This is a genomic window from Acetobacter malorum (assembly GCF_001580615.1).
In the GTDB taxonomy this organism is placed as follows: Bacteria; Pseudomonadota; Alphaproteobacteria; order Acetobacterales; family Acetobacteraceae; genus Acetobacter; species Acetobacter malorum.
Genome location: NZ_LHZC01000055.1, coordinates 230,152 through 285,511 on the forward strand (window position 1 = coordinate 230,152; position 55,360 = coordinate 285,511).

Here is a 55,360-nt window from a genome sequence, read left to right on the forward strand (position 1 = left end):
GGACTTTTGAGGTTATTCTGAAAACACTTACAGAAGAGCTCGGATACCATGTCTGGTCCCGTGTTATTGATGCGCAGCATTTTCTCCCGCAACACCGGGAGCGTATTGCCATCGTCGGGTTCAGGGAGGATGTCCCGTTTTCATGGGATGATCTGAACCTCCCGGAAAAAAGCTCTGTGCGTCTGAAAAATATTCTGCACCCCGAAGATGGTTCAGAAGATCCCGAAGAGCCCTATACGGAAGGCTGGCAGGCCCAGGTTAACCCGAAATATGTGCTGACAGATCATTTGTGGACCTACCTGCAGAATTATGCCGCTAAACATAAAGCTGCCGGGAACGGGTTTGGGTTTGGGCTGGTGGGGAGAGAGGATGTCGCCCGCACCTTGTCAGCACGATATTATAAAGACGGATCTGAAATCCTTATATCACGTGGAAAAAACAAAAACCCACGCAGGCTGACCCCCCGCGAATGTGCGCGTCTGATGGGATACCCGGATGATTTCCGTATCCCGGTGTCTGACACGCAGGCCTATAAACAGTTTGGAAATTCCGTTGCTGTCCCTGTTTTTGCAGAAGTCGCACGGATTATGCAGCCACATATTGCAGCTCTTATGGATCAGAATTCTACCCCGTTTGTCAGAAAGAAGAAGGCCTATCAGGCGGACCTTTTCTAAAGCGCTATGGATGTTCACGATAAGGCAACACGCAGCCGAAATATGGCGGCTATACAGGGTAAGAATACCCGTCCGGAGTTAGTGATCCGTAAAGCCCTGCATGCAGAAGGGTTTCGGTTCAGGCTTCACCGGCGGGATCTCCCCGGTAAGCCGGATCTGGTTCTGCCTCGCTTTCATGCTGTTATTTTTGTGCATGGCTGTTTCTGGCACCATCATACCTGCCATTTGTTTAAATGGCCTGCCACACGTCCTGAATTCTGGCAGCAAAAAATAGGCCGGAATGTAGAAAACGACGCCAGAGCGCTAGAGCAACTGCAAAAAGCTGTCTGGCGTAAAGCAGTTGTATGGGAATGTGCTCTTAAAGGAAAAACCAGGCTTGTCCCTGCGGTTATTGTGCAGACTCTGTCATCATGGTTACACTCTGATGAACAGACACTTACCGTTCAGGGAAAAACAGACGGATGATACAGTCTCTGGCACAGCTGCAACAGTTAATGCACTACCATGGTGCCGTTCGTTTATATGCAAAATATCTTCCAAAAAATAACAATTCTAAAAATCAGGTTTATCTTGGAAGTGGATTTTCAGCTCTTAATATCATTCCTCATGGTGATATTTATAATGACTCAGATTTCAGGGCGGGCAGTAAGAGGGATCGTGCTAAAGCGCCCGTAAGCTTTTTCTGGATTGATGAAACCGGGCGATATCACGCGCCGGATGCCTGTATGATCCTGTATCCAAAATATCCTGAAGTCCGCATGTCTGGCTTTTTAAAAGGATGCAGCAAAAGCCCCTCTGATCTTATGGGGTACCCTGCTGTGGAAGGCCGTATTCTGTTTTTTGGAATTTGCGACAGCGGAGACGTTCTGGGTCTTGTTGTGCCGCCCCAAAGCTCCTTGGCGCAGGAATTTCTGGCGCACTCCTGGGACGAGACGGGTGTTTTCTCTGAAATTCCTTTCAACGATATTACTTCAGAAAAGAGCACGAAAGATATTCTTCTTGAGCGTTTAAAGGCGATTTATTTACGAAACTGGATCAGTTCACAGAAGCTGAGCGCCGATGGTGTAAAAATACCGTATTCCGCCAGAAATGGCGGCGGGTACACGCTTGAGGCTGAACTGGGGATCACCCCCAACGGTTATTCTGAGCCCGATTTTATGGGGTGGGAAGTCAAGCAATATGGTGTTGCCGATTTTGAAAGATTTTCTGCCAAAAGTCCTGTCACTCTTATGACGCCAGAACCAAATGGTGGAATGTATAAAGAAAAAGGGGTTGAGGCTTTTCTCAGAACCTACGGTTATGCAGATCAGTCAGGTAAGGCAAACCGGATTAATTTCGGGGGAATTTATACCTGTCATCGTCCTTCTCATAACATGACCGGCTTACGAATGGTTCTGGAAGGGTATGATCAGGAGAGTTCAAAAATTACCGACCTGCTGGGCGGTATAGTTCTTCTTGACCGAAACGATAGGATAGCTGCCAGCTGGAGTTTTAGCGGTATAATGGCGCACTGGAATCGCAAACATGCGCAGGCAGCCTATATCCCCAGTCTTTTTCGCAACCCTCCGCCAGAATATGCGTATGGTGCCCGTATTCTCTTATGTGAAGAAACAGATTTTCTTTTGTTTCTAAAGGCGCTTTCATCAGGCATCGTCTATTATGACCCCGCTGTCAAAATGGAGCATGCCGACACAGTAAGGCCGTCTATAAAGCGCCGTAGTCAGTTTCGCGTCAAACATCAGCAGGTGACAGAACTCTATCACCACCATGAGATCAAAGATCTGTTTGATTTATGATTACGTTATAAAAATACATTAATTATCTGCTGTTTCAGATACAGCTGACAGAAACCATGCAGCGGATAAAAGAGGGCAGGTGCAACCATGAGCAAAGGAAACGAAAAGCACACTCCGTGGCAGCATGGCATCTGGCTGAACAAGCCGCACCAAAGCACCCTCACGCCAAAAACGCTGGAGATGATAACAGATGAAGGATCGGATTTCTGGCGCGAGACGTTTTATGGCTTTACGCGTGACAGCGGCCATTTTTACGGCATGCCGGCACCGGAAAGCTTCACGGCTCAGCTTCGCATTCGTGCAGAGTATGAACAATTGTACGATCAGGCTGGCATCATGGTCCGTGTTGATGAAAGCCGCTGGGTCAAAGCCGGGATCGAACTGTCAGATGGCCGCGCCATGCTCAGCAGCGTCCTGACAAACACCTGTTCGGACTGGGCTACCGCTCCTTATGAAGGCGACCCAAAAGATTTCTGGATGCGGGCAACCGTCTCCAGGGGAGTCCTGCGTCTTCAGGTGTCGGCAGATGGCAAACTCTGGCCGCTTGTGCGTCTGGCACCGTTTCCACAGGCGGCGTCTTATCTGGTCGGCCCCATGTGCTGCACCCCGGAGCGTGCAGGCCTCAAGGTGCAGTTTTCAGAGTGGTCTCTTGGCGCTCCCCTTGGCAAAGCCCTGCATGATCTGACATGATTTCCCCATGACCGAAAAACAGAAAATGCTGGCAGGCGAGCTCTATCGCGCGAGTGACCCGGAGCTGGTGCAGGACATGGCCCGGTGCGCCGCATGGCTGGCCGAATACAACGCCACCAGCACCGCCCCAGAGGCAGAGCGCACGCAGGCCCTGCGGCAACAGCTTGGCGCGGTGGGGGACAATGTCTCGGTGCGGGCACCGTTCCATTGTGATTATGGTTTTAATATTTTCCTGGGTGATAACGTCTTTCTGAATTTTGGCTGTGTCATTCTGGATGTCGCACCTGTCCATATCGGCCACGGCACACAAATTGGTCCCGGCGTGCAAATTCTTGCAGCGGACCACCCGCGAGACCCAGCCTTACGCCGTCAGCTTCTTGAGTCCGGCCGTCCCGTCACCATCGGTGAGACTGTCTGGATCGGTGGCGGGGCCATTATCCTGCCGGGTATCACAATTGGAGATAACGCCATCATCGGCGCAGGCAGCGTCGTCACGCGCAACGTGCCCGCAGGTGTCACGGTCGCAGGCAACCCGGCCCGCACTTTAAAAAGCACGCGTTAATGCAACGCCCTCTTGCCGGACCGTCCTAAAACCCCTGCCGCAACCACGCTTCCGCCGCCCGCTCGGCCCCATCAGGATCAGCCTCCATCCCATCCGGCTGCACCGGCCCTTCATAGCGTTTGCCCGTCCGGTCCAGTTCAAACTCTGCGGCCACTGCCAGCATCCCCCCATCGGGCAGGGTAAAGCTCTTGTTCCCACTGGTCTGACCATGCGTGGCGGTCCCAAAAAACCGTGTGTTAGGCCGCCCCTTTAGCGCAATCGCCACCGCTTCCCCCGCGCTGGCGGTTTGCGGGCCAAGCAGCACCGCCACCGGCACGCGGGACAAATCCGGTCCATCGTTCTGTTGAACCACGCCTTGTACCACAGCGCGCCACGGGGCAGAGCGTTTGCCCGAGCTATCTTCAAAAAAGCCCAGATCACCACTACCGAGCAACGGTCTCAAGGCCTGCACCATCGGCCACATATTCCCGCCTCTGTCGTGGCGCAGGTCCACAATCCACCCCCGCATAGCAGCCGCCTGCGTAAAAATCTGCTGCCCTGCGAGGGAAAACTCTTTCATTCCCGCGGCAGAATGAGACGTCAAAGAGGGGAGCGCAATGCGCCCAATATCAGAGCCTATTTTCGTAAAGACCGGCATCTGCTCAGGCTGCGCGGCCATCCGGCGCGCCATATCCGGCGGCATTACAAAACTGTGCCCATCATGCAGGTCAGCAAGCAGATGCCGTATCTCGGCATAAAGATCATCAGTCGAGCCGTCTCTGGCTAACTCCAGCAAAGGCGGCGTGCGGCTCTCCCAGTCAATCAAAGAACTATGCAGCGCCTGTGTGCGGATGGCGTTTATCGCAAACATCATGGTCTGCACAGCAACGGACTGATCAGTATTCAGATCCCGAGCAGGCATGGCAGGCCCCATATGCACCCCGCAAGCACTCACTGTCCCCGGCCCAAGCAGCAGCACACCATAAACAGCCCGTGTGGCCTGCGGCGGAACCCACAGCGTCATTTCCTGAACGCGGGTCACACCGTGCCCACGCACCATGTCCTTTTGCGTGTTTCTAAACGCAATCTGCTTTGTGCCATCATAAAGCGTTACCCACAGACCGGCACCTGCCTGCACATCCTGCACGCTCAGCTCCGCACGCAGGCGCAACACCTTGTTCTGTAAACCGTCTGTTGAAAGCGCCGTCCGCATCACCGCAAACTGCTTCGGGCTGGCTGTGGCGGAGTGCAGCAGGACCGCCTTCTCCCCATCCGCACAGGCGGACCCGGCAGACAGCGTAAACTGATGCTGCGGGTCAAACAGGTCCCACTGCACCGGGTCAGAAAGCCCCTTTGCAGAGGTCATCAGGAACACACCTGCACACAGCAGGAAAACCTGCTTCTTCATCTCACCCCCGCGTTTGCTCCTGCCGCCAGTAGAGCCATGAAAGACCGTAGCAAAACACAAGCATCCCCAGCATGAAACAATTTATAAGTTTCAGGCTCACCGGCAGCCCCAGCCGGGCCAGCCATAGGATCACCAGACCAATGGCAGCCGTTGCGGCAATCAGCGCAAAGGAGAGGCGGGGGCCGTCTCTGTGCTGCATGGGGGCACTCTTTGCCAGCCGCGTGTTGACGCCCGTTCCCCCCACCCGTAAAAAGCCCCCGTTCCAAACACGCGATGCCCTACCCGGCGCAGCCTTATTGAGCGCCGGAGGCGCTGCCTGCTATGTCCCCATCCATCACATTTGCCGATCTCCCCCTGGCGCAGCCCCTGCAGGACGCCCTAGCCGAGACAGGCTACACCACCCCCACGCCCATTCAGGCCCAGTCCATTCCCTTCCTGCTGGAAGGGCGGGATCTGCTCGGCATGGCGCAGACCGGCACCGGTAAAACCGCCTCTTTCGTGCTGCCGCTGCTGCACCGCATGGCACAAAACCCGCGTCCGGCCCCCAAACGTGGCGCGCGCGTGCTGGTTCTGGCCCCCACGCGGGAACTGGTCTCTCAGATTGCCGATGGGTTTGAAAATTTCGGGCGGCATCTGCCGTTCACCGTCACCACCATCTTCGGTGGCGTCAGCCCGATGCATCAGATCAATGCGTTGAAAAACGGCGTGGATGTCATCGTCGCAGCCCCCGGCCGCCTGCTGGATCTGGTCACGCAGGGCGAATGTGACCTCTCGCAGCTTGAAGCACTGGTGCTGGATGAAGCCGACCAGATGCTCGATATGGGCTTTGCAAAACCCATCGAACGCATTGTCGCCACCCTGCCCAAAGAGCGCCACACCATCCTGCTCTCCGCCACAATGCCGAAATCCATTGCAGCGCTGGCGGAAAGCCTGCTGCAAAACCCGGCCAATGTCGAAATCGCGCCGCCTTCCACCACGGTGGACCGCATTGAGCAGTCCGTCATGTTCATGGACGCAGCCCACAAGAAAGAGGCCCTGCTGGAGCTGCTGCGCACACCCGGTATGGGGCAGGCCGTGGTCTTCACTCTGCAAAAGAACATCGCCAACGAGGTCTGCGCCTTCATCACCGAGGCCGGTATTTCGGCAGAAGCCCTGCACGGCAACAAGTCACAGGGCCAGCGGGAACGCGCTCTGGACGCCTTCCGCGCCGGCACCGCACAGGTTCTGGTCGCAACCGACATCGCGGCCCGCGGCATTGATGTTGATACCGTAACGCATGTTTTCAATCATGACCTGCCCAGCCTGCCGGAAAGCTACGTCCACCGCATTGGCCGCACAGGCCGGGCAGGGCGCAGCGGCTACGCCATTACCCTGTGCGATGCCGAGCAGCGCGCCTGGCTGCATGATGTCGAACGTGAAATTGGCCGCACCCTGACGGTCCACACAGACCACGCCTGGCATTCGGAAGAGGCCCGCACCTCCACCAAACGCGCCCCCGTCCTCGGTGGTGGCCCGGTCAAACAGATCAAGCCGCAGAAAGTCCGCGAACGCAAAATCTGGACCGAAGAAGAAAAAGCCGCCGCCCGCGCCGCCGCCATGGCGGCCCGAAGCGGGGCCTGAGTTCTTTAAAAAACCTGCCGCAACCGCATAGTTTTCTTATCACCCGTCTCTAACACCAGCGCGTTCCCGTCCGTCCGCCAGTGCGTCACCGCACGGGTCAGGGCGGAGAACTGCCGGGCTATCGTATCCTGTCGGCCGGGGCAGGCCATCATGGTGCTGATGCCACCCTGCGCTGAGGCCTTGACGCGTCCATCCTTGCCAAATTCCAGTCCGCCCACATAGCGGTTGCATCCGTCAGAGCCGGAAATCTTGCCGCTGTCATTAATATCCAGCGTGGGCGCCATGTCCGGAGCCCCGGCCTTCAGGCCCGGCTCATCCGTGGTGCGGTCGGTGTCAGAAGGCGGCTTGCTGCCATCGGCCAGCCGGTGCCCGTCCAGTGCCGTCACCACCCAGCGCGTGCCGTTCAGGCTGGTGGGGGCAAGTGAGGCACCGCCACAGCCGGTCAGGGTGCGTCCCTGTGTCACAATCCGCACCGTGTCAGCATAACTCTGGCCGCTCATGCTGTCAGAGCAGGCTTTGGCGGTAATCTCCACCTGCATCGCTTTCGCCTCATAGGTGCGGTTCCCGCCTTCCGCATGCGCATGCAAAACCGGTCCGGCCATACGCGGCCCGTCCGGCGTTTCCAGCGTCAGCATGTTCTGCGCCAGCGTCATGTTCCAGGAGGGTTCATTGCCAGAAGCCTGATAAATTCCGTCCGGCTTGCCAGAGGTCGCCACCGGCTGCGATGCCGTCTGCCCCGCACACCCCGCCAGCACACCAGCCAGCCCAAGTGCCAGCAGACTACCCGTTGCGCCGCGCCGCAGCCCACGCCGCGCTGTCTGTTCAGCGCGCTCAGTCCGCGTCTGTCGTGCTGTGGCCTGTGCGCCTGTTTCCGTGCTGTGCATCTGGTTCCTCATAGTCCTCTGGTCGGCCTGTGCCGTTGCCCCACCCTACTGCCATTTCACACAACAGGGCCAGCCTGCCTCTAACGCCGGTCTTCCCGCTCCGTTGCGCCACCGTCCCATTCTGTATGCCCCCAACCGTGACGCCCCCACACCAGCCGTGATAGGCTGCCCGCATCCGTCCAGCCGGCAAAACCACAGGGGAGGGGCTCCATGCCCGAAAACAGCATCGTGCAGAAAATCGCCATCGGTGTGTTCAGCCTGCTGCTGGCTGCGGGCACATTGGGTGGCGGGATCTATTTTGCCGGGCAGGCCACGGATATCCTGCTGCATAGCTCAAAATGGCCAAACTTGAGCCATTACAGCACCCTGCTGATTGTGCCGCTCGGCCTCGTGCTTTATCTCAGGCATCGCAAGCGCGGCCGCAAAGCAGAGGACGTGCACGATGACCCCTATGGCGGCCTGCGCTAACTCACGCGGCCACGCCTCCCGGAAAGACCAGCCAGAAAGACCATCATGATTATTCAGGGCTACAATTTTTTCTGTGATATGCCCGATGACATGCGCTACCTGCGCAACAGCACCCCGGACGAAAGCTTTATTGAAGAGAACATGATCTTCATTCTGCCCGACCGGCTGAAGAAGTTCCGTAAGAACCTGTGGCACGTGCGCCGCAATGCCGGGGCCACGCATATTTATATCCCGCTGTTCCGCGTCAAAACCATTCTGGAGCAGGATCCCATCCCACCGGGGTATGACGGCCCGTTTGATGTCTTCCCGTTCTACACCCACACCTCCAAACGCCGCAGCCGCGCGCTGGATTATTACCTGCTGTTCGTCTTCCGGCACAAAGAGACATATGTGCAGTGCAAATCGCTGCTTAACCCGGAAAAAGCCGGTTAAGCCCATAGGAAAAACGCGGGGCTAAAAACCCCGCGCTTCCCAACCCGTCAAATCCTTCCGTCAGAAATTTGCATCCAGTCGGCCATAGTAATAGCCCCCGGTAATGGGCACCTGCAGGGAGAACTGATCATAAATCTGCGCCCCGCGAGAGTTGTTAATCTGCGGCACGCGGCGCGGACGCACGTTCAGCAGGTTGTTGACGCCCACGGCCATATGCCAGTGGGGGTTAAAGCGATAGCCAATTTCAATATCCGTCAGCCAGCGCGGTGAATTCTTGAACTGCGCAAAGCAGGAGTTGGAGTAGGCCAGTTTGCCGCCGCTGGCGCAGGGCAGCGTCTTGTCCGTCCAGTCATAATAGGTCAGCATGCTGGTTGTCTCACCATACCGGGTCTGGCGCACGTTAAAGTCCCAGTTCCGGTAGGCATAAAACGCGTTCAGGATAATCTTGCTGCGCGGGTAGGCCGTGGTGATGTAGCCAATATTCTGCGCATTCAGCAGCGCATTACCGTTCCGGTCCGTGCCGTTATGGTGCAGGCGGGTGCGGTTCAGGTCCAGCGCCATGCTCAAAGTCAGGTTCCCGGCTTTTTCAAAGTGGAACGTATAGTCAGCCTTAATGTCCAGACCCTGCGTGCGGGTGCTGGCCCCGTTGGTCATGTAATAGGCTGAGACATCCTGCGCGTTGATGCTGTTCAGCGGCAGAGAATACCCCATGGTCTCAATCGCGTTGATGGCCGCATCACCTTTCACGGTGCCCCCGCCCACAATACGGTCCCGCAGGTTGATCTGATAGACGTCCGCTTCCACATGGAAGCCCCGCACAGGCTCCAGCACAATGCCGCCGCTCTCACTCACGGAGCGTTCAGGCTTCAGCGGGCTGGCACCCAGAACCTGCGCCGCTGTGGAGCTGACAGGCAGCAGGCCGGACGCCCCCGTCGGGCTCACATTCATGGCGCTGTAATGCTGTTCCGCCAGTGTCGGCGCACGGAACCCGGTGCTGATGGTCCCACGCACGGAAATAAAGCGATTGATGTCGTAGCGTGATGACACCTTGCCGTTCACCGTATTGCCCACGTCCGTATAATGTTCGAACCGGCCTGCAAAATCCAGATCCCAGTGCTTCAGCGGGTGGAAGTCTCCGTCTACATACGCGGCCCAGATATCGCGGCTCCAGTTACCCGCACTATTGGGGCCAAGGCCCGCATAACCCTGCGTTCCTCCCAGTTCGTAAGAGGGCGGGGTGCCTGCCTTGATCTCATAGGTTTCCAGACGGTGCTCACCGCCAAAGGCCAGCGTTACCGGCACCAGATGGGCAATGTTGAAGTTACGGCGGAAGTCCAGATTGTTGGTCCATTGCGCCATGCGGTAGGTTTCAGCCCGCGTGGTGTTGGGGGACCAGCCACAACCATCCGTGGAAAAATAGGCAGAGCTGGGGTCGGTCGAACAGGTGCTGGCCAGCATTCCGGTATTGGCGGTGTTCTTGTTACCAATCTTGTTGCCATCTGCGCCGTAAGTCGTGCTCAGGTCCCAGTCAAAACCAAAGAAGTTATCGCCTTTCAGACCCAGAGTGGCCGCGTAATCATTTTCTTCCGATGTTTCCAGCGGCGAGAACCCGGACGGATACATGCTGGGCGCAATGTTGGGCGTACGATAGTTTTCATACGCTTCCCCATGCCGGTGCATGTAGGTAATCAGCCCGTAAAAGTTGATGCCGTCTGTAATCTTTTTTCCAAAATCAATGGCAAGGCTCTCGCGCGTTTCTTCCGGCGTGCTCATGATTTTGTTGGAATCGCTCGGCACGTTCATCGCACCCGGCACCAGGCCATTATAATAACCGGTAGTGGTGGCATTGGTGGGCCAGCTTCCCAGCAAGCGATGGTCATGCGCCCCCACGACCATATGGTCGGTGTGGTACATCTGCGCACTGATATGCATATAGCCATCCTGGCCCAGCTTCAGCCCGCCATCGGCGTTCAGCTGATACTGTCAACCATCACCATTATAGGCATTGGCCCCGGTCTGCGCGGACATATGCAGCCCGTGGTCCTGCTTTTTGGTGATGATATTCACCACCCCGGCAATAGCGTCCGAGCCATACATGGCTGCAGCGCCATCCTCCAGAACTTCAATATGGTCAATAGCACTTGCAGGAATGGTGTTCAGGTCCGCACCGGTGGAACCAAACTGCGGCCCGGCATCGGCCGTAATGTTGGCGGTGTTATGGCGGCGTTTGCCATCTACCAGCACCAGCACTTCATTCGGCCCAAGTCCGCGCATCTGAATGGAGGAGGTCAGGGCGGCGGAATCCGCGCCCATGGCCTGCACATTGATGGACGCATAGGTGCGGGTCAACGCATCGGCCACGTTCATCATACCCGAGCGACGCAGCGTGGCAGCGGAGACGACCGTAACCGGAGACGTGCTTTGTCTGGCCTTACGGTTTGTGGAATGTGTGCCGGTCGTTACGTTAATCGTTTCGGCCTCACCCGCATAAACCGGACCGCTTTTTTTTGGAGCCCTGCGTGCCGCCGGAGCCGTTGAAACCGCCGCCGCAGGCATTGCCCCCGCTGCTGCCGGTTTTGCATGGGGCGTGCCGGAATGCGCTGTAACATGGTGGCGCGCTGTTGTGGTTTTTTCCGTGCCCGGGGTGGCGGCCTCTGCGGCAAGGCAGGGGGCAACGGTGCAAACTGTAGTAACAAGAAGGGAAAAACGACGTCTGACTCTCATGGGATTATCCGTGCTTCCACATCAGGCTGATCCGTCAATTCGGAACCGTTCTTCTTCAGACTGCCTTAAATTTATTTCAAATCCATTACAAAAAGAGAGTCGCAATAAAGGGACGCTTTCTTGTTGCAGAAAAGCAACAGAATCACACCCCGGCCTGAATAACGGTTATTATATCTTTTATTATCACGCTGTTTCGGTGGATGCCGTCTTACCTTTCCACCAGCCACCAGCCACCAGCCACCAGCCTCACAGAGCCCGGACCTGCTCCAGCATTCGCTCCGCGACAGTCTGCACATCATCCTGATCCACTTCCTGCGCCAGAGCCTCCAGCGTGGCGCAGCACTCCAGCACGGCCAGCGGAGCCGCTTTAAAATAGAGCGTATCGATCAGGGGCATAATCTCCCGCACTGTCTGACGGAGGCACGCCGCAACCTGCACCAGCGTCGCGCCGTCCAGCTCCGCCTGCTGACGCAGAAACGCCGCACTCCCCGGCAATGGCATCCAGACAGGTCCGGCAGACGTATGATGTGCAGGAGGCGTAACAGGGCAGGATGGGGGCATCAGCAACACTCACTCATAGCATCAGCAGGAGCCACCTCTGTAAGCCTGACCAGAAACAGGTGCAGTCAAAGAGTGTGTTCTGTCAGCTGTTAAGTGTTTTTTGCAGGTTGGAAAAAAACACTTTGGCTTCCCGGTACAGGTAATCAATCACCATTTTGCTTTCCGGATTATTCCGGGTGTTCTTATTGTAAAACATGTCAATATAATAGAGATCTATTTTTTCTTTTACAGGAACCTGCATAATCTGGTCGGCAAGGTCGGTATGCTCAAAGCTGTAGCGGCATGTCATGAAGAGGCAGTTATTTTTCACACCAAATTTTATAGAATCTACAGATTGCCCAACACTAAGGGCGATGTTGCTAAATTTTGCATCATGTGGAAGTCCAGACTCATCAAAATACTGAATAATGTAAGATGAGCTATTGATAATTTTTTTGTCGTATAAATCAGCAATGTCGTAAATACGACCTTTCTCGATTTCCGGGTTGGTTATGCTGGAGCCAATCAGCAATGGGTCCGAAAAAATATTTTTGCGAATTGTATCCTCGGAAATGAAAGAACTTCGTCCGTTCCCAATAAAAAGACAGTCATCTTCCAGATGATCAGGAGCAAGATACGGTGCAATGTCATAATCAAATGAAATTCTGGGAAACTTCCTGATGCAGTCATTCAGGACATTATCCATAAAAAGAAGTCCAGGCATATTATGGAAAAATATTTTAAAAGTTTTTTTAGCAACTTTCTTTTTTAGAATATATTCCTGAGAAAGAATCTCATAAAATGCTTTAGATATGGAATCTCTGTAGAGTATTCCTTCCCGGGTCAGGATCAGTCTCTTCCCATCCCGCTTGATCAGCTGTGTGCCCAGTTTGTGCTCAAGGCATTTGATAGCGCGTGAAATTTTTGAAGGATGCGTATCCAGAAATTTAGCAGCTTTGGAAAGAGTACCAAAATGACAGAAGAGCAAAAAAAACTCACGGTCTGTCAGGTCGGAAGTGGGGGCCAGAACGGAGAGCATTTTACGGGTGCCTTTTGGTATCTTTTCTGGTGATCAGAGTGTTTCCTGAAAAAGACCGGTACAGGCAGGCAAATCTGTCAGGTCTCGCGGAGCGCGTTCTTGTATTGTTGGAATATGAATTTCTGATGGTCGTTCAGTCCTCAAAGCATGAGGCATTATGATTCCATGTAGACAGTTCCGGAGTTCACAGACCGGCTGACGGCGCCTCTTACAGATTCTATCTATTCTTAAAAATCAAGCTCACCTTAGCACTGGTGCAAGATCACTTAGCATTTTCGTGCCTTATGTCGTCAGGGGTTGGGTGCTACTCAGAATCACGGTTTTTTATTTCCAAACAGACATATTTGTTGAGAGAGGTCCTGCTTATGGCGACTTCAGCACTCACGGCAGCCAGCGTCACATGGAAAGATGTCATCGCAAATAGTGATGCATCTAAAGCTATGGTTACACTGGATTCCTCCAGGAATGCGATTACTGTGTCAGGCGCAGTGCAAGGGGCGGGAGGGGCTTCCGATAATTTTATTAACGGTCTGGCCATAGCAGGCCGTCATCCCGTTACCCTTTCCGGTTCAGGCACGGTAACAGTTACCGGCGCCATCACGGCAAAAAGCAACACGATTATTGATGGCATCACCGTCACTGGAAACACCAGCATCAGCGGCGGCACGATTACCATTCAGGGTGGCGGCACGCTTATTGCCAGAAGTGTAACCTCAAACATTGTGTTTGGATCAACAACATCTACTGTTCCCAATACTCTTCAGCTGGATAGCACCAGCGTCACACCCACCAGTGTGACCAATCTGTCTCCTGATGATGAGATAGATTTTGTCGGTAATACCTCGGATACAAGCGTAATCTGGACAAAAAACAGTAACGATTCTTATAGCCTGAAAGGCAGTGCAGGCGATATGCTGATTTCGTCTGTCTCTTTTGCAAAAAAAGCTGATGGAACGTCTTATACTCCGGATGATTTCCGTTCCACCACGACGATTGTTGCGTACAATGGCAGCACGCCCACGAATATTACCTTCGGCTGTTTCCTTGCTGGCAGCATGATCGAAACCCCGGAGGGTGATGTGCCGGTTGAAAGTCTCAAAAGAGGCGACCAGATCATGACTTATGTCGAGGAAAGCCCCGTCAACCGCCCGGTTATCTGGGCGGGTCGCCAGCATGTCACCGTGCGTAACGGCCTCCCTGATGATGAAGCCGGTTATCCTGTTCGCATCATCAAGGATGCTATTGCCGATGGGGTGCCGTACAAGGATATGCTGATTACTGGTGATCATTGTCTGTTCTTTGATGGGGCATTTATTCCCGTTCGCATGCTGGTGAATGGCCGGTCCATCTTCTTTGACCGCAGACTCTCTTCGTACACGTACTATCATGTTGAAACGCCTCAGCACGCCGTTATCCGGGCCGATGGCGCACTGACAGAAAGCTATCTGGATACCGGAAATCGGAATAAATTCATTCAGGATAGCAAAGTTATCAAAATCCACGGACATGTTAAAAGCGAGAAGAAAGATGCAAAAGCCCCCGGCCCGGTTGCCAGCGCCACTGCTGAATCGCTTTTTGTCACGCTTCAGGCCCGGGCTCTGGCGCGCGGCGTTCCGTTCACGGTGAGCGATGTTGCTTTGAGGGATGATCCCGACCTCCGCCTTGTTACTTCAAAAGGGCAGGTCATTCGGACAATGCGTGTTAAAGGCGATAAATATCTGTTCATGATTCCACCGGGCGTGAAATCTGTGCGTATCCTCTCGCGCACAAGGCGTCCGTGTGATGGTCCCGGTCCGTTTGTGAATGACCACCGCCATCTCGGTGTGCTCGTGGGGAGCATCTCTCTTCAGAGCGTAAAGAAAAATATCGAGATTACCAGCCATCTGACCACTGTGGACGCGGACGGCTGGAGTGTTCAGGAAAATCTCCCCTGCCGCTGGACAACCGGGAGTGCCATTCTGCCGCTGCCACTGCACGTCGGGGATCAGTGCAGTATTCTGACCCTGCAGATTCTGGCCTGTGGCCCTTCTGGCAGCATGCCGGAACAGGCGGGTGTTCTGTCCGTCCGTTCAGTCTGAGAAATAAAAGAGCTTAGCTAAAAAAACCGGAAGGAGAGCCAACGCTCCTTCCGGTTTTTTATAATGTTCGTGTGACGTGGCTCAGTTGCTGACACGATACCGTGAAACGGCTGTGTCCTCACACAGATAGGGTCCGGCAGACAGAATCTTCACTGTCACTATCCGCACCGCATGCGGCAGCGTGCTCGGCACCTCCAGCAGTGCATAACCATCCGTCCAGCGCGCGCCGTTAGGTTCGGCCGCGTGCCAGCCGGGCAGGGTGCTGTTCTGCGTAGGCTGCGTGATGCTGCGTGGAGGAAGATTGCCTTCCTGCATCACAACGCCACCGATCAGAACCCCCAGCATCCGGCGGTCATCCACAAACGGCCCTTCCACATCACAGGGTCGGCTGGCGCGGGAGACAAGACGCACCTGCGTGACACCCGCCGGAAGCATGAAGGACGCCATGCCGTCCTGCTTGCGGATTTTACGGATTGTCTTCCCACACACTGTTTCCAGATGCAGGTCCGCATCATGCGTCAGTTCCGGGCTGGGCATAAGCCCTTCACCACACACGCCAGATGACTGTGCAGCCCGTTCTGCCAGCGCACGGAACAGAGGTTTCACTTCATCGCGCGTCACGGCCAGCGGGACGGCGGCATGCTGGGCCCAGGTACGCGGACCAGCGCCCAAAGTCGCCACTTTGCCGGCCTGTGCAAAGCTGCCCCGGTTGCCGGTATCCAGATAGCTTTCCGTCAGCATCCCATTGGCCATAATCACAGCATGCTGCGCGGTTTCCACATGGTAATAGGTGTACTGCGTCAGGCTGCGATCATAAAAAATGCTGCTGCCATTGACCAGCATCCGAACAGGCACAAAGCGACCGTTCAGAAACAGACAATGTTCCGGCGTAATCAGCAGGTCTTCATACGGCACGCCATCGGCAATGGCCCCGGCCCGGATCCGCACGGGATAGCCCGCTTCATCATCCGGCACGCCGGCACGCACCGTCGCGGTCTGATACCCGGCCCAGATAACGGGCTGATACACATCCTGGCCCGTCGTCACAGTCAGAACCAGATCGCCCACCCCCACATCTTCAACAGCCACATCGCCTTTTGCGGTGCGGATCAAAGACCCGGCAAGGAAGCACGTCACCGTGGCCGTTTGCGCGGTGCTGTTATAGGTCAGCCCGGCATTCTGGTAGTAGGTCGCGCCTGTATGCTGAGAATCACCATGGTTACCGTCGATGGTGCCCGCAGACGTCGCAGCAGGACTCAGATCCTGCGGGGAATAATAAACCGTATTCCCATTGGCATCAGTGGCGGTCGTGCCATCGGCATTTTTCTTTGGGGCAAAGGAAACGCTGCTGGCAATGGCGTTCTGCGTCCAGTTGCCGTCATACGCCGCCAGTGTGTAGGTGTTGCTGCTGCCCTGCTGAATCCACCGGACATGCGGATAACCAGATTTTTCCACCACAATGCTGTCAGCAGGGGTAAAGTTCTGCACGCTGCCCACAGTCAGGGAGGGATTGTTCAGCACCAGCGTATTGTGGGTGTTGTCCGGTGTTTCACCAAACACCACAGTTCCGGGCACGCTGCCATTCAGGCTGACGGTTGCTCCATCAGCAATGCCCAGCGTGCCATTGATCGTGGCGGAAGAGGGCGCATTCAGCGTCGTGCTCGGACCGCTGAGTGTCAGCGTTCCCGTGTTCGCAACGGTCAGTCCGTTGGCGTTCAGTGTGCCGTTCTCCAGCGTCACCGCAGCGCCGCTGTCCACCGTCATGTTGCTAACACCGCCATAGGTCTGGCCACCCAGATCAACCGTAGCGTTGGACGGAAAGGCCACCGGAGCCCATGTGCTGCTCGTGCCAGGCGGCAGAGCAACCTGCTGGCCATTAACCCAGGTTAGGGGGTACGTCGCGGGGTTTCCGTTGGAATCATAGTAAGTCCAGTTTTTAGTATCCGCCCAGCTCGTTCCGTCTCCGGCGCCAGTCCAGATATAAGTCGCGGTATAAGAAGCACCCAATGCGTGCACCCTTCTTTTGTTAAGTTTTTCTTAGAATTTATTCTTTCACTATGCATATCAATCGATCATAGTTATTCAAATTATGATTTTTTAATGAATCTAAAGGGAACACGCTGTAATTGTTTGTATCGAAAAAGATACAAAACGCGTGCAGAGGCTATACTTCGGCTATATCCCGCAGAAATAGCGTCAGATTGTGTCTCATAATTTGGATGTATTGTGTTATATCACGCTTGAAACGATATTTTTTCTTGGTTTCAAAGCGAATATGGCAATTCTGTGCACTCATTACAGTATTGCAGAGTGCAGCATTCTTGCTCTGAGCGTGTCAGTTTGGGCGCATTAAGCGGCGACCGTTACAGCCGCCGCGCAAACCACACCACCCGGCCGATAATCTGCACCAGCTCGGCGGGGACCTCATAAGGGGAAAAACGCGGGTTTTCGGACTTGATGCGCACCATCGGTTCCGAGGCCTCATGCGCCCGCTCGGCCCATTTACACACCACGCCATCTCCATCAAACAGCACAAAAATGCCCGGTTCGATAATGGATGTCTTGCGCGTGTCCACCAGCACCATGTCTCCGTTCTGAAGCATCGGTTCCATGGACTGGCCTTCCACCTCAATCACCCTCAGGTCAGAGGGGGAGGCCCGCAGCGCGCCGCGCACAAAATCTTCTTCAAAAAACTTGGGGCGTCCCAGCAGCCGGTCTTCCACATAACCGCAGCCGCCCATGCCTGCCCGTAGCGAGATATAGGGCACAGCCACATACCCCGGCGGGTTCCGTTCCACCGTAATTTCCGGCTGATCCGGGGCCGCAATGTAGGCAGAGCGCGCCTCCCGCGCCACGGTCTGCCCACCAGCGGGGAACAGCAGATCCCGCGCCGTGCAGCCCAGAATGGAGGCAACGCGCTCCAGCTTTTCGCCCCCGGGATTGCGCGATTTTCCTTTCAGAATATCGCGCACATAGGTGTCACCAACCCCCGCATTACGGGACAGTGCTTTTTGCGTCAGCCCCAGCAGGGACATCCGGCGTTCCAGTTCTCTGGCAACATGTGAGCGATCCATAGGGGGAACTATCCCACGTCGTCCCTTAAAGATCAAATGGGATATATCACTTCAATATCCCCTTGACCTCTTGTGACTGGTCACCCTACCGTCCCCCTTAAGCCTCACCGGTGTGATGAGGCCGTTTTGATCGCCTCCATTCAAAGGAAGAGTGCCTATGTCGGCCTCACAGACTCCCGCCCACTCCATTTCAACCCAACTTTCTGGCAGGTTTTCTGCCGCCACTCTGGTGCGCACCCCCGGCACGTCTCACGTCAGCCGGATCAAGGCTCCCCAGAGCCTGCCCCGCAAACCTGCTCATGCAGGCCCTTCTGCCGCAGCCCACGCCATCCCCCCGCGTCCCCCCATTGCCGTTCCGTCTGGCCGCCCTGCATCCCCGCAGCGTATTTCAGCTCAAAAATGTGACAAATCCCTCGATTCGTCTTCTACGTCCCCTGCACGCAGCGCCGACACCGCCCTCCACGCCGCCGCCCGCCCCAAAACGGATGCCGCCCTGCTGGAGCAGATGGTCACCCTGCGTCGCGCCGGCAAATCCCTGCGTCAGATCGGTCGGCAGACAGGCCGCTGTATGGAAGGCGTGCGGCAGGCTCTCCTGCGGTATGAGCAGGCCCGGTCCGAAACCCCGGCCCAGTACGCGCAGGATGAGGAGTGGCACGAACCCCTGCGTGATCCGGAACCTCTCCCCACCGGCCACCCCGTCGCCACGCAGGCCATCTGGCGCGGTTTGGAGCGCTGGAGGGACATGGTATGAGCAAGCGCCGCTGGTCCAAATTCTGGTGGCAGGATTACGAGCGCGACCCCGCTTTGCGCCTGTGCTCACTCGCCGCACAAGGTCTGTGGATGCGCCTGCTGTGCCTGATGCACGAGGCCGAACCGTACGGCCACCTGTGCGTCAACCACCGCCCGCTGCATACGCGCCAGCTTGCGCAAATGCTGGGCGTGTCAGACCGCCAGATCCAGCGCCTGATGGCCGAACTGCGCGAGGCCGGGGTGTATAGCACCACACCAGAGGGCGCGGTTTTCTGCCGCCGCCTGTTGCGGGATAAAGCCGCGTCGGACCTCGGTTCACACTGGGGCCGCACGGGCGGCAATCCCCAGCTCAAATCCGCACCCCAACTGCCGCCGGAAGGGGCAGGGGAGGGCTTAACCACCCCCGCATCCCAGCCCCTTAAACACCAAGAAGCAGAGGCAGAGTCAGAAGCAGAGTCCTCCCTCACTGCGTTCGGGCCGGACAGTGATGCGCGCACGCATTTATTCAACACAGGGCTGTTGTTTTTAAAACGGGTCACCGGCAGACCAGACCGCTCCGCCCGTGCGCTGCTGGGCAAATGGCTGAAAATGCTCGCCGATGATGCCGCCACCCTTCTGGCCGTGCTGGCCGAATGCGAGGCCTTCAACCCCGCCGAACCCGTCTCCTGGCTGGAAGCCACCATCCGCCACCGCCTCGCCGCAGAGGCCGAAGCCGCGCAAACCGACGCTGCCCAGCCCGAAGCCACCAGTCAGTCCACCCCCGCGCCCAACGCCACCACTCCGGCAGGCCCGGCCCCTACACCGCACGCCAAACGCATGACTGCATGGGCCGCCGTGCCCGATCTGGAAGGAGTCTGACCATGCTCGCCCCAGCCCGCACACTCACTTCTCACCCGGCCCCCACCAGCGGCACGGCTCAAGCGGCTCCCACCACTGGCACGTCTCACCTGGCTCCCACCATCGGCACGCCCACATCCGCCCCGCACCCCATCACAAACCACACCACAGCCCCGTCACACACCACCAGCTTTCCCACCTCACATCCCGTGTCACACTCCACGTCACACACCCCAACCCCACACGCCGCCGCATAACCCTGGCACGCTTCCCTGTATCCTGACGCATCCCTCAAAGGCCCTCACATGGCAAAACTGAAAACCAGAAATCACGCTTCCACACCAAATACTTTCTCAGAAAATGGCCCCACGCCAGAACGCCGCGCCCGCTCGGAATTTGTCGGCACAGCGCCCACTCGTGTTTTGCGCACCGTGCAATCTCTGCTGCAAGCGGGTGACATCACCCAGCCCGCCGCCGATGCCGCCGAGCGCTGGTATCGGGATTACGTATTTGGCTATTGTGACTACGTGGAATTTTCCGAGCAGCACCGCCCCAGCACGCTCACCCGGCATGATGCCGTCTCCTGGCAACTGGTCCGCGCCCGTGCCATGGCGCGAATCACGGAAGCCAGAGAGGCTCTGGGCCTGTGCGCACATCAACGCCTGCGGATGATGCTGGTGGATGAACTCTCATTCCGCGCCATGGGCGAGGCCCTGTTCCCCACCATCTCGGCCAGCTCCTCACAGCGCAAAATTGCAGCCCAGTGCGCGTTATTGCTCGAACAGCTTGCCGCGCGGGAGGACGCTGCCCGTAAGGCCGCCAAAGCCGCCCGCAGCACAAAGAATACCATCCGGGAGCCTGCCGCCCGCACAGAACAGGCTTGACGCACAGGGGTGTTTCAGAACAGGGCAGGGGGAAGGCCCACCGTATCCGTATGGAGCAGAGTAGCATGACCCGGAAACTCTACATCTATGACCACTGCCCGTTCTGCGTAAAAGCAGAGATGATTTTCGGTCTGAAAAACCTCCCCTTTGAACGCATCATCCTGCTGAATGATGATGAAGCCACGCCCATCGGCATGGTCGGCCGCAAATCCCTCCCCATTTTAGAGGAAGACGGCCACTTCATGCCGGAAAGCATGGATATCGTCACCCATATCGACCAGCAGGGCACCCCCATCCTCACCGGCACGCCCAACCCCGCCATTACGGAATGGATCAGTGCGACCAGCAGCACGCTCTACCGCCTGTTCCTGCCGCGTGCCGCCTGCGCCCCGCTGCCGGAATTTGCGACCACCGCAGCCCGCGCCTACTTCCTGACAAAAAAGGAAGCCTCCACCGGCCCGTTCTTTGAAATTCTGAAAGACAGTGATGGTGAAATCGGCAATCTGAATACCATGCTGAAAATGCTGGCCCCGCTCATCCGCAGCCCGGAAGCGGTCAACGGCACGCTCTCCACAGATGATATTCACCTGTTCGCCCACCTGCACAGCCTCTCGCTTATTCGCGGCATCGTCTATCCGCCCGCCGTTGAGGCCTACCGTCAGACCCTCTCCCGCCTCTCCGGCGTTGGCCTGTATGACGGCATTTCTGCCTGAATAAGCAGGAATTTTTCACAAAAAAAGGGGCTGACCAGAACACCCGGTCAGCCCCTTTTTTACGCACTCTTTAGCAAAACACCGCACCAGCCTACCGTAAACCTGCGGGAACGGGTTCCCTCATTTGCCGGGAAGCGTTTTTTCCACCTGCGCGTCAGAAACCCGCCAGATCACATTCCCCACATCATCCGCCACCAGCAAGGCCCCCGTCTGGTCCAGCGCCAGCCCCACAGGCCGCCCATGGGCACGGTTCTTATTCGGCGTCAAAAAGCCTGTCAGCACGTCCACCGGCACACCGGACGGGCGACCATTCAGGAACGGCACAAATATCACCTTATACCCGCTCTTCGGCCTGCGGTTCCAAGACCCATGCTGGGCAATAAACGCCCCGTTTCGCCACCCTGCAGGAAGGCTGCTGTCTGCGCCAAAAACCAGACCAAGACTGGCTGTATGCGGACCAAGCGCATAATCAGGCGCAATAGCAGCCGCCACCCGCTCGGGGTTTTGCGGGGTTACCCGCGTATCCACATGCCCGCCATAATAGCTGAAGGGCCAGCCATAAAACGCCCCTTCCTTTACGGAGGTCAGGTAATCAGGCACCAGATCACTGCCAATTTCATCCCGCTCATTCACCGCAACCCACAGCGCGCCGGTTTGTGGTTCCCACGCCAACCCGTTGGGGTTGCGCAAGCCGGTGGCAAACGGCGTCAACGTGCCGGTTTTTAAATCAAGTTTGTCAATCCGCGCCCGGCCTTCCTCAGCCTGCAAACCATTTTCCGCCACGTTGCTGTTGGAGCCTATGGTCACGTAAAGGGACTGCCCATCAGGGCTTGCCAGAATATTCTTGGTCCAGTGGTGGTTATAGCCAGAGGGCAGGTCCACCACCTTTTCCCCCGCTGCGGTAATGGATTTCTCTCCACTCTGATACGGAAAACGCCAGATGGAATCAGCATTCGCCACATAAAGCGTGTTCTCAATCAGCGCCATGCCAAAGGGCGAGTGCAGGTGGTCCAGAAACACGCTCTGCTCCTCCGCAACCCCATCTTTATCGGCATCCCGCAGCAGGATAATACGGTTCGGGCTGGGCACATTCGCCCCCGCAAGCCCCTGAATGGCCCCGGCAATGCGGGTTTTAAAGGACTTGTTTTCCGTGTCGGGGGAATTGGTTTCCGCCACAAGCACATCCCCGTTCGGCAAGGCATACAGCCAGCGCGGGTGGTCCAGCCCTTTTGCAAAGGCCTTTATGCTCAGCCCACCGGAGGCATGGGGCATTTCCCCGTCTTTCCAGCCAACCGGGCGGGCAATATTAACCGTCGGCACAACTGTGGCATGCGGCGGTGGCAGTTTGGGGTGCGGCCCCGTTCCGGCAGCAACAGGGAGCAGGGCATATTCCGGCCGCAGCACAAACCTGTATGTCCCAGCCCCCACAAGGAGCAAGGCAACTCCTACCCCCAGAAGATAACGGCGTGTACGTGTCATGAGTGTGCCCATCCCTGTTCGTCAGGCACACGGCCACAGAGATGTGCCGGAGCCTCTCCCTTCAAACACGCAAGCGGGGCGGAAGTTCATTCAGGCCAGAAATCCTGCATTCCGCACGCCTTGTCGGCGCGCGTGGTCACTCCTATCCCTTGGGCATCATCACAAAAGTCCTGCCAGAGAGGGTTTTTCAAAACCCCCGGCAGTAAAGTCTCAGGAGTCCTCATGGCGGGTCCATCCCCGGCTACAGGCGTGCGCGCGGGTGCCGTCTTCTGTTCCGCCGCAACATGGTGGGTTCTGGCGGCGCGCCAAGGGGCCGCTCTGGTGTTCTGCCCCATCCTCCCGCAGTCAGAAAACTGCCACCGGGCCGATATCCCGGTGCCCTGGGCGGAAGCCCTGCAGGTAGGTTGCCCGGATGGCACCCGCATCCGCTGCCGCCCGGTCCTGCGTGCGTCCACCCACGGGCTCACCCGGCGCGGCCAGTTTGGCGCAAATCTCACAGACTGCATCGTCACCACGCTCAGCGCAGAACTCCGCCACCGCCAGCAGGAAGACGCCGCCACATCCCGCTTTGCTGCAAGACCTCGCGGAAAAATAAGCAGCTTTCACGCATCCGCTTCCTGCACCGGTGCGCTCCATCTGCCTCCATACCGCCCCGAACCCCGCTCCCCCCGCGCGCTGCATTTTTTCTGAAAATCCATGCCGGAAAAACCAACGCCTCCCAAAAGACGCCCCAGAAAATCCGCGCCCATTACCCCGCTGGATATTTTCACCCGCGTCATGCAGGGGGACGAGACCATAACAGACCGCCAGTTTGACGCTGCCAAAGTGGCCGCCCCCTACCTGCACCCCAAGCTGGCGGGCCTGTCCATGAATGCGGTTGTCCGCCGCAGCGTCGAAGAGTTTTCGGATGATGAACTCAACACACTTGCGCAAACAGGCGCAGCAGGCCGCCCGGACTGAACTCGCCCGGCGGGTTGCGGCCAGAGAGGGGCTTCTGGATTTCACGCGCTACACCATGCCGGATTATCAGGCCGGCGCGCATCATCACCTGTTGTGTGACAAACTGGATGCCGTGGAACGCGGGGCCATCACCCGTCTCATGGTCTTCATGCCACCCCGGCATGGAAAATCTGAGCTAACCAGCAAGCGTTTTCCGGCATGGTATCTGGGCCGCAACCCGAACAAACAGGTTGTATGCGCCTCCTACGGGGCCTCTCTAGCGCAGGATTTTGGGCGGGATGTCCGCAATCTCGTCGCCTCCCGCCGTTTCAACTCTCTGTTCCCCACCGTCACACTCGCCGCAGACAGCAGCGCGAAGGATGCCTGGCACACAGCACAAGGCGGCCTCTACGCCAGCATGGGCATCGGTGGCGGCCTGACAGGGAAGGGCGCACACCTCGCCATTGTGGATGATCCCGTCAAGGACCGTCAGGAAGCCGAAAGCCCCGCCCGCCGCGCCGCCGTGTGGGACTGGTATCGCGCCGTCCTGCGCACCCGCCTCATGCCGGGCGGGGCCATTGTGCTGGTGATGACGCGCTGGTCCCCCGATGACCTCGCAGGCCGCCTGCTGGATGAGATGCAGTCCGGCACCGGTGAGGCATGGGACATCCTCCGTCTCCCCGCTCTGGCGGAAGAGGCCGATCCACTCGACCGCGCCCCCGGCACAGCCCTCTGGCCGCAGGCATTCCCGGAGCCGGAACTCGCCCGCATCCGCCTCGCCATTGGCGCGCGGGAATGGGGCGCACTCTACCAGCAATCCCCCGTCCCGGCGGAAGGCACCCTGTTCCAGACGGGCATGATCAGCGTCCAATCCGCCGCCCCCGCAGGCGGCCAGACCGTCCGCCGGTGGGACCTTGCCGCCACCCGCCACAGCACGGGCCGCAATGCGGACTGGACGGTGGGCGTCAAACTCTCCCGCCTGCCAGATGGCCGGTTCTGCGTGCTGGATGTCACCCGCCTGCGCGGAGACCCCGCTCAGGTAGAAGCAACACTCCTCGCCACCGCCGCGCAGGACGGCCCCGCAACCCGCATCATCCTGCCGCAGGACCCCGGTCAGGCCGGCGTCGCACAAGCCCGATATCTGACAGGCCGCCTCGCGGGCTATCAGGTCAAAACCGTGCGGGAGACGGGCGATAAAGCCACCCGCGCCGCCCCGTTCGCAGCCCAGGTCAACGCGGGCAACGTCCTCGCCGTCCGCGCCCCCTGGACCCCAAATTTTCTGGAAGAACTCGCCGCCTTCCCCGGCGGCGGACATGACGATCAGGTCGACGCCGCAGCAGGGGCCTTCACAGCCCTGACTGACGCCACACCCCTGCCACGCTTCGCTCCAGATTTCCTCGCCCGGATCTGACGGTTTTACTGCGCGGCGTGCTGCCGCTTCTCATTCTGCCGACGGATTTCTTCTTCCCGCTCCCGGCGCTTGCGCTCACGGATTTCATCCATATGCGCGCCCAGATGCACTTCCCCGCGTTCCGCCGCCAGTTGCGCCTGCCGTTCGCGCTCAGCATAACGGGCGCGCTGTTTTTCATCGCGTTCGCTGTAGCAATGCGGGCAACTCACCCCATGCTCATATTCGGAGGAGGCCATTTCTTCCGCCGTCAACGGCATGCGGCAGGCATGGCACTGGTCGAGTGATCCCGGTTCCAGCCCGTGCTTCACCGTCACGCGCTGGTCAAATACAAAACATTCGCCACGCCACAGGCTTTTTTCTTCGGGAATGTTTTCCAGATATTTCAGAATGCCACCCTGTAAGTGGTAAACCTCGTCCAGCCCTTCCGCTTTCACAAACGCGGTGGCTTTTTCACACCGGATCCCGCCCGTGCAGAACATGGCAATGCGCGGCGTGCGCCCTTCGGCAATCAGCTCTTCCCGGTGCGCCCGGAACCACTCCGGGAACTCCCGGAAGGTCTTGGTCTTCGGGTCAATCGCGCCCTTAAAAGTGCCGGCGGCCACTTCATAGTCGTTGCGGGTATCAATCAGAATGGTGTCCGGGTCTTCCAGCAGCGCGTTCCATTCCTCGGCGGGCACGTAATGGCCCACGTCAGAACGCGGGTCGAGCCCCGGCACACCCATGGTCACAATCTCTTTCTTCAGTCGCACCTTCATGCGCAAAAACGGCATACTGGGCGCGCGGGAGAACTTGACCTCAATTTCCGCACAGCCGGGCAGGGCGCGGATATGCTCCAGCACCGCCGCAATGCCTGCATCCGTGCCCGCAATGGTACCGTTAATGCCTTCACGCGCCAGCAGCAGGGTGCCCTGCACGCCGTTTGCATCACACGCCGCCTGCAACGGGCCGCGCAATTCGGCAAAGTTTTCAAACGGCGTAAAGCGATACAGCGCAGCAACGCAAATCGGCAAAGAGGTCTCAGTCACGGCAACAACCAGTCCAGAAGTGCGATTGCAGATCAGTCCGGGCTTTCCGCATGCCAGTCCGCACACCGCCCCCTGCCGCAATCAGGATGAAATCAGCCCGCCAGACTTACTCCTCCACCCCGGTGCAGGACAAGGGCTAGCCTGTTACGGCGCCTTCTGAACAGGCTGCGCCACCCGCCAGACCTGCACGGCTTCCAGCGTTTTCTGCACATGCGTCTCCGGGTCGCCGGAGGTGTAGCTCAGCACAATTTTGCCCTCCGGCGTAATCACAAAGGATGTGCGGGAGGACAGCGCAAAGGACCCCTGCGTCTTCTGGCTGTCATACAGTCCCGCTACTTTCGCACCCGGGTCGGCCAGCACGGGGAACGCACTGCGGCATTCTTCTTTGGAGAACTCAGCCACGCGGTCCACATTGCCCGCCGTCACACCCACCACGGTCGCACCGAGTTTTTTGAACGTGGGGATTGCTTCCGCAAAAGCATGCGCTTCCAGCGTACAGCCACTCGTAAAGGCGGCGGGGAAGAAATACAGCACCACCGGCCCCTTCTTCAGCTCTTCTTTGAGCGAGAATTTAATAGGTTTGCCCCCCAGCGCGCCATCCAGCGTAAAATCCGGGGCCGTGGTCCCGTTTGCCAGTGCGGCATGGGCGGCAGGAGTCATGGCCCCCGTGGCCAGCAGGGCAGATCCGGCCAGCATCGGGGCCAGAAGCGCCATCCGGGTCAGGCGGCGTATCGGTGTCAGAACACGAGTCATCAGGCAACTCCCAATGTCATTGCAGGCAAAAGAAGCAGAATCATCACTTGAGACTCTTCCTTTTTTCTGTCCATGCTGCATAGGTGACGGGTCAGTAAAGGAAAAAGACCATGAGCGAAGAAAACATGAGCGACGAAAACGACGTGATCGTTGGTTATCTCGTACAGCGTGAAGACGAGGACGGCGACGTAACGTTCTGGGATCCGCGCAACGAGTGGCAGGAAGACCCCAACGAAGGCAAGTTCTACGAAAGCGAGGACGAAGCCAACGCAGACGCCAAAAAGCTTCAGGAAGGCGATAGCGCAACCATCACGGTTGAACTGGTCTTCGAAGATGATGAAGACCCCGAAGAAGACGCTGAAGACGAAAAAGCCTGATCTCGCATCAGCAGCAGGGCAGGGGGCACCTCACCGGGTTTCCCCTGCCTTTGCGCATCTCAGTTTTATGATCCCGCTTTAATCACCGCACACGCCACCCGATCACCCGAGCCACCAATCGGCTGCGAGGTATAATCATCCGGGTGCGCATGGATCACCAGCGCCGAGCCCCCATCGGCCAGCAGGGCAGGCCGCGTGCTTCCGGGTTTCAGAGAAACCAGAGTGGAATACAGCTCCACCGTCGCCTGACCGTCCGGCCCCACATACAGGTTCGGCAAGTCCCCATTATCATTCGCATTGTCATGCAGCAGCCCATGCACCACCGGCTTCACGGTATGCACATGCGCGCCCGCACTGGTAAATTTCGGGGCTTCACAACTGCCTTTTTCATGAAAATGCATCCCATGCCACCCCGGAGAGAGGTTGCGCACGCTCACCCGTAGCAGCACGCCACCAGGTGCATTCGTCACTTTCACGGTGCCGACTTCCGCGCCATCCGCGCCCACCAGCGTACCGTCCGCCGTTTCCGCCGCACTGGCCAGCGGAGAGGCCATTACGCCCAGCAGCAGTCCTGCCGCCAGCGCTTTCGTCAAACCTGTTTTCATACCGGGTATTCCTTCAATCCTGACAGTCCGCCACTCGTAACCCGCAAACACGCTCCGGGTTCCCGAACATCCGCCTGTTGTGATGCCCCGTCTACCCCTTCCGTCGCACCCCTCTGTTCCGGAGAGCCCTCCCCGTGCCACGCCCTACATTCCTCTCCCGCTGGTTCTCCCCGCGCCACACCACGCCAGACCTCTCCACTGCCGCGCCCTCACAGGCAGCACGGCAATTCCTACACGCCGTAAGCCACTCCCCGCGCCACGCCCTATCCCGCACCACATGGGACACAGACCGCACTCTCCGCCAGGAACCTCGCCTGAACGTCCCCAGTCCACAGCCAGCCCCAACACCTCCCGGCATCGGCCCGCGAGACATGGCGGAAACCCTGCGTGTGCAAAGCCTCCCCGCGCAGGCGGACGTGTTCCGGCCCTACCAGCCGCCCAAAGGCGTGCGGGGTGATGGCCGCACCCATCTGGCTATGGACAGCGCTGCATCCGCCAACCCCGGCCTGCTCGGCTGGCTGCGGCAGGCGGTGGCGGAGGGTGTCGCCTTTCCCGGTTACCCGCGCCTTGCGGAACTCTCCCAGCGTGCGGAATACCGGCATATGGTGGAGGTCATCGCCGCCGAGGCCACGCGGGAATGGATCACCTTCCGCGCCCGCGGCACGGCGGACAAAAAGCAACGCCTTGCCGACATTGAGCGCGAATTTACCCGCCTGAACGTGCGCGATGTCCTGCGCCGCATGGCGGAGTATGACGGCTATTACGGCATGGGCCTGCTCTATGTGGACACCGGCCAGCCCCGCACGGGCGGAGGGCTGGAAACCCCTCTGCTGCTCCGGCCGGAAACCTTCCGCAAAGGCTCGCTCCGCGCCCTCGTGCCGATCGAACCCGTCTGGACCACGCCAGACCAGTATGACACCGCCAACCCCCTCAGCACGGAGTTCTATCAGCCCTCGCGCTGGTGGGTGCAGGGTGGCCTGCTGCACAGCACACGGCTGTTGCAGTTTGTCTCACGCCCGGTGCCAGACCTTCTCAAACCTGCTTATAATTTCGGCGGTTTGTCGCTCTCGCAAATGGCGCGCCCTGCGGTGGAAAACTGGCTGCGCACCCGCCAGTCCGTCTCAGACCTTCTGAACGCGTTCTCCATCGTCGCGCTCTCCACCGACATGTCGGCCTACGCGCAGGACCCGGAAGGCCTCCTCAGCCGCATCGAGGCCTTCAACCGCTTCCGCTCCAATCGCGGCACCTTCGTGCTGGATAAGGACCGGGAAAAACTGGAACTTCTGGCCGCCCCGCTCGCCGGGCTGGACCGCCTGCAAGCGCAGGCGCAGGAGCAGATGTGCGCCGTGGCGCAGGAACCGCTGGTCAAATTCACCGGCATCACTCCCAGCGGCCTGAACGCCTCCGCAGATGGAGAAATCCGGGTTTTCTATGACCGCGTGCACGCGTTTCAGGAAACACTCTACCGCAAAAACCTGACCACTATCCTGCACATGGTCATGCTCAACCTGTGGGGCGAGATCGACCCGGATATCGACTTCACCTTCGTCTCCCTCTGGCAGATGGATGAACTCGCCCGCGTCACCCTGCAAAAAACCCGCGCGGATATCGATGCCCAGAACATCCGCTCCGGCATCATCACCCCCGCAGAAGCCCGCAGCCGCACCACGCACGACACCAGCGGCCAGTACGCCACCGTCAGTCTCACGGCCAAACCGCCTGCGTCGCCCACACCGTCCGCCTGAAGCAAGACAGGACACGGCACACAGCACACAGTGCAAAGGCCCGGCAGCGCAGTTCTCCGCTCCGGCTCAGTTCAGCCAAGCTCAACTTCACTTAATCCAGCGCCTCCCATCTTAGCCTGGCAAGCCCCGGCCCCCAGTGCAGTCTGACCGACCCCCGCCAGCCCGTAAGCCTGCTGCCCCGCACTTCGCACCATGACCAGCCTTACCTCTTCTCTGGCCCCATAAAAACTCCTCATCCCTTCAAAAAAACCCTGACAGGACAAGGCATGACGCTCCCCCGTCACACAGCCATCCCCTCCGGCCATCTTCCCCCCATGCCCACTCCTGCCCGTGGCCGGGACGCCGTCGTTCTGGCGCTGGATCGCTCCGTGCGTCGCACCGATGTCGATGGTCACCTGCACATCGCCCGCTGCATCCTCTCCGCCGCCACGGTCTGCCCCTATTACGGGCATGAAATTCCGGGCGCACAGGCTCTCGGGCTGGAGCCAGACACGCTCTATCAGGTCTATCGGGACCCACAGGTTCTGGCCGATGCCGCCGCCAGCATGGCGGGCAAGCCCATCCTCATGCAGCACCAGCCCGTCTCGGCGCAGGATCACCCGAAGGAGATCACCGTCGGGGCTGTCGGCAGTGATGTCCGGTTTGAAGCCCCCAATCTCATCGGCAGCCTGACAGTGTGGGACCAGTCCGCCATCGCCGCTATCGAAAGCGGACAGCAACGCGCCGTCTCCGCAGGCTACCGCTACACCGCATTGCCAAAAGCCGGTGTGCAGGACGGCATCCCCTACAGCCTGACCATGACCGACATCACCTTCAACCACCTAGCCCTCGTCACCCAGCCGCGTGTGAAAACCGCCATCATTGGCGATGCCGCTCCCACGCCCCACAGGGACTCTGCCTTCATGACACACCCCACGCCCCAGCCGCCCGGACAGTCTCAGTCCCTCCCGTCGGCCTCTTTCACCGCCCCGACTGCGGGCCCACAGACTGCAAATCCCCCTATGCAGACAAACACGTTCTCAACCTCTCATCCGACACCTTCCGGCGTCTCCCAGCCCAGCACGCCCCCGGCCAACACGTCTCCGGCCGCCACAACCCCCAGCCCGCAGCCGCACGCCCCATCCTCCACAATGGCCCCGGCCACACAGCCCACCACCATGGACGCCGCCCTCACACAGGCCGTTCAGCAGGCGGAAGCCGAAGTCATCCGCCGGATGGAAGCCCTCCACGCCGCGCGGGATGCGGTGCGCCCGTTTGTGGGGGACGTCGCAATGGACAGCGCTACCGCCGTCTATGGTTTTGCGCTGCGGGAGCAGGGCGTGGACCTCACGGACCTGCCGGAAGCCGCCTACAAACCCCTGTACCAGCAGGTCGCCCGCCTGAAAACACAAACCAGCCCCCTCGGCATGGATGCAGAGCAGACCGTGTCTTTTCGGGACACGTTCGGTCTTGGTCGCATTACGGTGAAAGCATAATTCATGGCATTTCAGACTCAGGTTAACACCCAGCCCGCCCCCGGCCTGCCGGGTGATTTCGCTTCCCTCAATCCCACGGCCACCTTTCCGGCAGGGGAGGGCGCACTGGTTGCCGCAGCCGGAGGGTGCACCATCGGTGCCTTCGGCTGGGTGCAGACAGATGGCCGCAGCGTTGCCAACGCACCCGCCAGCGGCACCACCACCGCCCCGGATGGCTTCGTGCATCGGGATCTTACCGGCCAGATCGCCAGCCTGTTTGATGAAAGCAGCCTGACAATCCCGCAGGGTTTCCCGGTCAACCTGTTCACTGCAGGGGATTTCTGGGCCACCAGCACCACCGCCGCCACCCCCGGTCAGGCCGTGTTTGCCTCCACCACAAACGGCAGCATCGCCACCGCCGCAGCCGGTGCCACCGTGGCGGGAGCCGTACAGACCCGCTTTTACGCCGCATCGGCCTGCGCTGCGGGTGAACTTGTCAAAATCTCAAGCTGGAGCCACGCTGTATGAGCGATTTCACAACACAACTGGCTGAACTGAAGCGCCTCGGCTTCATCATGCCGGAAGCGCGCGGCATGATCGCCAACAGCCTGCTGGCGTCCGATACTCTGGCGCAGGACGCCCAGCCCACACTCTCCACTACTGCCAGCGGCGGCATCCCGGCTTTCATGAGCGCATGGGTGGACCCGGCTCTTATCAAGGTCGCCTTCGCTCCCATGCGCGCGGCTGAACTGCTGGGCGAAGTCCGCAAGGGCGACTGGGTGACCCGCACCGCCATCTTCCCGATGGTTGAGACCACAGGCGAAGTTTCCAGCTACGGCGACTGGAACAGCAACGGCCAGGTCAGCCTGAATCCCACCTATCCGGACCGCCAGTCCTACCATTATCAGGTGTTCGTCTCGTGGGGGGAAATGGAGCTGGCCCTCGCTGGTCAGGCCCGCCTCCAGTGGGCCGCCAGCCTGCGCGAAGCTGCGGCGTTGAAACTGAACAAGTTCCAGAACCAGAGCTATTTTTTCGGTATCAACGGCCTGCGTTTGTATGGCTACCTGAACGACCCGCGCCTGCCTGCCGCCATCACCCCCGCCGTCAAGTCCGCAGGCGGGACCAGCTGGACTGCCGCCACGCCGGAAGAACGGCAGGATGACGTCATCGCCCTCATCAACCAGCTCCGTAGCCAGACGGCCGGGCTGGTGGATACGGAAACGCCGATGGTCCTCGGCCTGTCCCCCACGCGCATGGGCCTTCTCACCCGTCGCAACAGCTTCGGCCTCTCTGCCGCATCCCTGCTGAAAGACACTTACCCCAACCTGCGTTTTGTGCAGGCCGTGGAGTACGGGGACGCCGCAGGCAGCACCACCCAGACCATGCAGATCATGGCGGAGCATGTGGGCGCACAGAAAACAGCGGAAACAGCCTTTACGGAAAAACTCCGCACCCACGCCGTGGTGACGGACGCCTCCGCATGGAAGCAGAAACTCTCTCAGGGCACATGGGGCGCCATCATCTACGTCCCCGCAGGCATCGCCACCATGGCAGGCCTGTAACGGCTTCCTCCCTGCCACACCCGGCGGGGATTTTCCGCCCAGTGCGGTTTTCTCCTTCCCCCACAAGCCTGTTTCAAAGGACCACTCCGGCATGGCCACACCCTCCACCGTTACCATCGGCTGCAAACTGCCCAACGGCCTCGTGCTCTCGCTGGGGGAAACCCGGCATGAACTGGCCGGCACCCGCGCCTCGGCTGTTATCGGCGGCTATGGCCTCACCCCCATCCCCGCAGAGTTCTGGGCCGCATGGTCCCGCAAATATTCGGAATTCCCGCTGCTGAAAAACGGCCTGATTTTCGCGCAGAGTACGCTGGATAAAGCCACCGGACAGGCGCGGGAACAGGCCGCCCTGCGCACCGGCGTAGAACCCCTTAACCCGGCAACACCAGCTCCCGGCATCACCCCGGTCTGATACGCCAGCGGCATTTCTGCCCCTCACGCACCGGGCGGGTGTGCCCGCCTGTTCTTCAAGGAGTTCCCCCATGCCCCCCGTGCCGTTTGATGCGCAGGCCTGGCAAACCCGCTACCCCGCGCTGTTCGCCACACTCGGGGCAGAGGGCGCACAGGCCTGTTTCGATCAGGCGAGCCTGTTTCTCGCTAATGATGATACCTCGCCTGTCAAAAACCCCACGCGCCGCGCCGCCCTGCTAGGGCTGATCGCCGCCCATCTGGCCCAACTGGGCTTCGGTTCCGGCAGCGGCTCGGGCTCTGGCGCCTGCACGGGCGGGGCAGGCGCTACCACAACGTCCCCCTGCGCGCCGACCCAAACCCCCAGCCCGGACCAACCCGCACTGGTAGGCCGCATCACGTCCGCCCGCATGGGCAGCGTTGCGGTCGAGGCCGACATGGGGCCAGTCACCGCCGCACAGGCCTGGTGGGCGCAAACCCCCTATGGCGCAGCCTACTGGGCCGCCACAGCCTTCCTGCGCACCGCCCGCTACGTGCCCGGCTTCCCGCAAATACCCCTGACATGGCCCTGAGTGCACCGTCCATTTCTGCGAAAAATCTAGACCCATAAATCCGATACGCAAAAGTTCAGTTCGCAAACCTGATACTCACAAAGTCCACGCGCACAAACTCACGCGCACAAAAGCCCCCATGGCTTTTCATGCTTCCAGTCCCAGCAGCGCACGTTCTTCTTCGCCGCCCTGTTTCCCGTCCGCATAATCCCGCACCAGAATAAGGCATCCCTTTCATGCCTCTTCCTTCCCCATCCGCTAGCATCGCGACCGGCACGCCCCCCAGCCTGCCGTCCGCGCCTTCCGCAGCACCTCCTTGCGTCAAGGCCGGATTTTTCAAAACGGCGACAGAAGCAGACGGCACCCCCGTCGCCGCCATAGCCGCCGTGCAGGAGTTTGGCGCAGTGGTGCGGGGCAGGGCGGGGCACAGCATCGTCATCCCACCCAGACCATTCCTGCGCCAGACCGTCGCCACCCGCCGCAGCGCATGGGTGCGCCTGCTGGCACAAGAACTCAAAGCCAGCCTGCGCACGTCCAACAGGGCAGGGGACGCACAGCACGCTCTGCAAACCCTCGTCCAACGCCTCAGCACGCCCAAACAGGCGCTCACCACGGTCGGGAAGGCCATGCAAACCGACATCACGCAAACCATCCACCAAACCCACACACCGCCCAACGCCCCCGCCACCATCCTGCACAAGGGGTTTGATAAGCCGCTGGTGGAAACAGTAACCCTTCAAAACAGCGTCACCTTTCAGGTGGAGGCATGAACAGCCTGTTCCGCATCGCCGCCGCTCAGATCAGCAGCCTCGCACCGCCCATCCTCGCCACCCTGCGCGCGCAGGAGGGCACGACCACACAGCCCGATGGCACGGTCATTCCACATTACGTGGATATCCTGCTGCGCATCATGGTGCAGGCCGCCTCCAGCGCGGATCTCACTCAGGTCGCGGGGCTTAACCAAAGCACAGACACCCGCGTGGTCTATCTGCCCGCAGAACTCAAAGGTATTGACCGCGCCCACCAGTTTGGCGGTGACCTTCTGGTGTTTGAAGGCTCGGAATGGCTGGTCACAGGCCAGCCCGAAACATGGGGAGGCGGCCAATGGTCGAAACTTCTGGTTACCCGACAGCGTCCGTCAGCCTGCCCCCCGTAACGGCGGCAACCACCACGGCGCTAAGGGCTTTTTTACAAACCATCCTGCCGCCAGACCTGCCGGTTCTGCTGGCCCGACAAAACCGCATGGCCGCACCCAACGGCCCCTTTGCCCTCATGGCAGTCCTCCTGCACCAGCCGATTGCCACCAGCGCCACCCGCTACACCGCCAATACGCGGATCATCCTGCAACAGCAGGACGTCACGGTGCAGGTCAGCCTGTTCGGAGACGGTGCAGCGGATAATGTCCAGCGCATCAGCACCCTGTTCCAGAACGGATGGGCCGCTGAATTCTTCACGGCTTTTCACCAAAATCCAGCCGCGCAGAACACACCGCCGCCCCGCATCGCACCCCTCTACGCCGGGCCAGCCCGCCAGATCCCCTTCATCAACGGTGAGCGGCAATATGAAGACCAATGGCAGATCGACCTGCATCTTCAGGCCAGCTTCGCCCTCTCACTCCCGCAACCAATGGCCTCTGCCGCCCGGCTTGCTCTGGCAGATGTCACCAGCCCACAGGGTTCCCCTTCCGCATGACGCTCCCCATCAGTTCCCTCGTTACCGTTACACCGGGCGTTCTCTCTCCGGGTGGCACGGTCAGCCTGCTAAACGGCATGGTCTTTTCCACAAACACGTCGCTTTCATCAGGTGTTTCCACATTCACCTCGGCGGAGGATGTCTCTGCAACCTGCGGTGCCACATCCGTGGAAGCCAGCATCGCCAGCATCTATTTCTCGGCCTACACCAACGCGCAGGACACGCCGGAAAAGCTCTATATTTTCCAGCTGCCCGCCACTCCGACCACGGCAGACTACGGCACCTACCTCTCCACCGCAGCCGATCAGGCAACAGACTGGGCACCCTTCCTGTTCGCGCAGGAACCGGACCCCGCCGCCAAAACCCAGATCGCCACATGGCTCGCCGCTCACCCCAACCGCTATTGGGGCCTTGTGCAGGATAGTGATGCCTCCATCCTGACTGCCAACGCCACCACCAGCTTCGGCGCCACGGTCAAGGCCGCCAGCACACCGGGCCTGACCTGCCTGTGCAATACCGATAATAATGGCGGCACACTGGCCGCAGCCCTCTGCCTTGGCTGGGCCGCGAGTGTGAATCCCAACCGCGCCAGTGGCCGCACCACCCTGATGTTCCGCAATAATGGCGGCGTGCCCCCGGCCAGCCTCACGGCCTCACAGGCTCAGGCCCTGCTGGGCAACGGCTACAGCTTTTACGGGTCTTACAAAAGTACGGATTCCACATTCAGTTTTCTGAATAACGGTGCAGTTTCCGGCCCCTTCGCCTGGGCGGATAGCTACATCAATCAGATCTGGATGAACGCCAGCTTCCAGAATGACCTCATCACCCTGTTCTCCAACGCCGGGCAAATTCCCTATAACGCAGTGGGAGATTCCCTGATCGCCACATCCGTGCAGGGCACGATTGATACCGCCCTGTCCTTCGGCGCCATCCAGCCCAACGTCACCCTGTCCGACGCCCAGAAACAGGCCGTCAATGCGGATGCCGGGCGCAGTATTGATACCGTCCTCTCCACCCGCGGCTGGTATCTGCTGCCGGGGGCGTCCACCGCGTCCGCTGCTGTCCGTGCTGCACGCGGCACGGTGCAGGGCCGGTTTTTCTATATGGACGGTCAGTCCGTGCAGTCCATCGCCCTAGCCTCTGTTGAAGCCCAGTAAGAAACCCCGCAAGGAGGCCAGATTTCATGTCTGATTATGACATCACAGCCGCAAATTCCGTCTACACCATCACCGTGCCGGGCCTGTATAACGCTCCCATCACGCTGGAAAATTACGCCGCCGACCGCGCGTTTGAAACCGAAGCGCGCGAGCTGGCCGAAACCGCCATGAGCATTGACGGCTACCTGAACGCCGGCTGGATCCCCAACCCCGTCACCCAGACCATCGCCCTGGCCGCAAGTAGTGAAAGTGCGTTGATTTTCGAGGCCATTGTCATGGCGCAGGACGCCCGGCGCGGCCTGTATCGCATGGGCGCGGAAATTCAGATCCCCGCCATCGGGCGCAAATACACCATGGTGCGCGGCCTGCTCCGCTCCATTGTCAACGTGCCGACGGCAGGCCGGGTGCTGGAAGCCCGGCACTTTGAAATCACATGGGAACGGGTTCTCCCCGCCGCTATCTGAGCGCCGGGGCTGGCCCCTCGCTGCTAATCCAGCCCCCCGGCTAAAATTCCAGCCAAAGCATCGGCCAGCGTCCCGCCCACTTTCCGGCCTGTCTCGCGTCTCGTTACACCAGACGTAGGCCACGCCCGTTTCAGGACCCCTCGCATGAAAACACTTGACTATACGCACAGCAAAGCCGGAGCCGACCACGGAAAACGCTTTGTCTTAACGCGCATGGATGCCTTCTCGGCTGATAAATGGGCGCGCCACATCCTGCAGGCCGCTATTCGTGGCGGGGCACGGATTGGGGCAGATCTGGCGGAAGCCGGTGTGGCCGGACTGGCCGGTCTGGGCATCGAAATCTTCGGCTTCATGGAAGAAACCGAGCTGGACCGCGCACTGGACCGCCTGATGCAGTGCGTCGCCCTGCGGCCAGACCCCGCTCACCCAGATACAACCCGCGCCGTTATCGCCACGGATTTTGAGGAACCAGACACCCTCGGCCTCGTTCGTGCAGAAGCCTTCCGGCTGCATGTGGGTTTTTTGCTGGCCGCCGCACACCAGCTCTTCCCCGTAGTGGCGGCCTTGCTGGGAGAAGTCGCGCAGGAGACACCCAGCCCGTCCGCTGCGTAAACGTCTCGCCCGCGCTGGCGGCGGTCATCACCGCGGGCCTCGCCACCCTGCACGAGTTGAAAACGCTTTATGACAGCGAGGATCTTTACGATCTTCTGGAAATTCTCTCTGTCAGAAACTGGAATACCACCCTCGCCAACAGGGGTTTTCAGGAACACACGCTCCCCACACCGGGCGGCTGAGGAACACCACGCATGTCGGAAATGCTGATTGATGAACTGGTCGTCCGGCTGGGGCTGGATACCACATCCCTGCAAAGCGAGGCGAAACAAACTACCCAGCTTCTGGACAAACTCCGCCAGAGCGCAGAGCAGACAGCCACCAGCACCCGGCAGGCCAGCACACAGGCCGCATCCGCTCTTGCCCGAATGCGCGGCGAGGCCGTCAGCCTTCTCGCCGTCCTCAGCGGCGGACGAGGCCTCAACCGCCTTCTGGCAGATCTCTCCACCCCTGCAGGACAAACCGCGCCCCGCACGTCCCGCCGTAGGTCAAACGCAACCCCATCGTCCTCTACCCAAACCACGCGAGAAACCCGCTCCCCTCGCACGGACCGAAACTCCACTTCACAGGGCTCACTTTTTCCGTTTTCAAGGCAGGGCGGCTCTGCAAACAGCTCCCGCTCCAGTCAGTCTGCCACACCCAGTGGCCCGTCCATCACCAGATCTACGAGCACATTCGCGGGTGCACCTACGGGCGCGTCACACCTCTCCCGTTTCGACACCTCGCGCACGGACGTTTTTTCAGGTCTGGCCGCCTCAACCGGTACATCCACTGGCCCGTTCTCCGGCTCACCTGCCGCTGCCTTTTTTACCCGCATGCCCGGTGCCCCCCATGCCCTCGCCAGTGGGCACAGTGCCGCAAAGGACTCTCTCGCAGCACGGCCCGTCTTCTCGCCATCACACATCATCCAGCGCACAGAACACGCTTTTCCCAACACAGGCTTTCCGTTCCGCAACCAGACAGGGCAGGGCAGCCTCTCACGCCGCGCCTTTCTGAGTGCCGGGACCGCCCCCCAGATCACGTCGCCCCCAACAAATCACTCCGCGCAAACGCTCCAAAGCCGGATCCCGCAAAATCCGCTTCTGCGGCCTGATACGCGCTCGCTCACCCCACAGAAGAACGTCGAAAAACGAACGTTACCACAAGCCTTTTCCGCACCTATGCCGCACCGAATATCCTTCCTCGGCACCACATCGTCCAGCTCCAGCACACAGTCAGAGCAGACACTCTCCACAGCCTTAACCTGGCTCATCACGCAGGCCGCCCACCGCGCTACCAGAAGCCCGACGCCCCATCCGACTGGCCAGCGAGACGTCAGCCACGCGTTCCCTTCGCGCTCAGATCCACGCGGTTCCCGAACCAGCCTCAAACCCTCCCTGGCCAGACCCGCCGCCGGATATCCTGCAGCACGCAGTCTTACCAGTCCCATATCCAGCCTTTCCCCTAACCACATCGTCACAAGGCACGCCTCAGTCCGTTCCCCGCACACGGACGCACTCACAGCCCAAACGCGCACACTCTCCCGCGCCCTTGCAACGCTGCACGCTCACGCAGGCCGCGCACTGGCGGTGCAGCCCTATCTGCCCGGCTCTCCCTTGCTGCATGCCGCAGCGTCCCAGAGCACATCGCATCTAACCAGCACACCTCGCCCCACAACAACCACCCACATCGGCCCGGTGACCATCACAGTGCCGTCCGGAAATCCGCAGGCCATCGAGCAGGCTTTGCAAGGGCTAGGGGGAGGTGACAGCCATACCCTCACCAGCCTCGCCACCATCGGCACAGTCTGAAAACACGCGCCTGACGTCAGAACAGTTTTAAAAGGAACGCCCCATGCCCATGGTGCCCGTCACCCTGCCTTCGGTGTGGGACATCCCTGTTGCCGCAGGCGTGCCCGCTTTGCTGGGCCAGTCTGTTTCAACCGGCATGCGCGCCGCAGCCTCCGTCAGTCTCGGCACGGTGCTGGATGATCTGATGATCAGTCAGGCCGCAGGCCAGTGGGGCATCTTCACCAGCACTGGCACCTGCGTGTTGTCCGCAGCTCGCGTGATGTCTGTCTCGGCAGAAAGCAGCAGCCCCATTGCGACAGCCCCGCTGGAAGACGGCGCATTTCTTTCCTACAGCAAAGTGCAAACACCCCGTCAGCATCGCGTGCTGATGGTGTGTGATGGGTCAGAAACCGGCCTGTCCGGCACAGAGACCACACCTTTTTCCGGTCTGGACCTCACGCACCTTGCAGGTATAGAGGCGCTGTATGTGCGCAAGACGTTTTTCAATACGCTTGCCGCATTGGAAGCTGATTTGTCGCTCTACGCCGTCATCACGCCAGAACGCAAATACAGCAATGTCAGCATCACAGGCCATCGCTGGGTGCGAGACGCCCGCCACGGCATCACCATGCCCGTGGTGGAAATCACCCTGCAGGAAGTGCGGCTGACGGGTACGCAGAGCTTCACTCAGACACAAGCCCCGCAGGGCAGCCGAACGGTCTGCACAGGTCTGGTCTCGGCTCAGTCCCTGCAAACATCCGGTTCTGCTCTCGCCACTGCATCTGGTACCAGCCAGACCAGCGCACTGGATTCCACCAGCTTGATGACTAACGTGCTGTAAGGAAATGCCCTCCTCAGTTCCGGGCATCAGCAAGGACACCAAAGGATAAGGTTCTCTCTGGCATTTCAGAGCCATCCTCTCTATCTCTTAAGGCTCCCTATTTCCTTTTTGATTTAATCATCCAGACCATGAAACATTTTCTAAAAATAGCGCTCTCATCTCATTCTAAAGAGACCACTCCCGCAAAACGCCAGTTCGCGCCTCTCTGGCACTGTCTGACCGCTGCCTCTGTCTGTCTTCTGGTGTCAGGATGTGCGGATGACCACGGCAGAGGGGACATGCACGAGGCTGTTTCAGCGTGCTTTTCAAAATACCCTTTTGCAAAAGGGACAGCCTATAAGCGGTTTAACTGCATCTATCAGGCCCATGCCCATTATGGGCCGGACGCTATGGGGGCGCATTACAGCCTGCGTTTGCAGGTCGATCTGGCATCCCTGAAAGTCGGGCAGGATGTGGACTCCGGCATTTTAACCCCGGAAGAAGGCAAGACCACCCTGCGCTGGGTGACAGAGAAGGCCTATGCGCAGGCGTCCCAGCAACAGGCATGGATGGCGGCACAGCCAAAAAGAAACTGATAACGCCTATAAAGAAAAAGAGGGAATGCTGCCTGAGCAACACTCCCTCTTTCCACGTATAAGCCAGAAATTTCTAAATCTGTGTTTTACTGGGCCCGCGGCACAATGGCAGGAGCCGTGGAATTCTTCTCAGTATTCAGCACAGCATTCCCGGACTGCTTGGAATAGGTTGCAGAGGTAGACTGCTGCGGCGTTCTGGGCGGATGGAAAGCGGAAACCGGACCAAGAATACCCCCGGCGGAGCGCTGCATCGTGCCTTCCGGCTGGCGTGCACACCCACGGGTAATAATGGAACATACGCCGTCCGTGCCAATCATTTCATCATCATTGCCGGTATAATGCACGTCAGAGACGCGGTCATTATCCAGACGGATCACAGCCGTACAGCCCGTGCCGCCACCGCCGCCCAGCACGTTGACGAGCGTTGAAATATCACCAACCGGAATAAGGGTAGAACCGCCATAGCTCGGTGCAGGCTGCGTGCCGGAATAGATGAAGATCTGCGTCGTATCATTAATCTGTTTGGTGGAAGCCGGCAGGCCAGCACAGGCCTGCAGATCGTAGGATGTCATCCCGATCATTGTGACTTGTGCTTTATGAGCAGCGCGTGAATCAAAATATCCGCAACCGCTTAAACCGACAGAGAGTGAGGCGACCGCAAACAAACCCAAAAGACGACACTTCATTTTTTCGACTATCCTCACACCGTGTCCAAAATATTCATATCAAGACGTAGAAAGTTATTACGATACTGTGTTCTTCCTCTGCAATGCAAGAGGATCAAAGATACATAAAATATTTCTTTTCTGACAAATATCTTTCTATCACCTTAATATCCTGATTGCATGGTCTGTTCTATATCATTTCGATTATAATGAAAAGTGTCTCTCTCTAGTCTTGCTTTTTCCTCCCCATTATACGCTATTATCACGAGGTTGTTTAATTGTACTGTCTGAGACCTCGGTCAGTCCTGCAAAGCGGTCCCTGAGGTCAAAGGAGAATTTGCTGATCATGTTGCTTCCGTCCCGTCGTCAGGTGCTTACCTGCTCTTCTCTTGTCGTCTCGCTTTTCTCACTGAGCGCCTGCCTGCACCCAGGTCAGCCGCCTGCGCCGCCGTTGCCGGATCTGACAAAAGCCGCTCCCTTTACGGCGGCCGATACAAGCTTTGCTGCAAAACTCAATGATGTGGAACTGACCCACATCGCACTGGCAAACCTTGCCAAAACGCACGCAGCCCGCAGCGATATCGCGCAGCTTGGCACGACAATCGTCAAAGACCTGACAGACAACCACGATAAGCTGACAGCACTCGCCACCACCGGTACCGCAACGCTGGCCGCAAAACCTTCTGCACAGAACCAGAAGATTATTGACCAGATGCAGCGTCTGCACGGGGCTGCGTTTGACAGAAGCTACGCACGCTATCTTGCAAGCAACACAAAAACGACCAGCCTGTTTATTGATGCCAGCAACGCCACCTCCACAAACGCGGATCTGGTAAAAGTCGCTACCGACCTCAAAACCAAACTCCTCGGTTACGAAGCTCAGGTGAAATAAGCCCTTTTTTAAAAGACTCTTCTCTCCCAATCGGTCAGAAATGTCTTTTGATATCCTGTGGCTTCCTGCTTACCGCGCGGGGAGCCACAGATTTTTTGCACGCAGCATAAATCCTCCCCTTATCGCCAGCCGTCTCGTTCTGCTTTTTAGATGCGAGCGCCTTAGAGGCTGCTCTTAAAGTGGCAGAACAGAGCAAGAGTATTTCCGCAGATAATCGGTAGATATGACGATAATAAAAACGAAATATCTCTTTATTTTACTAAATATTTTAGTGAACGCGAGAACACTAAGTGCCTGATAACAGCTCTCGCTCGCGCACACTCATCCAGCCTTCTTTTACACTCTGAAATTACCAGATCCCAGCAGCACACTTAGACGCTGCACTGTTTTTCCAAGCCCATAAATAATCCCCTCCAAGCCCGCACAACCGGAGTGGCCTCCCCATGCCCGCAGCCCCACTGCAAGCGTCCCCAGCCAACATCACTCTGATAACAGCCCAAGGCAGCACGATCTCCACAGCCTCTCTGCTCACGGTGCCCCTGTCCGCCCTCCCGGCGCAAACGCTGAAAGTCTCGCTTTCCGGCACCCTGATCCAGATCACCCTGCGCCAGCGCAGCACGGGGCTATATGCAGATTTTGATGCCAACAGCACGCGTTTTCTGTCCAGCGTGCTGTGTCAGGACCGCACATGGCTGGTGCGGGATGCCGCAATCGGCCTACCCGGAGATTTCCTGTTTGCTGACACACAAGGTCAGAAAAACCCCGACGCCACCGCCCTCGGTTCCCGCTTCCTCCTTCTCTACCGCCCCGGCTGGACGGTCTGAAAGCGCCACCGCTCCAAAATCTCCATTTCCTGCATTCCGGAAACTCCCACACCATGTCGCAAACAACGCTTCAAAACCGCGCCGTGGATGCCACATTCCGGCTACTCTCACAGGCGTTCGGTCCCAATGGGGAGGACACCGTCACTCTCTCCGGCCTGCGCGTCCATGCCGAGGTCACGCAGGCCCGTTTCCCCACGGCAGAAAGAGCGACTGTGCGAATAGAAGGCATGACCCCGGATATCATGAACCGTCTGAGCATGGCCGCGCCGGACCCCACGCGCCAGAGTGCGAGTGAACTCATCCTCACAACGCAGGATGGGGCAGGGGGCAGGGCATTGGTCTTTCAGGGTGGTGTCACGCTGGCCTATGTGGACTATACCACCGCTCCCAATGTCGCTTTTGTCGCGCAGGCTTTTTCAACAGTTCTGCCGAATGCCATGACGGCCACACCTACCGGCTACCGGGGTGCCGTCTCCGCCACGCAGGTGCTTGCCACCATTGCCAGTAAAGCCGGGCTGACCCTGCACACTCAGGGTGTGACCGCCATGCTGCATGATCCCTATTTCCACGGCAGCCCCGGCCAGCAACTCAGCCAGTGTCTGGAAACTGTGCCCTTGTGCGCCGGGCTGGGGCGCGGTCAACTCTCCGTCTGGCCCGCAACGTCTACCGCCTTACAGCCAACACCCCTTGGCACCACACGCCAGGCGCTTCCCTCCAGCACCACGCAAGCCCTGTCCCTCTCCGCAGAAACCGGGCTGATCGGCTACCCCGCATGGTCCGCCGGCGGACTGGCTTTGCGGATGGTGTTTAACCCGCTTGTCAGTTTCAACAGCCTGATCGCCCTGCACAGCCGCTACCAGCCCGCTGGATGGGGGCAGCAAAACGGCCCGGTGCCGGTCGGCCTGTGGCGCGCCACACAGGTGCGCCACACCCTGCAAACAGAAACGCCCCACGGCGCATGGTTTACGGACATCGTGGCGCAGGCCTATCGGGAACCCACTGCATGACCCAATCCAACCCAACTGCGCAAACCGCCAGCCAGAGCGCACCGCAGGCGCCCGCCAGCGGTTACCCCATTTTCAACCGGGCCGATGCCGCCGCGTCAGACTTCAATGCTCTGAATACCGTCATCACGCGCCTGCTGTCAGGCCGACGCACCATTGTGCCCGTGCAGGTCAAGGCCGTTTCCGGGGCCGGCCTCAACCCGGTCGGTACGGTGGATGTGCAGCCTATGGTGCATCAGCAGGATGCCTCTGGCCGCATCATGCCGCATGGCGTGCTCTATAACGTGCCGTATTTCCGTCTGCAGGGTGGGTGCCGCGCCGTCATTCTGGACCCAATGGAAGGCGACATCGGCCTCGCTCTTGTGGCGGACCGCGATATCTTCAACGTCAAAACCGCCCGCGCCAGTGCTGCCCCCGGTTCCTTCAGGCAACAGAACATGGCGGACGCCCTCTATATCGGCGGCTTCCTCAACGGCACCCCGCAGGAATATCTCTGGTTCAGTGAAAACGGCATCACGCTGAAAACGGCTGGTACCGTCAGCATCGAAGCCCAGAACACCCACATCACCGGCCCCGTTGCCATAGACGGCAGCCTCACAGTCTCGCAGGACGCCACCGTCAACGGCATCTCCGTGACCCAGCACACCCACCCCGGCGTGCAACCCGGTTCCGGGATTACTGGCACCCCGCAAGGGTAGCTATTGTAGGGGAGGATTATTTTGACCGTTGTCGCTCAAGAAGAGCTTCAAAACGAGGCTCCGCATGTAAGGCAATCAGATCGGGGTCTGCCTCAATATGCAGTATATCAGGTAAAGTATCATCTTTTAGACATGCTTCAAGCTCGTTAAGGGCTTCAAAATATTTTCCTTTCAATGCCAGTGCACAAGCAAGGTTATAGATTGCCTTTCCATCTTTCTTTTTTATTGCGTATAATAAATTAAAGGCTTTACAGAGTGCATTTTCTCGTTCTCGATTGTTAGTGTCTCCTGCTTCCATTAGCAACGTGGCAGCCCAGTTTTCTATAAATTTACTTTTTCTAGGGTTGATCGAAAATGCTTCTTCAAATTTCTTAGCGGCTTCTCTTAATCTCTCAGCTCGTTTAGTTCCTTTGTGTCCCCGAGCATCTTCCGCTAAAGCTGAACCCCAGTGGTTGAGTGCATCAGCACGGTCATGTCCAGCCTCAAGTGCTTCCTTAAATTTTTCAATTGCTTGTGCAAATTTTTGGGATCTTGTCGTGCCTTTGAGATCTTTAGCTTCATCTACTAACGCAATACCCCAATTGAATAGTGCTCTATGCATATTGGGTTTGATTTCTATTGCTTTAGAGAATTTTTCTATTGCTTCTGAAAGCTTCTGTTCTCTTAATTTACCTGTGCAGGTTCTGGCTTCTCGCGCTAGGGTAGTGCCCCAATTGTTTAGCGCATCGTAATTGTCTATTTTAATTTCAAGTGCTTTAGAAAATTTTCCATATGCGTCTGCAAATTTTTCTTTCTTCTTTATATCATTAGATCGTAGTGCTTCATCAGCAAGCTTGTTTCCCTGTGATATGAGTGCCCATGCGGACAGAGTGCGAGCTTCTTCGGAAAGAGGCTTGCCTTCAATATTCCAAGCTTTAGAGTCGCCAGAGATTACTACGTTAGCAGCCTTTTCTGCATCATTGCGTCCCGCTGACCACTTGGTTACGAGTTTTTTTAACCGGTCGCGAGTGGCACCTAAAACTTCTGTCGATTGCTCTTCTCCCACGGGGAAGTTAGGCAGAGAGTCTAGAAGAGACAAGGCATGCTGAGGAGGGTTCTCGATCAAGGGAATAGGCCAGCAATCTAGACCTCGAGCAATTTCAATCATTGAACGATCAAAATCGCAGCCACCAATATAGTGAGTATAGTTTTTTTCAAGTAGTGGTTTTAAATGTAAAGGTGCATTACACGTGTGGCCAAGCCAGATCAAATTCTGGTTGCTGTCAAAAGATTCGGCCATGACGTCAAAGGCTGCATCTGCTAGGCCACTATAGCCAATAACAATTGTTAGATGATTACGCAGACTATCGGCTAATAGAGGACGAAGCTTTTCAGCGTGCTCTACTGTTTCCTCATCAGAATTAAGAAGCGTTAAACCATAACTTTGTCCATGCAAGTGAAAAATCGCCTTGTCGGCAAGCCCTGTCACGACCCGAGTAGGGGAAACACCAAAGTCATAAACTGGCAAATGATTGCCCATTAAAGCTGCGGCTTTTTCCAGTAGGAAGTCGAAATTAAACGACAGTATACGTCGGACCTGAAATGCATGGATAATCCGCGCTAGGGCAACATGCCCCCAATTGAGCTTTGCCTGTGCAAGTAGAGGTTCGATCAGACGTCTACGGTCAGCAGGGGATAAAGCTCCCATCATCTTTCCGTAATCTGTTCGGTCTTCGTCGAGGACGGAACTCAAACAGTGATTAAAATCACTGTTAATGATTTTCACTAACTCTGGAGCTGTTGGAATTCCCGCGCTGCGCGAAGCTCCAGCTCCTACAATGAATGTAATATGCGATGCATTACGAATATAGCCAATGACTTCGTTAATCTGCATTTTGGAAAAGCCCTGATAATAATCAGAACCATAATTAACGGCCATTTAATGAAAATGCAATCCTTAGAGAATTACGTCAAAGACTACAAACCTTCCATACTGGCGGGTAATTCACAATTTTACCCGCCAAATAATTTACTTCAAACTGCGACGTTCCCTTTACACCGCATGCACAGACGCCTCACGCAGCCAGAAGCGCAGTTCGCGGCAAGTCTTCACAAACTCTTCCGCATCCTTGCCCGCTTTCAGCGCAATCACGCCATCGTCCACGGCGTCATCCACCACACCAGCGCGTTTCAGCAGCGGCAGGGCTGCCGGAGCGTAGCCAATAAACTTGGCGTGGGCATAAGCATCCGTCACAAAATCCCGGGCATCGGAATCCTGCGCAAGTTGCTTGGCACCCTCTTCAGACGGCAGCAAGATCACCGCATCAAACAGAACGGACGGCCCACCCGGCACGCGCTGGGCCGCAGGCACGTGCTTACCGTCAGAGGTCGTAATCCCGCCAATCTGCGGCGCGACAATCTCCACCTCAGCGCCTTCGGCTTTGGCCGCTTTCTGCAACGCTTCCAGCACAGCCCCATCTGCGCCATTGGTCGCCAGCACGCCGATTTTACGGCCCGCAAAGCTCTTCGGCCCATTCTTCAGAATACTCAGAGCAGGTGAGGGCGGCAGATCCACCACAGCGCGTGCAGGCGGTGCGGCTTCCGGCAGTTTTTCCAGCCCCAGACCTTTCGCCACAGCTTTGGCCAGACCCGTATCAATGTTCAGCAGATGGGAGACCACGCGGCTGCGAATAACCGGGGTTTCCACCTTGCTGAGTTCAAAGGTGATGGCCATCTGGATATGCGTCTGCTCGATTTCAGTCTGGCTTTTGTAAAACTGACGTGCCTGACTGTAATGGTCCGCAAACTTCTCGGAACGCACTCGCTCCTTCAAGCCGCTGACCTCAGAGGGGAACGTCTTATATCCCGTCTCCGGGTTTTCACGCGGGCCGCCAGCTTCACCACCCCAGGAGTTCGGCTCGTAATTGGCACGCCCTTTCGGGTTATGCATGGCCATATGCCCGTCCTGCTGCAGGGTATGGAAGGGGCATTTGGGCGCATTAATGGGGATATGCGTAAAGTTCGGCCCACCCAGACGTTTCAGCTGCGTGTCCAGATAGGAAAAGTTGCGGCCCTGCAGCAGCGGGTCATTGGTAAAGTCTATGCCCGGCACAATGTTCTGGGTGCAGAAGGCAACCTGCTCTGTTTCCGCAAAGAAGTTGTCCACCATGCGGTCCAGCACCAGACGGCCCACCGGCTGCACCGGCAGTAGTTCTTCGGGGATCAGCTTGGTTGCGTCCAGAATGTCAAAGTCGAACTTGTCGGCAAATTCATCATCAAACAGCTGAACACCCAGTTCCCATTCCGGGAAATCCCCGGCCTGAATGGCGTTCCACAAATCCCGACGATGAAAATCCGGGTCCGCCCCGCTGATTTTCAGCGCCTCGTTCCACACCACGGATTGCAGGCCCATTTTGGGCTTCCAGTGGAATTTGGCATAGGTGGACTGGCCCGCTTTATTCACAAAGCGGAAGGTATGCACACCAAACCCTTCCATAAAGCGGAAGGAGCGGGGGATGCCACGGTCGGACATCACCCACATGATCATGTTCATGCTTTCCGGGGTAAGGGAAATAAAATCCCAGAAGTTGTCATGCGCGGACTGCGCCTGCGGAAAGGCCCGGTCCGGCTCTTCCTTTACCGCATGCACCATGTCCGGAAATTTGATGGCATCCTGAATGAAGAACACGGGGATATTGTTACCCACAATGTCCCAGTTGCCTTCCTTTGTGTAGAGTTTGACGGCAAAGCCACGAGCATCACGCGCAAGGTCGGTTGACCCTTTGCTGCCCGCCACGGTGGAGAACCGCACAAATGCCGGAACCCGCTCACCTTCACGCTGCAACACATCCGCGCTGGTAATGTTGGAGAGAGAATGCGTCAGTTCAAAAAAACCATGCGCCCCATAACCACGGGCATGCACCACGCGCTCGGGGATACGTTCATGGTCAAAATGGAAAATCTTTTCGCGGAAATGAAAATCTTCCATCAGGCTCGGGCCGCGCGCGCCTGCTTTTAATGTGTTCTGGTCATCAGAAACCGTAACGCCCTGCTGCGTTGTCAGCGTGGGAACATCCCCGCCTGCGGTCTGGTGGGTTTCCCCGCCGGCCCCGCGCTGCACGGTTTCTTCCCCCAGTTTTACTGTGGTCTGGTCTGTATGGGTTGATTTGGCGCTCATGATGATGTGCCTTTGTCTGCTGAAATAAAAAACGATGGCGCGATTAAGAAAGTCTTAAGAGAAATATTCAGTCTGATCCTGCCAGCACATCCTTTCAGACATGCACGATTCAGGCCCGTTCAGACCCTCACCAAAACCGATCCATCGCGTATCTGTCACAACAACGCAGCATAAGCGGCAAAGTTGCCTCCGCACTCCGTCCTTCTGGTGGATAAAACCTATTCACTTTTGTGGGAAACAGAGCCGATTGCGCCCCCGCGTGGTCACTCCTAGCGTCCGCGCAGACTGAGCCAGCCTCACACGCCGCTACAGAGGGACACTGCCCTCTCACGGCGGTGCCCCCACACATCCAAACATGCAGAGAATACGCCAGATGCAAACCCTGCTTCTCGACCGATCAACCTGGGATCTGGTGGTCGATGCCAGCGGCAGCATGGCCGTGGCCTCCGCGCCCTATGCCGTTGCCCAGAACGTCGCCTGTGCCGTGCGCGTGTTTCTGGGGGAGTGCTGGTACAACACAGCCCTCGGCCTGCCGTATCTCACCAACATTCTGGGCCGTACCCAGTCCGCCGCCCTGTTCCGTGCCGATGTGGAGCAAACAGCCCTGAGTGTGGAGGGTGTTGCACAGGCTGTGTGCGTAATCACTGGCCTCAGCCCGGCCCGCCGCCTGTCCGGCATCATCCAGTTAACACTTACTGATGGGAGCCAGACTGTTGTCAGCCTCTAATTCCGCCACAGGTACCACATCCGTCCCGTCTCCGGTGCTGGACGCCACGGGCTTCATCATGCCGGAAGAAGCCGACATGCTCACCGGCGTTCTTGCCGATATCAACGCCGCTTTTGGCAATACGCTCAATACGGACCTCTCCACCCCGCAAGGGCAACTGGCGATGTCCCTCACCGCCATTTTGGGGGATGCGTATGACCAGTTCCTCGCCCTCGCCAACGGCGTAGACCCCGCCCGGGCCGAAGGCCGCATGCAGGACGCGATCGGCCGCATCTATTTCATGTCCCGCCTGCCTGCCACGCCCACAACCGTCACCTGTATCTGCACCGGGGCGGCGGGCACGGTCATCCCGCAAGGCGCGCTCATCAAAGATCAGTCCGGCAACAGTTACACGGCAGATAACGCTCTTACGCTGGACGCCACCGGCACCACACAGGGCACCTTTACGTGCACCAGCGCGGGGGAGGTGGTCTGTCCGGCAGGGAGTGTCACAATCAGCCAGTCCGTGGCGGGATGGAGCGCGGTCAGCAATCCCACCGCCGGGGTGACAGGTCGCGCGGTGGAAAGTCGCGCCGCGTTTGAGGCACGTCGTAAAACCTCAGTTGCAGTCAACGCTATCGGCCCGCTGGACGCTATTTCTGCCGCCGTGCAGGCCGTTTCCGGTGTGACAGATGCGTATGTCACGGATAACAGCACGCCTCAGAATGTTACCGTCAACGGCGTGACGCTTGCGCCGCACAGCCTGTATGTTTGCGTCAATGGTGGCGCGGATGCGGAGATTGCGCTGGCCATTCTGCGCAAGAAGCCACCGGGTTGCGCCTATAACGGTAACACCACCATCACCGTGGCCGACCCAGCCAGTTCCTATGCAACCCCGCCGAGCTATACAGTCAGTTTTCAAAGGCCCACGCCCACGCCAGTTTATGTCATGGTGCGTCTCGCGTCGTCTGCCGCCGTGCCGTCCACAGTCACCACGGATATTCAGACCGCCGTGCAATCCGCCTTTCTGGGGGATGACGGCGGCACCCGCGCCCGCATTGGCAGCACTCTTTATGCCAGCCGGTTTTATGCCGCAGTGGCGAGCCTCGGCTCATGGGCGCAGATTACGGAAATCACTGTTGGTACAAGCCCAAATCCCACCGGATTTACCGTACAGATGCAGGCTGACCAGATCCCGACACTGGATGCCTCCACCATCAGCGTGGAACTGGTGTAATGCAGGATGTGCAGAAAACCGTCCTCTCCCAATATGCCTGCGCTCCCAGCCTGAATGCCCTTATCAATGGCTGGAATCAGGCGTTTGACCCTGCAACGCTCATTGACCAGTGGTATGACCAGATCTGGAACATCGCCACCGCACAGGGCTACGGGCTGGATGTGTGGGGGCGGATTGTCGGTGTTCAGCGCGTCCTCACCATTTCCTCTGAAAATTTCGTTGGCTTTGCAGAGGCGACGGACCTCACCGAGCAAGGCTTCAACACGGCCCCCTGGTATAAAGGCACGGCCACCAGCAGCAATGTCAGCCTGTCGGATGAGGGCTTTCGTCAGCTTATTTACGCCAAGGCTATGGCCAACATCACGGATGGGTCCGTCCTGAGCCTGAACATCCTTCTCATGGCGTTGTTTGCCGGGCAGGGCGATGCCTGGGTGGAAGACCATGGCGATATGACCATGACCTACGTTTTCAATTTCATCCCGACAGATGTGCAGGTTTCCATCATTCAAAGCAGCGGCGTCCTGCCGCGCCCGGCCGGAGTGGCCGTCTCTTACGCTATCAGGGGGCATGCATGAAGCAGTCTGATTTCCCCACACGCCTCGCAACACCTATTGCAGACAACGCTGCGGCGAGTGATGTTGCAACTATCCCCACAACACAGGCCCGCTCGGGGGATGGCACGGCCTCGCTCGCGCTGGGTTTTCCGCCGGAAACCTTCATTGCCCGCTCCGCTGGTGGCGTACCCCCACGCGGGCAGGACATGAATGGTCTTCTTAACCTGATTTCCAAAATCCTGCGTGCGTATCAGGCCGGATGCTGGGGCACGTTTGACGCCGGATTTGCACAGGCCATTGGTGGCTATCCGGCCGGTGCTGTTGTGTCCGGCACAACACCCGGCACGTTCTGGGTTTCCACAGCAGATGATAATGTCAGCACGCCGGGGGCAGACGGGGCCGCATGGCAAAATCTGTTTACGGGCTATCTGCCGTTATCAGGCGGCACAGTCTCCTGGCTGAATGTTAATGGCCCGCTGGTGCAGGAGGGGTTCGACGGCATTACCGCGCAGGCGGCGCCCTATAACCCGCAGAATGGTCAGTATATCAATTACCCCTGCTTTAGTTCCAAAGCCGAAGGGCGAGGCAGCCAGTTTTTTGTCGGTTTGCAGGAAGAGGTCGGCACAACTTTCCGTGCTCTTCTGTCTCTGCAATTTCCAGATGGCTCCTGGCGTTATGTCCAGTGGGGCCAGAACCGCCGGATAAATGACAGCCAGTACGGAGACATCGCCTACACGTCTGACCTGAGCTCATACGTTTCCGCCGGGCTTTATAACAGTGATTTCGGCACAGCAGATGGCCGGGTGATCAATCTGGCCTATGGCCACCGCATACAGGCGTTTCAGGCAACTGTCGGGAATGGCACCACGGCTGGAACGTGGATCACATTTCCGGTCGCCTTTTCAGGAACGCCTGTCTTCTATCAGGCCAATTCCTGCGGCAATGGGGATGATGTGACGGATACAGATTACTGGTGTTACGGCGCGACCGCGACCGGCCTGTTTGTCCGGCCCCGCAACCATCAGGGGGCTGCCAATATCATCGTGATAGGGCCAAAATAATGACAGACATCAAAACAGCTTATCCAGACCGTTATTATGCAGCCTATGACACAACAGCCCCACAGCCCACCCCGGTCACGGGCTGGTATGACACCGGGACGATGAGCAGCCTTGCCGCTGTGCCACCTGCGACCAGCCTGATCCCCGTCAGCCCGGAGGACTGGGCCAACACCACAAGCTTCCGTCTGCCCGGCGGGCGGGGGGTGCTGAATGGGAAAATCATTGAGTATACAGCCCCCGTTCAGCCCGAACCGCTGACCACACAGGCCCAGACTGCGCTTGCGGCTGCCCGGCAGACCGTGTGGGGGAATTATGGCGCACTGAATGAGCCAACCCCGGAGGCATGGGTCACTTACCTCAAAGCTCTGCGCGCCCTTGCGGAGGGGCAGGACACCACCAGCACAACTCTCCCGGAGGCCCCGGCATGACGGCCCCTCTGCCATCCCCCAACTGGCGGCCCGCCCCGTCGCGCACTCTTCCGCTCACCATTCCGCCGGGTTTGCGCCTGCGCGGGCTGGTGGCGGAGGAAGTCTGTCTGGCATGGGCACCCAAAGCCAGCGGGGACAATCTGGATTTCACGCTTAATCCTAAAAACTGGCTGCACGGAACAGGGGATTATCTGTCTTCTGTTACCGCCAGTGTGCTGACTGCCACGGGTGCTGCAACAGACCTCACCGTTCTGTGGGCCACCGTGCTGCATGGCATGGCCTGTATTTTTCTGGGTGGCGGCCCGCCGGGCACGGTGCAGCAGGTTCAGGTTTCCGTCACCACACAGCAGGGGCGTAGCCTTGTGCAGCCGGTGGCCGTCGCCATTCTGGCAGACACACCGGCTGCCCCGCCTCAGCCGGCTCCGTGTCTGGCAGATGGCACTCCGGTTCCGCCTAACGCCATGGCGCTGCCGGGGGGCGCAATCCTCACCGGCCCGTCCGGAACCCCTTATCTTATCGCGTAACGGGAGAGCCCATGTCCGGGTCAAGCAGTTTCACGGCATCCACACCCAGTGGCATGCCGCTTTCGGCGTTGCCGGTGCAGCCTCAGCCCGCACCGGCCGATCTTGTTTTTGGTATTTTCAATGGGCAGGGCCAGTTTGTGCCTCAGTCCGCCATCTGGACCGGCGCTGTCTCTAAAGCAGGCGATACCCTCACGGGTTTGCTGAGTTGTGCCGTTGCGCCGACGGATGCCGCGCATCTGGTCAATAAGGCCTATGTCGATGCCCAGAGCGGGCAGGTGAGCGGCACGGTCGCCACCCTCGTCACACAGGCGCAGGATGCCGCAACACAGGCCCAAACAGCGGTCGCTCATGCATCGGATGCGGCGGTAACCGTCTTGGCGGAGCAGAAGGGCATCCCCAACGGTCTCGCCACCCTTTCTCCCAATGGCAATCTGGTGCTTGGCGGGCTGGACTGTCTGGGCGTGCAGGACGGGCATGTGCTGATGGCCATGGACCTCCCCACCACAGACCCCGGCCTGCGCGGTGTGTGGTGGAACAACGGCGGTTATCTCTGTATCTCTCAAGGCACGTCTTCATGAGCCCTTTTCTCAAAACCCGTTTTCTTCTCAGCCTGTGTTCCGGCGCAGCACTGTTGGCGGGAGCAGAGGGCGCGGCATCCGCCCGGCCCAACCATCTGCTGCCGCAATATCAGGCAGCATGGCAGGCCACGGCGTCAGCATCCGTCAGTCAGCTTTCCACCCTGTCTGCAACTGCTGCGGAGACCGCTGCCCGGTCCGGTTCCGGCGCGTCAGCAGTTGCCCAAATGCCCACACTCCTGCGCAGCGCGCTTATGGCCAAATCTCTGGCAAGCAGTGTGGCTCCTTACGTGCCCACGCGGCCACCGGGCGGGCTGGATGCCGCAACGGGGGTGCCCGCCCTGTGGCAGAACGCCACCATCGGGCAGATTGGGGTCATGGCGGATGGCAGCGTGCAGCAGTCTGACAAAGGCGCACCAAACGGTGTGGCGGCGCTGGACGCCAATGGCGCAATGACAGCCCCCGTCTCGGGAGATTTGTCGACTGCCACGGCAAAAATTGGCGCAAACGGTGCCGTCGGCAGGCCGCTGGCTGAGCGGTTTGCGGACCAGTTAAATGCAAAGGATTTCGGTCTGGCGCTGGACGGCAAAACGGATGATACCGCCGCCCTGCAGGCCGCCAAAAACGCCGCAGCCTCCGGTGCAGTCATTCAGCTCCCGGCAGGTAAACTGGCATTGAAGGCCCTGCCCACCGGCAGCATGCCCAATCTGTGGCAGGCCAACGGCACGTTGCAGGCTGATGGCGGGCCGCTGACCACTCTGGGGACCGATGTGCTGGAAAGCACGCTGGAAGGCGGCAAATATTTTGCCCGTGGCCAGACCGCAGCGGACATGGCCCCCGTGCTGCGGAAGGATCTGGACGTCACTCATTCCGGCGGGAAAGCCGGATTTGTGATGAATCTGGAAAAAGGCAACTGCACCATCCCCTCCGTAGGGGCTGCGTTGAATGATTACGTCTGGTGCCATTCCACGGTGCTGAACAGCGCGGCTTTTGGTGGCGGGCAGCACGTCGCACAGGCCAGTCTGGCGCAGCGGCCCGCTAATGCGCTGGCCGATGGCAAAGGCTCGCGCTCCCAGATCTGGGCCGGATATGATGAAACCCGTGATGACACCGGCCAGCCTTCCAATATTGCAGGCAGTTTGGTGGGGCGGGAAATTGACGTTTACGCCAATGCGGATGACCCCAATAACTGGCGTATCGGCCTCCAGCTTCAGATTGCCGGGGCGGATAGCGCCGGCACACCGGGCCGGGTGGGCAAGGGTATTGCTCTGGGCAATAATGACGGCACCAGCGCCTATGGCATCATGATTGACGCCGCAGGCCGGTTTGACACAGCGGGCATTGACCTCTCCCGCAGCACGCCGGTCAATAATGCCCCGGTTCTGAATATTGGTGCAAACCGCAATCTTGCGTTTAGTGAGACCACAAGCCGCATTTTCAGTTTGATTCCGCCGCCTATACCCTC

General features: G+C 58.5%; 60 protein-coding genes and 1 pseudogene (2 of these 61 running past the window's edge). 45 read left to right on the forward strand and 16 right to left on the reverse strand.

The window, feature by feature from the left end:
- The 5 genes from dcm to AD930_RS13860 form a co-directional block, all read left to right on the forward strand.
- A protein-coding gene (gene dcm, locus AD930_RS13840; RefSeq protein ID WP_061506687.1) for a DNA (cytosine-5-)-methyltransferase crosses the window boundary here: on the forward strand, nucleotides 1–674 show its 3' portion. 583 nt of this gene lie to the left of the window's left edge; the window shows 674 of its 1,257 coding nt (coding positions 584–1,257); its start codon lies beyond the left edge, outside the window; it ends in the stop codon at nucleotides 672–674.
- A 6-nt stretch (nucleotides 675–680) separates the two neighbouring features.
- Entirely contained in the window at nucleotides 681–1,139 is a 459-nt protein-coding gene (locus AD930_RS13845; RefSeq protein ID WP_061506688.1) for a very short patch repair endonuclease, read from the forward strand.
- The gene (locus AD930_RS13850; protein WP_061506689.1) at nucleotides 1,136–2,470 is read left to right on the forward strand and encodes an MvaI/BcnI family restriction endonuclease; all 1,335 of its coding nucleotides are present in this window, start codon (nucleotides 1,136–1,138) and stop codon (nucleotides 2,468–2,470) included. The genes AD930_RS13845 and AD930_RS13850 overlap by 4 nt, the downstream gene beginning before the upstream one ends.
- Nucleotides 2,471–2,557: 87 nt before the next feature.
- Nucleotides 2,558–3,160, forward strand: a complete 603-nt coding sequence (locus AD930_RS13855) for a DUF1349 domain-containing protein (protein ID WP_061506690.1) — start codon at nucleotides 2,558–2,560, stop codon at nucleotides 3,158–3,160.
- A gap of 7 nt (nucleotides 3,161–3,167) precedes the next feature.
- Nucleotides 3,168–3,722: a sugar O-acetyltransferase gene (locus AD930_RS13860; RefSeq protein ID WP_061506691.1), complete on the forward strand. Its 555-nt coding sequence runs from the start codon at nucleotides 3,168–3,170 to the stop codon at nucleotides 3,720–3,722.
- A 25-nt stretch (nucleotides 3,723–3,747) separates the two neighbouring features.
- Here the strand turns inward: AD930_RS13860 and AD930_RS13865 are convergent, their stop codons facing one another.
- Complete coding sequence (locus AD930_RS13865; protein ID WP_061506692.1) at nucleotides 3,748–5,109, reverse strand: S41 family peptidase; 1,362 nt, start codon at nucleotides 5,107–5,109, stop codon at nucleotides 3,748–3,750.
- Between the two features lies 1 nt (nucleotide 5,110).
- Nucleotides 5,111–5,308, reverse strand: coding sequence for a hypothetical protein (locus AD930_RS13870; RefSeq protein ID WP_061506693.1), 198 nt, complete (start codon nucleotides 5,306–5,308; stop codon nucleotides 5,111–5,113).
- 122 nt (nucleotides 5,309–5,430) lie between these two features.
- Between AD930_RS13870 and AD930_RS13875 the strand changes: the two genes are divergently transcribed.
- Nucleotides 5,431–6,729, forward strand: a complete 1,299-nt coding sequence (locus AD930_RS13875) for a DEAD/DEAH box helicase (RefSeq protein ID WP_043551678.1) — start codon at nucleotides 5,431–5,433, stop codon at nucleotides 6,727–6,729.
- Nucleotides 6,730–6,734: 5 nt separating this feature from the next.
- Here AD930_RS13875 and AD930_RS13880 read toward each other — a convergent pair whose 3' ends face one another.
- Entirely contained in the window at nucleotides 6,735–7,613 is an 879-nt protein-coding gene (locus AD930_RS13880; protein ID WP_082781900.1) for an META domain-containing protein, read from the reverse strand.
- Between the two features lie 210 nt (nucleotides 7,614–7,823).
- Between AD930_RS13880 and AD930_RS13885 the strand changes: the two genes are divergently transcribed.
- Nucleotides 7,824–8,081 (forward strand): hypothetical protein, encoded by a 258-nt coding sequence (locus tag AD930_RS13885; protein ID WP_061506694.1) that lies wholly within the window; start codon nucleotides 7,824–7,826, stop codon nucleotides 8,079–8,081.
- A 45-nt stretch (nucleotides 8,082–8,126) separates the two neighbouring features.
- Complete coding sequence (locus AD930_RS13890) at nucleotides 8,127–8,513, forward strand: hypothetical protein (protein ID WP_043551682.1); 387 nt, start codon at nucleotides 8,127–8,129, stop codon at nucleotides 8,511–8,513.
- 60 nt (nucleotides 8,514–8,573) lie between these two features.
- Here the strand turns inward: AD930_RS13890 and AD930_RS13895 are convergent.
- From AD930_RS13895 to AD930_RS13905, 3 genes and pseudogenes are all read right to left on the reverse strand, one after another.
- A pseudogene (locus AD930_RS13895) lies at nucleotides 8,574–11,237 on the reverse strand (TonB-dependent receptor plug domain-containing protein).
- Between the two features lie 246 nt (nucleotides 11,238–11,483).
- On the reverse strand, nucleotides 11,484–11,798 hold the full coding sequence (locus AD930_RS13900) for a hypothetical protein (protein ID WP_156477108.1): 315 nt from the start codon (nucleotides 11,796–11,798) through the stop codon (nucleotides 11,484–11,486).
- A gap of 82 nt (nucleotides 11,799–11,880) precedes the next feature.
- Complete coding sequence (locus AD930_RS13905) at nucleotides 11,881–12,816, reverse strand: helix-turn-helix domain-containing protein (protein WP_043551687.1); 936 nt, start codon at nucleotides 12,814–12,816, stop codon at nucleotides 11,881–11,883.
- A 365-nt stretch (nucleotides 12,817–13,181) separates the two neighbouring features.
- Here AD930_RS13905 and AD930_RS13910 point away from each other — a divergent pair, with 365 nt between their 5' ends.
- Nucleotides 13,182–14,894 carry a Hint domain-containing protein gene (locus AD930_RS13910; RefSeq protein ID WP_167375196.1) on the forward strand — a complete coding sequence of 571 codons (1,713 nt, stop codon included), beginning with the start codon at nucleotides 13,182–13,184 and terminating at the stop codon, nucleotides 14,892–14,894.
- Between the two features lie 81 nt (nucleotides 14,895–14,975).
- Here AD930_RS13910 and AD930_RS13915 read toward each other — a convergent pair whose 3' ends face one another.
- A complete protein-coding gene (locus AD930_RS13915) occupies nucleotides 14,976–16,901 on the reverse strand; it encodes a Hint domain-containing protein (RefSeq protein ID WP_061506697.1) in 1,926 nt (641 codons plus the stop codon).
- A 356-nt stretch (nucleotides 16,902–17,257) separates the two neighbouring features.
- On the reverse strand, nucleotides 17,258–17,968 hold the full coding sequence (locus AD930_RS13920; RefSeq protein ID WP_061506698.1) for a LexA family transcriptional regulator: 711 nt from the start codon (nucleotides 17,966–17,968) through the stop codon (nucleotides 17,258–17,260).
- A 157-nt stretch (nucleotides 17,969–18,125) separates the two neighbouring features.
- Here AD930_RS13920 and AD930_RS13925 point away from each other — a divergent pair, with 157 nt between their 5' ends.
- The 5 genes from AD930_RS13925 to grxB all read left to right on the forward strand — a co-directional run bounded on the left by AD930_RS13925 (nucleotide 18,126) and on the right by grxB (nucleotide 21,152).
- On the forward strand, nucleotides 18,126–18,719 hold the full coding sequence (locus tag AD930_RS13925; RefSeq protein WP_061506699.1) for a hypothetical protein: 594 nt from the start codon (nucleotides 18,126–18,128) through the stop codon (nucleotides 18,717–18,719).
- On the forward strand, nucleotides 18,716–19,576 hold the full coding sequence (locus AD930_RS13930) for a hypothetical protein (RefSeq protein WP_061506700.1): 861 nt from the start codon (nucleotides 18,716–18,718) through the stop codon (nucleotides 19,574–19,576). Before AD930_RS13925 ends, AD930_RS13930 begins: the two co-directional genes overlap by 4 nt.
- Before the next feature lie 2 nt (nucleotides 19,577–19,578).
- On the forward strand, nucleotides 19,579–19,812 hold the full coding sequence (locus AD930_RS17965) for a hypothetical protein (RefSeq protein ID WP_156477110.1): 234 nt from the start codon (nucleotides 19,579–19,581) through the stop codon (nucleotides 19,810–19,812).
- A 48-nt stretch (nucleotides 19,813–19,860) separates the two neighbouring features.
- Nucleotides 19,861–20,439, forward strand: coding sequence for a hypothetical protein (locus AD930_RS13935; protein WP_061506701.1), 579 nt, complete (start codon nucleotides 19,861–19,863; stop codon nucleotides 20,437–20,439).
- 65 nt (nucleotides 20,440–20,504) lie between these two features.
- The gene (gene grxB, locus AD930_RS13940; RefSeq protein WP_061506772.1) at nucleotides 20,505–21,152 is read left to right on the forward strand and encodes a glutaredoxin 2; all 648 of its coding nucleotides are present in this window, start codon (nucleotides 20,505–20,507) and stop codon (nucleotides 21,150–21,152) included.
- Between the two features lie 120 nt (nucleotides 21,153–21,272).
- On the opposite strand, the gene AD930_RS13945 is transcribed toward grxB, so the two are convergent.
- Nucleotides 21,273–22,631: a PQQ-dependent sugar dehydrogenase gene (locus tag AD930_RS13945; protein ID WP_061506702.1), complete on the reverse strand. Its 1,359-nt coding sequence runs from the start codon at nucleotides 22,629–22,631 to the stop codon at nucleotides 21,273–21,275.
- A 222-nt stretch (nucleotides 22,632–22,853) separates the two neighbouring features.
- Here AD930_RS13945 and AD930_RS13950 point away from each other — a divergent pair, with 222 nt between their 5' ends.
- Genes AD930_RS13950 through terL form a run of 3 tightly spaced genes read left to right on the forward strand, consistent with a single transcriptional unit; the run spans nucleotide 22,854 to nucleotide 24,981 of the window.
- Nucleotides 22,854–23,321 (forward strand): hypothetical protein, encoded by a 468-nt coding sequence (locus AD930_RS13950; RefSeq protein ID WP_061506703.1) that lies wholly within the window; start codon nucleotides 22,854–22,856, stop codon nucleotides 23,319–23,321.
- Nucleotides 23,322–23,327: 6 nt separating this feature from the next.
- Nucleotides 23,328–23,591, forward strand: a complete 264-nt coding sequence (locus tag AD930_RS13955) for a hypothetical protein (protein WP_231866865.1) — start codon at nucleotides 23,328–23,330, stop codon at nucleotides 23,589–23,591.
- Nucleotides 23,539–24,981 carry a phage terminase large subunit gene (gene terL, locus AD930_RS13960; protein WP_061506704.1) on the forward strand — a complete coding sequence of 481 codons (1,443 nt, stop codon included), beginning with the start codon at nucleotides 23,539–23,541 and terminating at the stop codon, nucleotides 24,979–24,981. The genes AD930_RS13955 and terL overlap by 53 nt, the downstream gene beginning before the upstream one ends.
- A gap of 5 nt (nucleotides 24,982–24,986) precedes the next feature.
- Here terL and trhO read toward each other — a convergent pair whose 3' ends face one another.
- Together trhO and AD930_RS13970 are read right to left on the reverse strand one after the other, a co-directional pair.
- Nucleotides 24,987–26,006: an oxygen-dependent tRNA uridine(34) hydroxylase TrhO gene (gene trhO, locus AD930_RS13965; RefSeq protein ID WP_373320524.1), complete on the reverse strand. Its 1,020-nt coding sequence runs from the start codon at nucleotides 26,004–26,006 to the stop codon at nucleotides 24,987–24,989.
- A gap of 144 nt (nucleotides 26,007–26,150) precedes the next feature.
- A complete protein-coding gene (locus tag AD930_RS13970) occupies nucleotides 26,151–26,759 on the reverse strand; it encodes a peroxiredoxin (RefSeq protein ID WP_061506774.1) in 609 nt (202 codons plus the stop codon).
- 110 nt (nucleotides 26,760–26,869) lie between these two features.
- Between AD930_RS13970 and AD930_RS13975 the strand changes: the two genes are divergently transcribed.
- On the forward strand, nucleotides 26,870–27,136 hold the full coding sequence (locus AD930_RS13975) for a hypothetical protein (RefSeq protein ID WP_043551695.1): 267 nt from the start codon (nucleotides 26,870–26,872) through the stop codon (nucleotides 27,134–27,136).
- Between the two features lie 65 nt (nucleotides 27,137–27,201).
- On the opposite strand, the gene sodC is transcribed toward AD930_RS13975, so the two are convergent.
- Nucleotides 27,202–27,741 (reverse strand): superoxide dismutase[Cu-Zn], encoded by a 540-nt coding sequence (gene sodC / locus AD930_RS13980; protein ID WP_043551697.1) that lies wholly within the window; start codon nucleotides 27,739–27,741, stop codon nucleotides 27,202–27,204.
- A gap of 134 nt (nucleotides 27,742–27,875) precedes the next feature.
- On the opposite strand from sodC, the gene AD930_RS13985 reads away from it, so the two are divergent.
- Nucleotides 27,876–29,486: a DUF1073 domain-containing protein gene (locus AD930_RS13985; protein WP_244150597.1), complete on the forward strand. Its 1,611-nt coding sequence runs from the start codon at nucleotides 27,876–27,878 to the stop codon at nucleotides 29,484–29,486.
- Between the two features lie 71 nt (nucleotides 29,487–29,557).
- Here AD930_RS13985 and AD930_RS17970 read toward each other — a convergent pair whose 3' ends face one another.
- The gene (locus AD930_RS17970) at nucleotides 29,558–29,722 is read right to left on the reverse strand and encodes a hypothetical protein (protein ID WP_156477112.1); all 165 of its coding nucleotides are present in this window, start codon (nucleotides 29,720–29,722) and stop codon (nucleotides 29,558–29,560) included.
- A gap of 30 nt (nucleotides 29,723–29,752) precedes the next feature.
- On the opposite strand from AD930_RS17970, the gene AD930_RS18350 reads away from it, so the two are divergent.
- The 14 genes from AD930_RS18350 to AD930_RS14055 all read left to right on the forward strand — a co-directional run bounded on the left by AD930_RS18350 (nucleotide 29,753) and on the right by AD930_RS14055 (nucleotide 40,571).
- Nucleotides 29,753–30,961, forward strand: a complete 1,209-nt coding sequence (locus tag AD930_RS18350) for a DUF2213 domain-containing protein (RefSeq protein ID WP_061506705.1) — start codon at nucleotides 29,753–29,755, stop codon at nucleotides 30,959–30,961.
- A 3-nt stretch (nucleotides 30,962–30,964) separates the two neighbouring features.
- Complete coding sequence (locus tag AD930_RS13995; protein ID WP_061506706.1) at nucleotides 30,965–31,468, forward strand: structural cement protein Gp24; 504 nt, start codon at nucleotides 30,965–30,967, stop codon at nucleotides 31,466–31,468.
- Entirely contained in the window at nucleotides 31,465–32,502 is a 1,038-nt protein-coding gene (locus AD930_RS14000; RefSeq protein WP_061506707.1) for a major capsid family protein, read from the forward strand. The genes AD930_RS13995 and AD930_RS14000 overlap by 4 nt, the downstream gene beginning before the upstream one ends.
- Nucleotides 32,503–32,593: 91 nt before the next feature.
- Nucleotides 32,594–32,914, forward strand: coding sequence for a hypothetical protein (locus AD930_RS14005; protein WP_061506708.1), 321 nt, complete (start codon nucleotides 32,594–32,596; stop codon nucleotides 32,912–32,914).
- Nucleotides 32,915–32,984: 70 nt separating this feature from the next.
- Nucleotides 32,985–33,482, forward strand: coding sequence for a DUF4054 domain-containing protein (locus tag AD930_RS14010; RefSeq protein ID WP_061506709.1), 498 nt, complete (start codon nucleotides 32,985–32,987; stop codon nucleotides 33,480–33,482).
- 215 nt (nucleotides 33,483–33,697) lie between these two features.
- The gene (locus tag AD930_RS14015) at nucleotides 33,698–34,231 is read left to right on the forward strand and encodes a hypothetical protein (RefSeq protein ID WP_061506710.1); all 534 of its coding nucleotides are present in this window, start codon (nucleotides 33,698–33,700) and stop codon (nucleotides 34,229–34,231) included.
- Entirely contained in the window at nucleotides 34,228–34,617 is a 390-nt protein-coding gene (locus tag AD930_RS14020; protein WP_061506711.1) for a hypothetical protein, read from the forward strand. Before AD930_RS14015 ends, AD930_RS14020 begins: the two co-directional genes overlap by 4 nt.
- Nucleotides 34,566–35,153, forward strand: a complete 588-nt coding sequence (locus AD930_RS14025; protein WP_156477113.1) for a phage neck terminator protein — start codon at nucleotides 34,566–34,568, stop codon at nucleotides 35,151–35,153. Before AD930_RS14020 ends, AD930_RS14025 begins: the two co-directional genes overlap by 52 nt.
- Nucleotides 35,150–36,310 carry a DUF3383 family protein gene (locus tag AD930_RS14030; protein WP_061506713.1) on the forward strand — a complete coding sequence of 387 codons (1,161 nt, stop codon included), beginning with the start codon at nucleotides 35,150–35,152 and terminating at the stop codon, nucleotides 36,308–36,310. The genes AD930_RS14025 and AD930_RS14030 overlap by 4 nt, the downstream gene beginning before the upstream one ends.
- 26 nt (nucleotides 36,311–36,336) lie before the next feature.
- Nucleotides 36,337–36,774 carry a phage tail fiber protein gene (locus AD930_RS14035; RefSeq protein WP_043551700.1) on the forward strand — a complete coding sequence of 146 codons (438 nt, stop codon included), beginning with the start codon at nucleotides 36,337–36,339 and terminating at the stop codon, nucleotides 36,772–36,774.
- A gap of 144 nt (nucleotides 36,775–36,918) precedes the next feature.
- A complete protein-coding gene (locus AD930_RS14040) occupies nucleotides 36,919–37,386 on the forward strand; it encodes a hypothetical protein (RefSeq protein WP_061506714.1) in 468 nt (155 codons plus the stop codon).
- Nucleotides 37,387–37,580: 194 nt separating this feature from the next.
- Entirely contained in the window at nucleotides 37,581–39,176 is a 1,596-nt protein-coding gene (locus tag AD930_RS14045; RefSeq protein ID WP_061506715.1) for a hypothetical protein, read from the forward strand.
- Nucleotides 39,177–39,219: 43 nt separating this feature from the next.
- Nucleotides 39,220–39,996, forward strand: a complete 777-nt coding sequence (locus tag AD930_RS14050; RefSeq protein ID WP_061506716.1) for a phage baseplate protein — start codon at nucleotides 39,220–39,222, stop codon at nucleotides 39,994–39,996.
- A 128-nt stretch (nucleotides 39,997–40,124) separates the two neighbouring features.
- Complete coding sequence (locus tag AD930_RS14055) at nucleotides 40,125–40,571, forward strand: hypothetical protein (RefSeq protein ID WP_244150598.1); 447 nt, start codon at nucleotides 40,125–40,127, stop codon at nucleotides 40,569–40,571.
- A gap of 86 nt (nucleotides 40,572–40,657) precedes the next feature.
- Here the strand turns inward: AD930_RS14055 and AD930_RS14060 are convergent, their stop codons facing one another.
- Entirely contained in the window at nucleotides 40,658–41,152 is a 495-nt protein-coding gene (locus tag AD930_RS14060; protein WP_043551707.1) for a hypothetical protein, read from the reverse strand.
- Between the two features lie 430 nt (nucleotides 41,153–41,582).
- Between AD930_RS14060 and AD930_RS14065 the strand changes: the two genes are divergently transcribed.
- The 4 genes from AD930_RS14065 to AD930_RS14080 all read left to right on the forward strand — a co-directional run bounded on the left by AD930_RS14065 (nucleotide 41,583) and on the right by AD930_RS14080 (nucleotide 44,654).
- On the forward strand, nucleotides 41,583–42,128 hold the full coding sequence (locus tag AD930_RS14065; protein WP_061506718.1) for a DUF4142 domain-containing protein: 546 nt from the start codon (nucleotides 41,583–41,585) through the stop codon (nucleotides 42,126–42,128).
- Nucleotides 42,129–42,571: 443 nt separating this feature from the next.
- Nucleotides 42,572–42,952 carry a phage baseplate plug family protein gene (locus AD930_RS14070; protein ID WP_061506719.1) on the forward strand — a complete coding sequence of 127 codons (381 nt, stop codon included), beginning with the start codon at nucleotides 42,572–42,574 and terminating at the stop codon, nucleotides 42,950–42,952.
- A gap of 53 nt (nucleotides 42,953–43,005) precedes the next feature.
- A complete protein-coding gene (locus AD930_RS14075) occupies nucleotides 43,006–43,959 on the forward strand; it encodes a hypothetical protein (protein WP_061506720.1) in 954 nt (317 codons plus the stop codon).
- Nucleotides 43,956–44,654: a Gp138 family membrane-puncturing spike protein gene (locus AD930_RS14080; RefSeq protein ID WP_061506721.1), complete on the forward strand. Its 699-nt coding sequence runs from the start codon at nucleotides 43,956–43,958 to the stop codon at nucleotides 44,652–44,654. Before AD930_RS14075 ends, AD930_RS14080 begins: the two co-directional genes overlap by 4 nt.
- 16 nt (nucleotides 44,655–44,670) lie before the next feature.
- Here AD930_RS14080 and AD930_RS14085 read toward each other — a convergent pair whose 3' ends face one another.
- The gene (locus AD930_RS14085) at nucleotides 44,671–46,527 is read right to left on the reverse strand and encodes a TPR end-of-group domain-containing protein (protein ID WP_167375197.1); all 1,857 of its coding nucleotides are present in this window, start codon (nucleotides 46,525–46,527) and stop codon (nucleotides 44,671–44,673) included.
- A 159-nt stretch (nucleotides 46,528–46,686) separates the two neighbouring features.
- Entirely contained in the window at nucleotides 46,687–48,810 is a 2,124-nt protein-coding gene (locus AD930_RS14090; RefSeq protein WP_061506723.1) for a catalase, read from the reverse strand.
- Nucleotides 48,811–49,183: 373 nt separating this feature from the next.
- Here AD930_RS14090 and AD930_RS14095 point away from each other — a divergent pair, with 373 nt between their 5' ends.
- The 8 genes in view from AD930_RS14095 to AD930_RS14130 are tightly spaced (at most 11 nt apart) and all read left to right on the forward strand, a layout consistent with a single transcriptional unit that may run on beyond the window.
- Complete coding sequence (locus AD930_RS14095; protein ID WP_061506724.1) at nucleotides 49,184–49,537, forward strand: hypothetical protein; 354 nt, start codon at nucleotides 49,184–49,186, stop codon at nucleotides 49,535–49,537.
- Nucleotides 49,509–50,753, forward strand: a complete 1,245-nt coding sequence (locus AD930_RS14100; protein WP_061506725.1) for a baseplate J/gp47 family protein — start codon at nucleotides 49,509–49,511, stop codon at nucleotides 50,751–50,753. The genes AD930_RS14095 and AD930_RS14100 overlap by 29 nt, the downstream gene beginning before the upstream one ends.
- Nucleotides 50,753–51,328, forward strand: coding sequence for a DUF2612 domain-containing protein (locus AD930_RS14105; protein WP_061506726.1), 576 nt, complete (start codon nucleotides 50,753–50,755; stop codon nucleotides 51,326–51,328). The genes AD930_RS14100 and AD930_RS14105 overlap by 1 nt, the downstream gene beginning before the upstream one ends.
- Entirely contained in the window at nucleotides 51,325–52,368 is a 1,044-nt protein-coding gene (locus AD930_RS14110; protein ID WP_061506727.1) for a hypothetical protein, read from the forward strand. The genes AD930_RS14105 and AD930_RS14110 overlap by 4 nt, the downstream gene beginning before the upstream one ends.
- Complete coding sequence (locus AD930_RS14115; RefSeq protein ID WP_244150600.1) at nucleotides 52,368–52,796, forward strand: hypothetical protein; 429 nt, start codon at nucleotides 52,368–52,370, stop codon at nucleotides 52,794–52,796. The genes AD930_RS14110 and AD930_RS14115 overlap by 1 nt, the downstream gene beginning before the upstream one ends.
- Entirely contained in the window at nucleotides 52,793–53,320 is a 528-nt protein-coding gene (locus AD930_RS14120) for a phage fiber-tail adaptor protein (protein ID WP_061506728.1), read from the forward strand. Before AD930_RS14115 ends, AD930_RS14120 begins: the two co-directional genes overlap by 4 nt.
- Nucleotides 53,321–53,331: 11 nt before the next feature.
- Nucleotides 53,332–53,898, forward strand: a complete 567-nt coding sequence (locus AD930_RS14125; RefSeq protein WP_061506729.1) for a hypothetical protein — start codon at nucleotides 53,332–53,334, stop codon at nucleotides 53,896–53,898.
- Nucleotides 53,895–55,360 carry the 5' portion of a glycosyl hydrolase family 28-related protein gene (locus AD930_RS14130; RefSeq protein ID WP_061506730.1) on the forward strand. The gene runs 43 nt beyond the window's last position, so the window shows 1,466 of its 1,509 coding nt (coding positions 1–1,466); the start codon lies at nucleotides 53,895–53,897; the stop codon falls past the right edge of the window. The genes AD930_RS14125 and AD930_RS14130 overlap by 4 nt, the downstream gene beginning before the upstream one ends.

Coding starts and splice junctions, on each gene's coding strand:
- AD930_RS13845 (WP_061506688.1), top strand. CDS start 681: ATGGATGTTCACGATAAGGCAACACGCAGCCGAAATATGGCGGCTATA.
- AD930_RS13850 (WP_061506689.1), top strand. CDS start 1,136: ATGATACAGTCTCTGGCACAGCTGCAACAGTTAATGCACTACCATGGT.
- AD930_RS13855 (WP_061506690.1), top strand. CDS start 2,558: ATGAGCAAAGGAAACGAAAAGCACACTCCGTGGCAGCATGGCATCTGG.
- AD930_RS13860 (WP_061506691.1), top strand. CDS start 3,168: ATGACCGAAAAACAGAAAATGCTGGCAGGCGAGCTCTATCGCGCGAGT.
- AD930_RS13865 (WP_061506692.1), bottom strand. CDS start 5,109: ATGAAGAAGCAGGTTTTCCTGCTGTGTGCAGGTGTGTTCCTGATGACC.
- AD930_RS13870 (WP_061506693.1), bottom strand. CDS start 5,308: ATGCAGCACAGAGACGGCCCCCGCCTCTCCTTTGCGCTGATTGCCGCA.
- AD930_RS13875 (WP_043551678.1), top strand. CDS start 5,431: ATGTCCCCATCCATCACATTTGCCGATCTCCCCCTGGCGCAGCCCCTG.
- AD930_RS13880 (WP_082781900.1), bottom strand. CDS start 7,613: ATGCACAGCACGGAAACAGGCGCACAGGCCACAGCACGACAGACGCGG.
- AD930_RS13885 (WP_061506694.1), top strand. CDS start 7,824: ATGCCCGAAAACAGCATCGTGCAGAAAATCGCCATCGGTGTGTTCAGC.
- AD930_RS13890 (WP_043551682.1), top strand. CDS start 8,127: ATGATTATTCAGGGCTACAATTTTTTCTGTGATATGCCCGATGACATG.
- AD930_RS13900 (WP_156477108.1), bottom strand. CDS start 11,798: ATGCCCCCATCCTGCCCTGTTACGCCTCCTGCACATCATACGTCTGCC.
- AD930_RS13905 (WP_043551687.1), bottom strand. CDS start 12,816: ATGCTCTCCGTTCTGGCCCCCACTTCCGACCTGACAGACCGTGAGTTT.
- AD930_RS13910 (WP_167375196.1), top strand. CDS start 13,182: ATGGCGACTTCAGCACTCACGGCAGCCAGCGTCACATGGAAAGATGTC.
- AD930_RS13920 (WP_061506698.1), bottom strand. CDS start 17,968: ATGGATCGCTCACATGTTGCCAGAGAACTGGAACGCCGGATGTCCCTG.
- AD930_RS13925 (WP_061506699.1), top strand. CDS start 18,126: ATGTCGGCCTCACAGACTCCCGCCCACTCCATTTCAACCCAACTTTCT.
- AD930_RS13930 (WP_061506700.1), top strand. CDS start 18,716: ATGAGCAAGCGCCGCTGGTCCAAATTCTGGTGGCAGGATTACGAGCGC.
- AD930_RS17965 (WP_156477110.1), top strand. CDS start 19,579: ATGCTCGCCCCAGCCCGCACACTCACTTCTCACCCGGCCCCCACCAGC.
- AD930_RS13935 (WP_061506701.1), top strand. CDS start 19,861: ATGGCAAAACTGAAAACCAGAAATCACGCTTCCACACCAAATACTTTC.
- grxB (WP_061506772.1), top strand. CDS start 20,505: ATGACCCGGAAACTCTACATCTATGACCACTGCCCGTTCTGCGTAAAA.
- AD930_RS13945 (WP_061506702.1), bottom strand. CDS start 22,631: ATGACACGTACACGCCGTTATCTTCTGGGGGTAGGAGTTGCCTTGCTC.
- AD930_RS13950 (WP_061506703.1), top strand. CDS start 22,854: ATGGCGGGTCCATCCCCGGCTACAGGCGTGCGCGCGGGTGCCGTCTTC.
- AD930_RS13955 (WP_231866865.1), top strand. CDS start 23,328: ATGCCGGAAAAACCAACGCCTCCCAAAAGACGCCCCAGAAAATCCGCG.
- terL (WP_061506704.1), top strand. CDS start 23,539: ATGATGAACTCAACACACTTGCGCAAACAGGCGCAGCAGGCCGCCCGG.
- AD930_RS13970 (WP_061506774.1), bottom strand. CDS start 26,759: ATGACTCGTGTTCTGACACCGATACGCCGCCTGACCCGGATGGCGCTT.
- AD930_RS13975 (WP_043551695.1), top strand. CDS start 26,870: ATGAGCGAAGAAAACATGAGCGACGAAAACGACGTGATCGTTGGTTAT.
- sodC (WP_043551697.1), bottom strand. CDS start 27,741: ATGAAAACAGGTTTGACGAAAGCGCTGGCGGCAGGACTGCTGCTGGGC.
- AD930_RS17970 (WP_156477112.1), bottom strand. CDS start 29,722: ATGAGGAGTTTTTATGGGGCCAGAGAAGAGGTAAGGCTGGTCATGGTG.
- AD930_RS18350 (WP_061506705.1), top strand. CDS start 29,753: ATGACGCTCCCCCGTCACACAGCCATCCCCTCCGGCCATCTTCCCCCC.
- AD930_RS13995 (WP_061506706.1), top strand. CDS start 30,965: ATGGCATTTCAGACTCAGGTTAACACCCAGCCCGCCCCCGGCCTGCCG.
- AD930_RS14000 (WP_061506707.1), top strand. CDS start 31,465: ATGAGCGATTTCACAACACAACTGGCTGAACTGAAGCGCCTCGGCTTC.
- AD930_RS14005 (WP_061506708.1), top strand. CDS start 32,594: ATGGCCACACCCTCCACCGTTACCATCGGCTGCAAACTGCCCAACGGC.
- AD930_RS14010 (WP_061506709.1), top strand. CDS start 32,985: ATGCCCCCCGTGCCGTTTGATGCGCAGGCCTGGCAAACCCGCTACCCC.
- AD930_RS14015 (WP_061506710.1), top strand. CDS start 33,698: ATGCCTCTTCCTTCCCCATCCGCTAGCATCGCGACCGGCACGCCCCCC.
- AD930_RS14020 (WP_061506711.1), top strand. CDS start 34,228: ATGAACAGCCTGTTCCGCATCGCCGCCGCTCAGATCAGCAGCCTCGCA.
- AD930_RS14025 (WP_156477113.1), top strand. CDS start 34,566: ATGGTCGAAACTTCTGGTTACCCGACAGCGTCCGTCAGCCTGCCCCCC.
- AD930_RS14030 (WP_061506713.1), top strand. CDS start 35,150: ATGACGCTCCCCATCAGTTCCCTCGTTACCGTTACACCGGGCGTTCTC.
- AD930_RS14035 (WP_043551700.1), top strand. CDS start 36,337: ATGTCTGATTATGACATCACAGCCGCAAATTCCGTCTACACCATCACC.
- AD930_RS14040 (WP_061506714.1), top strand. CDS start 36,919: ATGAAAACACTTGACTATACGCACAGCAAAGCCGGAGCCGACCACGGA.
- AD930_RS14045 (WP_061506715.1), top strand. CDS start 37,581: ATGTCGGAAATGCTGATTGATGAACTGGTCGTCCGGCTGGGGCTGGAT.
- AD930_RS14050 (WP_061506716.1), top strand. CDS start 39,220: ATGCCCATGGTGCCCGTCACCCTGCCTTCGGTGTGGGACATCCCTGTT.
- AD930_RS14055 (WP_244150598.1), top strand. CDS start 40,125: ATGAAACATTTTCTAAAAATAGCGCTCTCATCTCATTCTAAAGAGACC.
- AD930_RS14060 (WP_043551707.1), bottom strand. CDS start 41,152: ATGATCGGGATGACATCCTACGATCTGCAGGCCTGTGCTGGCCTGCCG.
- AD930_RS14065 (WP_061506718.1), top strand. CDS start 41,583: ATGTTGCTTCCGTCCCGTCGTCAGGTGCTTACCTGCTCTTCTCTTGTC.
- AD930_RS14070 (WP_061506719.1), top strand. CDS start 42,572: ATGCCCGCAGCCCCACTGCAAGCGTCCCCAGCCAACATCACTCTGATA.
- AD930_RS14075 (WP_061506720.1), top strand. CDS start 43,006: ATGTCGCAAACAACGCTTCAAAACCGCGCCGTGGATGCCACATTCCGG.
- AD930_RS14080 (WP_061506721.1), top strand. CDS start 43,956: ATGACCCAATCCAACCCAACTGCGCAAACCGCCAGCCAGAGCGCACCG.
- AD930_RS14085 (WP_167375197.1), bottom strand. CDS start 46,527: ATGCAGATTAACGAAGTCATTGGCTATATTCGTAATGCATCGCATATT.
- AD930_RS14090 (WP_061506723.1), bottom strand. CDS start 48,810: ATGAGCGCCAAATCAACCCATACAGACCAGACCACAGTAAAACTGGGG.
- AD930_RS14095 (WP_061506724.1), top strand. CDS start 49,184: ATGCAAACCCTGCTTCTCGACCGATCAACCTGGGATCTGGTGGTCGAT.
- AD930_RS14100 (WP_061506725.1), top strand. CDS start 49,509: ATGGGAGCCAGACTGTTGTCAGCCTCTAATTCCGCCACAGGTACCACA.
- AD930_RS14105 (WP_061506726.1), top strand. CDS start 50,753: ATGCAGGATGTGCAGAAAACCGTCCTCTCCCAATATGCCTGCGCTCCC.
- AD930_RS14110 (WP_061506727.1), top strand. CDS start 51,325: ATGAAGCAGTCTGATTTCCCCACACGCCTCGCAACACCTATTGCAGAC.
- AD930_RS14115 (WP_244150600.1), top strand. CDS start 52,368: ATGACAGACATCAAAACAGCTTATCCAGACCGTTATTATGCAGCCTAT.
- AD930_RS14120 (WP_061506728.1), top strand. CDS start 52,793: ATGACGGCCCCTCTGCCATCCCCCAACTGGCGGCCCGCCCCGTCGCGC.
- AD930_RS14125 (WP_061506729.1), top strand. CDS start 53,332: ATGTCCGGGTCAAGCAGTTTCACGGCATCCACACCCAGTGGCATGCCG.